Source organism: Limosilactobacillus reuteri, from assembly GCF_020785355.1.
GTDB lineage: Bacteria > Bacillota > Bacilli > Lactobacillales > Lactobacillaceae > Limosilactobacillus > Limosilactobacillus reuteri_I.
The window spans coordinates 1-46,741 of sequence record NZ_JAJGVH010000067.1 but is presented as its reverse complement, the minus strand read 5'-3'; the positions used below and the strand labels follow the sequence as shown (position 1 = coordinate 46,741).

The following is a 46,741-nucleotide window of genomic DNA, read 5'->3' as shown; positions in this document are numbered from 1 at the left end:
AGTCATGTGGTAATAAGTCAAGATAAAATTATCACTGACAAACTTGTTTTGACCAGATTTTTGACGCACTTAAATAAGCCTTGATCCCAAGGTGTTTTAAAAGCTAAGCGTCGAGAATCAGTTTATCTTCCTATACCAATTACCTCTTTTCCTGATAGATTTGATGATTTTTGAGTAGGAAGAAAATCACCCTAATAAGTTTACGTGCGGTAAGGACGAGAGCGCGTTTTGATGGGGTATGCTTTACTTCTTGATATTTACGCCGATAATATTCACCAAAAACTGGATCTTGGATTCTAACTCTGTTGGCAGCTTCAACCAAATAGTATCTAAGATAAGCATTACCAGTTCTCTTGAGCGGAGTATTATCACTAGCGTAAGCTCCGGACTGCTTTTCTCGCCAGGAAAGCCCAGCATATTTAGCCAATTTAGCTTCATTATCAAATCGTTCGATTTGACCAATTTCAGCTAAAATACCAGCAGCGTATACTGGTCCAATTCCGGGAATGGAGCGCAAAATCTGTTCTTCATCAGTTACTTGAACTACTTTCTCAATTGCTTTGTCGAGGTCTTTAATCATCTTCTGAAAAGCTTTAATTTCCTCGGCATAAACGGAGAGAACTGTATCAACTGAATTAGCAATTACTTTGTCTAAACGATAAGAAGCACGAACTGCCTTTTGAATTATTTTCGCCAAGGCTTCAGGGTTCGCGAAGCGACCCCGGCCGTGTTCATTCAGATAATCGGCTAAATCAGTAATCGAAAGATTAAGTAAGTCATCAGTAGTCATATCTTCAGTTAGCAGACTCATCATCGTTGAACCAAAGATAGAAGTATTCAGTTCATCAGAAATTACTAATTTATTGAGCTTGTAGTATAGGTTCTCAATAAAGTGTTGCTTAGCCCGAGCTAAGCTTTGAACAAGCTCATATCGGGAACGCGTTAAGCGTTGCAGGGCAATGTAGTTCTCTTGACGAACAATCCCTACTGAATAGCGTCCAACACGTAGGAAGTCAGCAATGTAAAAAGCGTCGATTTGATCATTTTTATCTTCAGCGAAGACATCATGATAGCGCTTAGTTTTCTTAGGATCGATAACCACGGATTGTGTATTGAACTTTTTAAGGTCCGAGTCTTCTTGGAAAAACATTGCTGGGTGAAAGCTGTAAATGGAAGTGGCTTCCATGCCAATCACAACTTGGTCGAGATGATTTGAATTCGCCGTATCGATAATCATGTTTTTTAATTCTGTTGCGCCTTTCAAATCATTAACAAAGTTACCATGGAAAACAACTTCAGTTGTTTCTTCAGAAATCATTGAAGTTACTAAATCTTTTGAGCTAACGTCAATACCGACAAAAAGTTTCATTGGAATGGCCTCCTTTCATTAAAATTTACTGGTCTTAATCTGATCACTGCATGATAGCCCCTAATTACAATCACTAAAAACATCCTCGCAAGTATCAGTATTCATTGGTTAGAGAGTTAAAGCTGCACCTAATCCTACTCTGAATTAGTAAACTATCTAATCGATACAGCATGTGAGTTCGAAAATCAGTAGATTGGCTGGGCGGCAGACTTCATAAGTAGTTAAAAACTACAGGAGGTATTAACCTATACCAGTTGACCAAAGCCAATGATAATTAGAGGTTATCATGCGGTGACCAGAAAACAAGTTGTAATGTAGCAAAATCCGTAAGGATATATTTATAGAATACGAGGAAGTTTAAAAATGACAGAACCATATTTAACAATTGCTAGTAACACCACTTATGAGCAAACAATTAAAAAATCACGATTTATTTGCTCCATTGCCCGTGTCTCCTCAGAAGAAGAAGCTCAACAGTTTATTGCCAGCATTCAAACAGCCAATAAAAAAGCTACTCATAATTGCTTTGCATACATGATTGGTGACAACGACCAGATCCAGCGAGAAAGTGATAATGGCGAGCCAAGTGGAACAGCGGGAATTCCAATCCTTGAATCACTTAAACTTGCAAAAATTCACAATGTCGTAGCGGTGGTCACTCGTTATTTTGGCGGGATTAAACTAGGCGCAGGTGGCCTCATCCGGGCATATAGCAATACAACTACTGAAGCAATTCACCAAGCTGGTCTCGTTCAACGAATCAAGCAAGAAATTCTAAAAATCACTGTTACCTATGCCCTTCACGATCCTCTTCTTTACTACCTCAAGGAGAACAATCTTGAGGTTGCCGATGAGGAGTACGGGGTTAATGTTGAAACAAGTATTTATGTAAACGAAACGGACTTAAAAGATGTCAAAGAGAAGCTCATTAATCGTTTTAACGATCAGCTTCAAATAACTGAAGCCGATCAGCGCTTTAACGAAATTCCATATTAATAAAAAGTTAGGAAATAAGCGTAATTAGTTTTTATTATATTTAGGCACAAAAGCAGTCGGGGAAACTTTACTTTTCCTGACTGCTTTTGTATTCATTCATCTATCGTTTTCAACCACTTATTTTTGGGAAGACTCAAATCGAATCGCTCATTCAAGTAAGCTAAATCACTATCATGAATAAAATTTTTACCCCATTCATTTAAAGACATGATTACCGGTTCAAGGCTCTCACCTAATTTTGTTAATTTATATTCAACATGGGGTGGTATTTCTGGATATACTTTTCGAGACACCAAACCATCTCTTTCCATTTCTTTCAAACTTTGTGTTAGCATTTTTTGACTAATTCCAACTATCTTCTTTTTCAGTGAATTATATCGTTGTGATTTACTCAATAATAATTCTCTTATGATCAAAATTTTCCATTTACTGCTTAAAAGAGCTAAGGTTACTGCGCAAGGACAAATCTCATCTTTATTAATTGTTATTTTCGTCATAAGCTTTCCCCTTTTTCATTCTTATCATATAATTCTTACTTTAAAGTACGTTACCCACCTTAAAGTATCTTCTTACTATTTGTTAGTATCAGCCATATAATAACATACAACAAGAATATACCAGAAAGGATAATGTAAAATGAATTTTAAAGAAACAGTTTATAACCGTCATTCAACAAGAGATTTTAGTAGCAAATCTGTAAGCACAAAAGACATTCATACAATCATTGATATGGCTAAAATGGCACCATCCTGGGCAAATGATCAAGTATGGAAAGTAGTTGTTGCAACCGGAAAAACACTTGAGAAAATTAAAGAACGTCATTACCAAGCTTTATTGAATGGTATTCCTGGTCAATCCGAGTTCCCGCCACTCCATCGAACTGGAATGGGGAAACAAGGACAACAAAATGTTACAATTTGGTCTAATAGTCTCAGAACTTTTCTTGGCAAAAATGCTGAACAAATGGCTATAGATTCTGCACATTTATTCAATGCTCCTAGTGTTGCTTATTTACTGTTACCGAATTCTCCTTCATTATGGTCGGCTTATGATTTAGGTGCTTTTGGACAAACCTTAATGCTGGCTGCTACCAGTATAGGAATAGATTCGATTCCAGCTGCTGAATTTGTTCAGTATCCGCAAGATCTTCATGATATTCTTGACGTTGATAATAATTATATCTTTGGTATAGGAATTGGTTTAGGCTACAAAAAAGATAATGCATTAATTAACGATTTTCGTTCTAAACGAATGAATAACTCTGATTTCCTTACAATTAAATATTAATATTTCAAAGACTATTATACTTACTACCAAACGGGGATCGTGAGACAATTTTTTCACGATTCCCGTTTATTCAGTTTTTTACACTTCGATAGTAACTTATCCAAATTATAATACAAAAAATCGTTAACATGCCAAAAGCTTCTTGAGTACCAATTGCCGTAGAGATACGCCTAGTCGTGTGGAGATGACTCTGACTTGCTGCAACAACCATCGCTACTAATGAGGTCCCAATTGCCCCTGCAAATTGCTGCAAAGTATTAAGGATTGCATTTCCTTGCGATTGCTTTGCTTTACCAACAACGGTTAGTGCACTTGTCATTACGCAACCCATGCACATCCCCATTCCACCCATATAGAGAATATAAACAAGCGCAATAAATGTATTCGTTAAATGCTGCCCATAGATTGTAAAAGCAATAAGTGCAATTAGACATAATGAAGTACCAATTAAAATAGGCTTGCGAGCACCAAACTTATCCAAAATGCGTCCTCCCAATGGTGCAAATATCGCGCCTATAAACCCAGCCGGGAGGACAATCAAGCCAGCCGTCATTGCACTATTATCATTTACTAATTGAATATAGTTTGGTAAAAGGAACGCAAACCCCAAAGAAATAAGTTGAGTTAAAAAGAAGCCAAGAACATGCCCAGAAAATTTTTTATTTCTAAATAATCGTAATTGTAAAATTGGTTCTTTTAGGGTTAATGAACGCCAAATAAAAAGTCCCATTCCTAAGATCCCGATTAACAATGCACCGCCAACTGAAAAGGTCATGAATGCTTGACTTCCCAGGTTACTAAATCCTGTTACAAAGCCACAGAACATGAATACGATCATTAACATGCTAAAAATATCAATTTGTTGCTTTTTAATTGGTGATTTTTGGGTAATTCCCCATTCACCAAGTAAAAATGAAATAATTAAAAGTGGAATCAATAAATAAAACACCCACCGCCAGTTAAGCTTGCTGGCAATGATTCCACCAAAAGTAGGACCAATCGCTGGGGCAACTCCAGTAATAAGATTACCAATTCCCATCATGAAGCCAATTTTACCTGTTGGAACTTGCTCCATAATGATATTAAACATCAATGGTAATGCAATTCCAGTCCCTATCCCCTGAATTGCACGACCAACTAAAAGCAACCAAAATGACGGTGCCAGTGCATCAATAATTATTCCACCAATAAAAAATAAGCTTGCAACTGTAAAAAGTGTCTTTGTTCGGTAAGAACTTTTTAAAATTGCCGATAAGGGAACAATGATTGCAACCAAGAGCAAATAAATGGAAGTCATCCATTGAACCTGATTAGTAGTAATTGAAAATTCACGCATTAGGATCGGAAAAGTTACATTCATTGAAGTTTCAACTATTACCCCACAAAATGACATTAATCCAGTTGCCACAATCGCTGCAATAACCTTTGCGGAAATTTTTTCAGTATTCGTATTCATCATTTCTCCTTTATCATCGTTGATAAGAATCGTTTTATTTTCGAAATGTCTTGTTCACTAAAGTCTGCTTTTAATTTCTCTTCGTATTGTGTAATATACGCACTTACATCTGAAGATAATTTTTGGCCTTCTGCAGTAAGAGTAACGATTTTTTGACGGCGATCTTCTGGTGACGGATAGCGTTCAATCAAATTTTTCTTTGCCATTCGTTGAAGCAATATAGTAGTGGTTGATCTCTTTATTCCAAATTCATTTTCAATTTGGTGTTGATCACAACTATTTCCCGGGAAATGCGTTAAAAAATCAATAATCGACATTTGCGTCCCTGTCAATCCATACTGTTGCGCGAATGCATTCATTTCTTGATTCATTGCATTGTTAGCTTGTTTTACTAAACGACCTATTAGCAATTTTTATCTCTCCTTTTTGTTAGTCGACTAACAAAAAGGATAATATGATTTAGATTATTAGTCAATATAAAAAGAGACTAGGCTTATGTCACCTAATCTCTTCAATAAGCTTTATTTAATTATCCTAAAATTATTTCAGCAATATCAAGGACAATGATAATCCCTAAAATACTGCTTAAAAGCAATAAAATTTTTCTCGTATGCCGATCTTTTGATTGCAGTTTTTCCCAATTCATTCCTGCATACGCAATTAAGATTAAAGCACAGCCAATGATACCATATATTCCAGAATGAAAGCCACGATTATCAATGGTATAACTTGCTGCCATAAATAGGCCAATTGCAAACAAAAGTCCCCATAATAGTTGCTTTTTATTCATTAAATCAATACTTTCTCTCTAATAAACTATTCTTGAAGATGGTAGTTATAACTAGCAACAATAATGTTCTCTCGGGAATTCAATAACGCCCGCAAACGAACACTGGTCTGATTATGCAAGGCCAATTGCCATGGATGCTTAGGGATAAATTGCGGAACAAGAACAGTTGTCGAATAATTTCTTGCTTCTGCCCGTTTTGCAATCACATCAACGAAACGTAACGTTGGCTTTGCGATTGAACGGTACGAAGAGTGAATATCAACAAAACGGACGTCTGGATATTCAGCTTTAAATTCATTTGCTGTTTTATGCTCTTTGCCTGGGTTTTCATCAAACGAAACATGCATGGCAATAACATAATCACCAATCGACCGAGCGTAATTAATTGCACCACGAGTTACTCGGGTTACATTACCAACTAAAACAATCACCGTTGCGCCATCGTAATCATGTAATTGGACTTTCGTCTTTTCAGCAACCCGCAATTGAGCGGCTACTTTTACATAGTGCCGGTGAATCGAATGGAACATCCATAAAAGCAGCGGCATGATAATTAAGTATGGCCAAACATTTGCAAAGTGTTGCCAGAACAAACAAATAACAAGAATAAATGAAATCAAGGCCCCAACTAGGTTAATAAAGGCTTTCCCTAACCAGAAACCTTCTCGTTCTCTAAACCAGTGAATAATCATCCCAGATTGAGATAAAGTAAATGGAACAAATACCCCTACTGCATAAAGCGGAATTAACATATTAGTCTGACCATGGAAGATCAAGATCAAAATAATTGCTCCAATCGCCAAGGAAATAATTCCGTTAGAGTAGCCTAACCGATCCCCACGATCCATGAACGCGTGCGGCATATATTTATCTTTGGCCATATTAAAGGCAAGAATTGGAAAAGCTGAGAAACCAGTATTAGCAGCAACTGCTAAAATCATTGCAGTTGAAAGTTGCAACAAGTAAAAACCTAGCCCATGTCCACCAAAGATTTGCGCGGCCATTTGGGAGAGAATTGTTGTCCGTGAATTAGGAACTACCCCCAGATAAAAGCTAAAGAAGATAACGGCAATAAAGAAGAACGCTAAAATAGCACTCATAATTGCCAGGGTAGTTGATGCATTCTTTTCTTTAGGCTTATTAAAGTTAGGAACAGCATTACTTACGGCTTCTACCCCAGTTAAGGATGATGAACCAGCCGAGAATGCCCGAATAAGCAAAACAAATGACATTCCCGATACCGGTGTTCCATAATCGACAATTGCCCGGTAATGAATATGACCAGTGGCAATATTATAGCCACCCCACACTACCATCACAATCATCATAATAACAAAGAAATATACCGGAATTGTGAGGAAGTTTGCACTTTCACTCATTCCCCGTAAATTCATAAACATGATTAAAAGGACGATAACGGTCCCGATTGGAATTGAAAATTTATATAAAGCAGGAACTGCCGAAGTAATCGCTTCAACTCCAGATGTCGTTGAAACGGCCACCGTTAACATATAGTCAACTAGTAATGATCCTCCAGCAAATAATCCTCCATTACTCCCCCAATTCCGTGTGGCAACGACATAAGCACCACCACCACTAGGATAGGCATGAATGATTTGTTGGTATGATAACGTGATAGCTAACAAAAGGACCAACACAACTGCCGCAATCGGAATTGAATACCAGATTGCTGCTGCAGATAAAGTTACCAGAACAGTTGTAATTTGCTCTGGTCCATATGCTACTGACGATATTGCGTCAGAAGAAAGCATGGCTAATGCTTTAAATTTAGTTAAGTGTGTTTGCCCTTCATCAAGGGTTTTTAACGGTTTCCCGATTAAAACACGTTTCAAATAGCGCCACATACTATTTCTCCTTTGATTTTTACACTTTTTAAGTAGGTGATAATACTACAATTTATTCTTTAATTTTGCAACCTACAAATATATCTATTGATCTTTTTCTGGCATCTTTACCTTGGCATTAACCTTTTCTGCCGCAGGATCGATTTTTTTCATCCGGCTAGCCACAGCCCACCGGTAAAATCCTAGCGAGCAGATGATAATAACAACAAAATCCCATGGGTACTTCAACCAGTCCTTGCCGCCAAATCCTTCACTCCCAATGTAAGAAACTATTGAGATAAAAACAAGATAAGCCAACATCCAATAACTATTGCGTAAGTCACGTAGCCCTGATGCGTGACGATACTTAACTTCATAATAAAGATAAATTGGTAAGCCTAATAAGATAACCCCAATTACCTGAACAGTTGTTGGCCACATTGTCCAATAAATTGAAAGACTCGTCAAGACAAATGCAAATGGCGCTAACCAGGACATAAAATGTGGATGAAACGGCCGCTTTAAATTAGCATCCATTTTACGAAGCGACATTACAGTAACCGGCCCAGTAAGATAAGCAATTAAAGTTGAACCAGTAATTACAGTGGCTAACAAACTCCAATTTCTAAAGAGACTAACCATTACCACTGCTAAAATCAGATCCACAACCATTGCAAACCGCGGAATCATGTAGCGCCGTTCTAACCGTCCCAACCATTGGGGCAAATGTCCGGTATGAGTCATTGCTGCTAATGCTCGTGAGGCAGTCGCCACGAACGCAACCCCTGTTCCAAATGGTGAAACAAAAGCATCCATATATAGTAAAATTGCAAGCCAATTCATCCCCAGCAGGATCGCAATATCAGCAAATGGAGACGTATAGTTAATCCCATGCCATCCTTTTTGCGCTAATAAGTTCGGATCAATCGCTCCAATAAAAGCAACTTGTAACATGACATAGATCACAGCGGTAATAATCATTGAAATCAATACGCCTCGCACGATATTTTTATGAGGATTAATCATTTCTCCCCCCATGTTGATTACCGTTTGAAAGGCATCATAAGACATAATAATTCCAGAAATAGCAGCTGCTTCAAAGATCGATCGACTGCCATATGGCATAAAAGTAGTTACACTATGACCAAAATTGCTAGGATGAAAACCCGCCGCAATAAGCATCACAATTGTTAATGTTGGTAATAAAATCTTAAAAATTGATATTAAATTAGTAAAGCGAGTCATCAATTTTACCGACCAGAAATTGATCAAAGTAAAAACCAGCATAAAGGCAAATACAACCAACAATCCAGGAGTTGTAATATTACCATTTTTCATAAAGTGGTGGGTCCAGTTTGCCCATGCCCACGGCCACGAACTCATATATTGAACTGAAGCCACGGCTTCCATTGGGACTAAAGTGATTAATGAAATCCAATTTGCCCATGCAGCAATAAAGCCTAAAAACGGACCATGGCTATACTGAGCATAACGACTCATTCCTCCACTTTCTGGAAACATCGCCCCTAATTCAACATAAGTAAGGGCAATGCTAATAATGATTATTGCTCCTAAGATCCATGACAAAATAGCAGCTGGTCCCGCAACCTTTGCAGCAGTTCCGGCACCAAACAACCATCCTGAACCAATTAAGGAATTTAAGGCAAGCATTACACCAGAAAATAGCGTTATCTTCTGGAACTTCATTTTTTCCATTTCTTAGTTCCTTTCAGTTATAGTTTGGTTAAAAATTAATACTAATTTACTTTACCACAATTTAAGATTTTTAGATTAACTTTATAGTTGAACCGCCTTAACTGGATTACCATTCTGCTTTATTATTTGAAGTAAATCTTTTATTCCTAAAATTACAGTGGCAGTATTATCGTTTGGATGACAACCTATTAATTTTTCATTTTTAAGAATATCAGCATCAATAATAAAGGTAATCCGATGTTGTTTATCATTAAACAAGTTAAAAGGTGAAACAGCCCCACTTGTTATTCCTAACTTCATAGCTAATTCTTCTGGACGGGCAAATGAAAACCGACTAGTCGATAGATTCTCTTTCAATTTTTTCATATTGAGACGCTTATTTTCTAAGATTGTAACTAAATAATAGCCAGCTTTATTTTTTAGAAAAAGGTTTTTCGTGCGAGCAAATTGATATTCTTGAACATACTTGTCTGCTTGTTCCGCTGTATAGACTGGGGGATGAGTAACAATTTGATAGTTTATTTTTTCGTTGTCTAAATATTTATAGACACTGGTCGCATTTTTCGTCATTGATTTTCCTCCAACAAAAAAAGATCCCAACATTTGAAAAAACAAACATTAGAATCTTTTCTGCCCACAAAATTAAATTTTAGTCAAATGGTATTACATCATACCGCCCATGCCGCCTTGTGGAGCAGCAGGAGCTTGGTTATTAGCATTTGGATCTGGCTTATCAGCAACAACCGCTTCAGTAGTAAGAAGCAATGCTGATACGGAAGCAGCGTTTTGAAGAGCAGAACGGGTAACCATTGTTGGGTCAACAATACCAGCCTTGATCATATCTTCAAACTTGCCATCTGCAGCGTTGTAACCAATGCCTTCTTTTTCATTCTTTAATTCATTAACAATAACAGAGCCTTCAACACCAGCGTTTTCAGCAATTTGACGAACTGGTGCTTCAAGGGCAGCCTTAACAATATTGATACCAGTTAATTCATCACCATCGGCTTCAATCTTGTCAAGAGCAGGAATTACGTTAATTAAAGCAGTTCCACCACCAGGAACAAATCCTTCTTGAACAGCAGCACGAGTAGCGTTCAAGGCATCTTCAATCCGGTACTTCTTTTCCTTCAATTCAGTTTCAGTTGCGGCACCAACCTTAACAACGGCAACCCCACCTGAAAGCTTTGCAAGACGTTCTTGAAGCTTTTCCTTGTCGAAGTCGGAAGTTGACTTAGCAATTTCTTGCTTAATTTGGTCAACACGTTCTTGGATAGCTTCCTTTGAACCAGCACCATCAACGATAGTAGTAGTATCCTTTGTAACTGTAACCTTGTTTGCTTGACCTAATTGATCAACAGTAGCGTCCTTTAGACTCATCCCAAGGTCGTCAGAAATAACTGTACCACCAGTCAAAACAGCAATATCTTGAAGTTGAGCCTTACGACGGTCACCAAAGCCAGGAGCCTTAACAGAAACAACATTAAAGGTACCACGAATCTTGTTCAATACAAGAGTTGGTAATGCTTCACCAGTAATGTCATCGGCAATGATCAAGAGCGCACGGCCTTCTTGAACAACTGATTGAAGCAATGGCAAAATGTCTTGGATATTACTAATCTTCTTGTCAGTAATCAAAATATATGGGTTGTCAAGGTCTGCTTCCATCTTGTCGTTATCAGTTACCATGTATTGTGACATGTAACCACGATCAAAGCTCATTCCTTCAACAACATCAACACTAGTGTCAACACCACGAGAATCTTCGATAGTAATTACACCATCATGGCCAACCTTTTCCATTGCATCAGCAATCAACTTACCAACTTCTGGATTAGCAGCTGAAATAGAAGCAATTTGTTCGATATCATCCTTTGTCTTCACATCGTGTGACATCTTCTTCAAAGCTTCAACAGCAACTTCGGTAGCCTTGTCAATACCACGACGAATACCAACGGGGTTTGCACCAGAGGTAACGTTCTTCATACCAGCATTAACAATTGCTTGAGTTAAAACAGTAGCAGTTGTAGTACCATCACCGGCAATATCGTTGGTCTTTGAAGCAACTTCGGCTACTAACTTTGCACCCATATTTTCAAATTGGTTTTCAAGTTCAATGCTCTTAGCAATAGTTACACCATCATTAGTAATAGTTGGTGTGCCATAGCTTTGTTCCAAAACAACATTCCGTCCTTTTGGACCCATCGTTGTCTTAACAGTATCAGCTAATTTATCAACACCACTGAGCATAGCGCTCCGTGCATCTTCAGAAAACTTAATTTCTTTTGCCATTTATGTCACCTCAAAATTAAATTTATTATTTAAAAGAGACGGTGAAGGAATTTTATTCTTTCTGTCTCCTGCTCTTAATTCGCTTATTTAACTATTCAACAATTGCTACTAAGTCCTTAGCATGAACAACTAAGAACTTTTCACCGTTGTATTCTACTTCGTTGCCTGCGTACTTATCAAATAATACGCGGTCGCCTTCCTTAACAGCTGGAGCAAGCTTTTGTCCGTTTTCTAAAGTACGACCTTCTCCAACGGCAATAACCTTTCCAGTAGTTGGCTTTTCCTTCACATTGGAAGCAAGGACAATTCCACCAACTGTCTTTTCTTCTTCAGTTTCAGCTTTTAGAACAACGCGATCTCCTAATGGTTTTAACACGTTAATCCCTCCATCTTGTTAATAAATTTTATTTTTAGCACTCAAACTCTTCAAGTGCTAACCACATGTTTAAATATAACATGTTCTCTTCAAAATGCAACAAAAACACTTTGACTTTTTTTGACCATTTTTTAAAACTTAAGAGATCATACCTACAATCACTGACTTTTATTAATAATTTAGTAAACAAAAAGCATTGGTTGAACGCTTTCATCAAACCAATGCTCTCCAAATTTATTCAATTGAATCTTCAGTATAATTTTTAATGAAGTAAATTAATGTTTGAAGTTCGTTTGTTAAGTCAATATTTTGAACTTGAACATTTTTGGGCACAGATAAACGAACAGGAGTAAAGTTAAGAATACCCTTTACACCAGCTTCAACTAATTGGTCCGCAACATGTTGGGCCTTAATTCCTGGAACGGTTAGAATAACAACATCAATCTGTTGCTCTTTTAATTGCTTTACCATATCCTCGGATGGGTAAATTGGAATACCACTTTTGACTGTATTAGCATATTCTGGCTTAGTATCAAATGCCGCACTGATCCGTAAATTAGTATCTTGGTGGAAGTTAAAGTTTAACAAGGCACTTCCCAAACTACCAACCCCGACTAAGGCAACACTAACTAATGAGTCTTGGTGTAAGATTCCCTTAAAAAACTTTAATAGACTTTCAACGTCATAACCGTATCCCCGCTTACCTAATTCACCAAAATATGAAAAGTCACGACGAATCGTTGCCGAATCAACTTGTACAGCTTCCGAAAGTTCTGTTGATGATACCCGTTGTTTATTTGCGTCTTTCAATACATTTAAATAACGGAAATATATTGGCAACCGTTTCGCAGTCGCGCGTGGAATCTTTTTATTAGCCATTCTACTTTTGTTCCTCCTAAAATAAGCCCTTCTCAACCTAGTTTGCCAACAAATTACTAAGTTTTTGACAAGGATAATATTAATAATTTTTACTTTGTGAAATTTAAGTCTGAGTATATTCTAGCAATTAAACCCTTTTTTGTGAACTAAAATACAAAAATATTTTCAACTTTTTATTTAAAATTAAAAATCTGCTAAAATAAAACCATATTAAATCAACGAATTAAATGAGGTTTCAATATGTTACTTTTACAGACAAATGACGTTGTGCGTCGATTTGGCGCGGACGTTTTATTTCACAATATGAACATGCAAATTCAAGAGCATGGCCGTACTGCGCTTGTTGGGCGTAATGGTGCTGGTAAAACGACCTTGTTAAAAATGATCGCTGGAATCACCGAACCAGATGAAGGAACAATTACAAAGGTTAAAGATTTGACAATTGGGTACTTGGCCCAGGATCAAGGACTCGATAGTCAAAATAGCATTTGGACTGAACTAGATACTGTTTTTGCTCCTCTCCACAAAATGGAAACGCAAATCCATGATCTTGAACAGCAACTAGCTGATCTTGATAGTTCCGATAGCAATTATCAACAAATTCTTTCAACATACGATAATTTACAAACTGCCTTTAAGAAACAGGGTGGTTTTGAATACGAATCACGTATGCGGGGAATTTTACATGGGTTTGGCTTTGACGAAGATAGTTATGATACGCCAATTAATTCCCTTTCAGGAGGACAAAAAACTAAACTCGCCTTAGCAAAGATTCTTCTGCAAGCACCTGGACTTTTGATTCTAGATGAACCGACTAACCACCTCGACATGAACGTTCTTTCGTGGTTAGAAGATTATCTCAAAAGTTATCAAGGCGCATTGCTCATCGTCTCTCACGACCGTTACTTCTTAGACCGTGTTGTCAACGATGTTTATGATCTCGATAATAAAACGCTCACCCACTATACTGGTAACTACACGCAATTCGTTAAACACAAGCAAGAACGATTACAAGCAGAGTGGAAACACTATGATCAACAACAAAAAAAGATTGCTAAGCTAGAAGACTTTGTTAATCGAAATATCGTTCGCGCCTCAACGACCAAACGTGCCCAGGCGCGGCGAAAGCAATTAGAAAAAATGGAGCGGCTTGAGCGTCCAGAAACTGATGATAAATCAATCCATTTTCAATTCCATTCTGAAAAAGATAGCGGAAATGAAGTTCTTGATGTGGAGCAGGCAAAAGTTGGCTACGATGAACAGATCCTTGCTGGGCCGCTTTCATTTAATGTCCGTAAGCCACAGCGTGTTGGGATTATCGGGCCAAATGGAATCGGAAAATCAACTTTACTTAAATCTATTCTCCATAAAATTCCGTTAATTAGTGGAACAATTAAACTCGGTGCTAACCTCGATATCGGTTACTATGACCAGGAACAACAACAATTGCACCCAAATAAAACCGTTTTAGAAGAAGTATGGGATGACCATCCAGAAGTACCTGAAAAAGATATTCGCTCATTATTAGGGAGTTTCTTATTCGTTGGTGATGATGTTTATAAAGTCGTTCATGACCTATCTGGTGGTGAAAAGGCACGATTGGAGTTAACTAAACTCTCATTTAAACCGATTAATTTTCTTATCCTTGATGAACCGACTAACCACTTAGATATCGATAGTCGAGAAGTGCTTGAAAACGCAATTAACGAATTTAGCGGAACTGTTCTCTTTATTTCTCACGACCGTTACTTTATTAATCAGGTTGCAACCGATATCCTAGCAATGGAACATGATGGAATTAAACATTATGAAGGCAATTATGATGACTACCTAATTGCCAAGGAAAAAGAAAGTTCACCCAAAGCTACTTCATCTAATGCAAGCACTATTGCTAAAGCACCGGCTGGTAAACAATCTTATCAGCAAAGCAAAGAACAGCAGCGTGCCCGCCGAAAAATTCAGCGACAAGTCGATGAACTAGAACAACAAATGGCGGAATTAGAAGAAAAGCAAACTGCAATTCAAGAACAAATGAACCAACCAGAGATCGCTACGGATATTGGAAAATTAACCGATCTCCAAAAAGAACTTGATGAATTATCAGCTAAATCTGAAGAAGTTGAACTTGCATGGACAGAAGCAGCAGAAAAACTGGAAGAATTTGATCAAGAAAACTAAAAAAGAAGCGGAAAGATCCGCTTCTTCTTTTAGTTTTGTCGGAATTTACGAGTATTTTCTGCAAGATGAACCAAATTACGTAAAAAGTCGTGAGTAGATGCTTCATAGTTATACTTCTTACCTAAATCATAAATATATCCATTAATGTAATCGACTTCTGTTGGACGATTTTTACTCATATCTTGGTACATCGATGGATAATGAAGCGGGTTGGTAACTTCACTAACATACTTAATCGTTTGCCACTCCTCCTCACGAGTACTTAAGAGCTGAATACCAGCCCGTTCGGCAACATCGAATGCTTCATTAATTAACTGTTTACCAAGCTTTTCTGCACCATTATAATCGATAAATTGTCCCATTTGAATCTCAAAAAGCGTGCAGATCGTATTAATAACAGAATTGAAGACTACTTTTGTTAGGAGGGTACCATAAAAATTCTCATTAAGGTGGGGATTAATATTCGCCGTGGTAAAGTCCTCAACAATTTGTTTTACCCGCTCGTCAGGTTCGCCGTCTTGGGGAGCTAAGTTGATCGAACCAGCACCAGGTTTACCAATAAAGTCCACATCCCCCGCCTTGCTAAGGACTGTGCCGATTAAACAGGTACCGGCAATAACATGTTCTTTAGGAAAATAGTGGTTAATTTTTTCAATATGTCCCATGCCATTCATTCCCGAAAAGACATATTGATGGTCAGGATGGAAGAAATGAGCACTGCGTTGTAACAAATCACTAAGCGTCATCTGCTTGGCAAAAACGATCAACACATCTGGATTACCATCATATTCTTCTGGTGAGTAAATATTAATCGGGACAAGATGACGATTTTCATGGTCCCGAGAAACGTAAACCCCACCCTGTTGTTTAATGGTTTCAACTTGGGGAGCCCAGTTATCAACAAAATCAACCTTAGCGCCAGCCAGTTCTTGAAGCAATACGCCAAATCGTAGACCCATTGCACCTGCACCTAAAACCGTATATTTCAAAGCCATAATCTTTTCCCCCTTAATTAAATAAATTCAGTTTAGCAATCCGCTCAACGGCTTCTGTTAATCGTGCCGGCTCAATCAAAAGGCCAATCCGCACATAACCTTCACCGTGCTTGCCAAAGCCATTGCCTGGTGCTACTGCCACGCCAGCTTTGTCCAATAACAAATCTGCAAAGCTTTCACTGGTGTAGCCCTTCGGAACCGGCATCCAAGCATAGAAAGTACCCTGGGGAGTAAATGCATGCCAGCCAATTTTTTCTGCCGCATTAATAAAGGCATTCCGTCTTTCTTCATAACGACCTACAATTTCAGCAATTGCATCATCACGTTGTGGCAGCGTCAAGGCATCAATAGCAGCTTCCTGTAAGGCAGGAAAAAGGCTAACGAATAAGTGGTCTTGAATTAAGTTTAAGGCTTCAATAATATCTGCATTACCAACCGCAAATGCGATTCGCCAGCCTGCCATGTTGAACGTCTTAGAAAAGGTATAAAATTCAATCCCCACATCTTTAGCGCCTGGTGTTTCCATAAAACTAACTGGAGCTTGGCCGTCAAAGCCAATTGCGCCATAGGCAAAGTCACTAATAATGCCCACATGGTACTTCTTAGCCCACGCCACTAATTTTCGATAAAACTCGGGAGTAGCTACAGCGCCGGTAGGATTATTAGGATAGTTAAGGTAAAAGAATTTAGCACGTTGCGCCACCTCTTCAGGAATTGCCTCTAAGTCTGGCAGGAAGTTATTTTCTGCTAATAATGGCACTGTTTCAAAATTAACTTCTCCTAGTGCTGCTCCTGATAAGTAATCTGGATAGCCTGGATCAGGAAGCAGGAAAGTGTCGCCGGGATTCATCAATGCCCATGGCAATTCTACAAGCCCAATCTTGGAACCACCCAAAATTGCTACTTCTTTTTCTGGATCAAAATCAGCTCCATATTTTTCTTGATAAAAATTTGCTGCCGCTTCCTTAAACGCTAGTAACCCCCGAAATAGTGAATACTTATGAGTTTGCGGATCTGCTACCCATTTTTGCGCACTCTTAACAATATAAGCCGGCGTTGGCTTATCAGGATTTCCTTGACCAAGATTAATAACATCGACCCCTTCACTTATTTTTTTATTAACCTTGGCAACTAAATTGGCAAAAAATTGTTTCGGTAAAGTGTCTAATAACTTAGATTGTTCAAAATTCATCTTTTCCATCCCCTTAATGATAAAGGCTTGGTCGGCGATCCTTAAACACCGGAATCGGTCCCCGAACCTGTGCTAACTGTGCTAAGTCAATTTCTACATAACTTACCTGTTCAACTTCTCCTGCATCCTGGATAATCTGCCCAAGCGGATCAATTACTAATGAATGACCATTAAAACTATTCGCTAAATCCGTCCCAACACGATTGACCGCGACTACAAAGGCTTGGTTTTCAATTGCCCGTGACTGAAGCATTATTTTCCATTGTTTAATCCGTTTGCTTGGCCATTCTGCTGGAAAATATAAGATGTCAGTTCCATAACGAGCGACTGTTCTAATCCATTCAGGGAATCGCAAATCATAACATATAAAGCTTGCACTCGGAATCTCAGCTAATTTAAAGTGATTTTCTTTTTGCCCGGCTTTTAGATATCGGTCTTCATTCATTAGTCCAAATAAATGCACCTTCTCGTAACTGCTAATTAGATTTCCCTTTTGATCATAAACATAGGTTGTATTAAAAAAAGATTGTCCACATCTCACCGCTACTGAACCGCCGACAATGTTAATTTGGTTTTTTAGCGCTAACTCACTAAGAAATTGTTGTGTCTTTTGACCGTTTTCATCTGCCAATTCTGCTAATTGATCTAAGGCATAGCCAGTATTCCACATCTCTGGCAATACAACGATATCTGCATGGTGACTAGCGGCTTCTTCAATTGCTCGTTTAGCTTTTTGATAATTTTCGGCAGGATTTCCTAATTGAATATCAAGTTGAGCTAGTGCAATTTTGCGTCTCATTACTTTCACCTCCATAAAAAATACCCGTCCTTAACTTAAATAAGGACGAGTATTTTCGTGGTGCCACCTTAATTTACTATCCACTCACATGAATAGCCTCAGGAAGTTCATAATAAACTTCGATACTTGATAACGGATATCAGCCGACAAGTGCTTAGTTTTTTCCTCACACTTGTTGTATTTTTTAAGACCATCTTCAAAGCAATTTGTAATTTTCTTCCACCACCCGAAAACTCTCTTAATACTACATTGCTTTTACTCTTCTTAAACGACTAATATTTAATTGTTGCTCGTATTCTAATTTATTTTTAATTATTTGTCAATTTATTTTTAATCGAATCTCAAAAATAATTAGTCTTGACAAAAGCTTAGTCTTCCAATTAAAATTTTAATTGTAGATAAAAGTAGGTCAGTCCAGGAACGATAGCCATCGACTGCAAGCTATCGCCAGTACCGAAGCCCTGCTACAACTTTAATATATTCTAATAATAAAATAATTTAAAAGTGTAAAGCGCGTCTTTAAACGAGAATGGTACCGCCATAATTGGTGTCTCGGTTAAGGGCGCTTTTTGTTTTCTGAAAGGATTTTCTATGACTCATAAAATACAAAAAGTGGTTGTTAAGATTGGCACGAGTAGCCTTGTTCTCCCTAATGGAAAAATCAATTTACGAACAATCGACCAACTCTCATTTGTCCTTGCGACATTAAACAATCAAGGATACCAACTTATTCTTGTTTCCTCAGGAGCAATTGGCGTTGGTCTTGCAAGTTTAGGATTAACAGAGCGTCCCGCCGAAATAGCACAACAGCAAGCCTTAGCATCTATCGGTCAGGCTGCTTTAATGCGAATCTATTCGCAACGATTTTTAGACTATCAAACGCACGTTGCCCAACTTCTCCTTACCCGTGATGTGCTCACTTATCCTGTCAGTCGCCAACATACGCTTAATACAATTAATACTTTACTGCAGCAAAATGTAATTCCAATCGTTAACGAAAATGACCCCGTGTCAGTTGATGAGCTTGATCATTACACTACTTTTAGTGACAATGATGAACTTTCTTCCCAGGTAGCTGTCGCTATTGACGCTGACGAACTAATCATTCTTTCGGATATCGATGCCCTTTATGACAAAGATCCGCATAAATTTCCTGACGCGCAAATAATTAAAGAAGTTCCATTCCTAACGCCGGAAATAGAGAACGTCGCAAGCGGTAGTAGCACTAGGTTTGGAACAGGTGGAATGGTAACTAAATTACGGGCAGCTGCCACAATGATGCAAGCAGGCAAACAAATGATTTTATGCAATGGTCGCGACCCTAAAATTCTTTTTGATATTTTTGATGGTCATACTATTGGTACTCATTTTGGAAAATAGGAGTGATGATAATGAACCAAGATTTAATTACAATTGGAAAAAGAGCTCAAATTGCTGCAAATAAACTAGCTTTAATGAATACTGCCACCAAAAATAAGGCATTGCTTCAATTGGCAGATGATTTGATTAAAAATAAAAACCAAATTATTGCTGCTAACCAACAAGATTTGGCCGCTGCTACCCAAATGCCAACTAAATTTACGGATCGTTTGATGGTCAACTCCCAACGTATCGCGGACATGGCTAATGGTCTTCGGACAATCGCCGACTTGAACGATCCCACTTCCCAAATCGATAAGGGATGGATTACCAAAGATGGGTTGCAAATCCTTCAACGGCGCGTACCATTAGGGGTAATTGGCATTATCTTTGAAGCACGACCAAACGTAACCGTGGACGCGACCGGCCTCACATTTAAGAGTGGCAATGCAGTTATTTTACGGGGTGGAAAAGAAGCTATCCAGACTAATACTGCCTTAGTAAAAATTCTTCGCGAATCATTGCAAAGTCAACATTTACCCGTCGATGCGGTTCAGCTTATTACCGACACTAGTCATGCGATTGCTGATGAAATGATGAATCTCACTGACTACATTGATGTCTTGATTCCACGAGGCGGCCGGGCCCTTATTCAGCGGGTTGTAACAACAGCTACGGTCCCAGTTATCGAAACCGGTGCGGGTAATTGCCACATTTATGTTGATAAGGATGCCGACCTAACAATGGCGACTAATATTACTGTAAATGCAAAAGTACAACGGCCTTCTGTATGCAATGCCGCTGAAAAATTACTTATCCACCGCGATATTGCCGCTAAATTTCTTCCTGTTATTGCCAAAGCTTTAATGGAACATGGAGTCCAATTACGCGGTGATGAAATGACTTGTCAATTAGTATCAACTATCCGTCCTGTTACTGAGGAAGACTGGGAGACAGAATACAATGATTTAATTATGGCAGTCAAAATTGTTGATTCCCTTGATGATGCAATTAGCCATATTAACCACTACAGTACTCATCATTCAGAATCAATCATTACAAACAATATTACCCGGGGACGCTACTTCCAACAGGCCATTAATTCTGCCTGTGTTTATGTTAATGCCTCCACGCGGTTTACTGATGGGGGAGAATTTGGCTTTGGCGCTGAAATTGGTATCAGTACCCAAAAGCTTCACGCTCGGGGACCAATGGGATTACAACAATTAACAACAATCAAATATGAAATTACCGGTAATGGGCAAGTTCGGAAATAATTTAGGAGGTTTTTTAGATGAAAATTACAATTATTGGTGTCGGAAATATGGGAAGCGCAATTATGAAGGGATTAAGCCGTACGCAAAATTTCACCCTCAGTGCGATGAACCCTGTTAATTCACGTGTTACAAGCCTTGCTGAGAAGCTCGGATTTAAACTCGTTAATACAAATAGTGAAGTGGTTAACCTTACACCCGATATCGTAATTTTGACCACCCCAGCCCCTATTACAACCGCAGTCGCTAAAGAATTAGCCGTCCTTAACGACCACACTATTTTTATCTCTGCCGCTGCTGGAATTACTCATGCAGACTTAGCAAAAGTTCTTCCGAATAAAGAAATTGTTAATATTATTCCCAACACACCAGTTGAAGTTAATGCTGGCACAATTGGGCTTGCCTTACCAACCGGAATTTCTGCTGAATCAATTTCAAAAGTAATGACTGTTTTAGATAGTCTTGGTGATGTCATCGAAGTTCCAGAACGACAACTAGATATAATTGGTGTTATCGGCGGCTGTGGCCCTGCATTTGTTGATGTGATGATGGACGCAATGAGCGATGCCGCCGTCAAGCATGGTCTCGATCGCCAAACTGCATATGAAGTTATCGCCAGTATGGTAAAGGGTACGGGAACACTAGCCTATGATAGCAAGCTAGCTCCGGCATTATTACGTGATCAAGTAACATCACCAGCAGGTACAACGATCAAAGGCGTGGAAGCATTGGAAAAAAATGGTTTCCGTTACGCCATGATGGATGCTGTTGACAAAGCAAATGGTGAAGCATAAAACGCAAAAAGGGCTGCGGTTACGTCCATACAGCACAGTATAATAATGGCCTCCAGCGTCCGTTTTTTTACCGAACACTGGAGGCCATTACTGCTTACAGAAGTTGTGTTTATAATTATTTACTCTGAATTCGATCAAACATCAATCCCGGCACTGCATTCAAATCTAAGCCTGCACGGTCACCATGCTTGTAGTTAACATAACCAGCCGCCCCAATCATTGCAGCATTGTCACCACATAATTTCAATGGTGCTTGCAGCATAGGTACATCAGGATGAAATTCCTTCATATCATGATCTAAACGAGCACGGAGGCCATGATTTGCAGCGACCCCACCAGCTAAAATCAGTTGCTTCACTGGGTAATCATCTAACGCCCGCATCGTTTTTTCCGCAAGCACGTCAATGACACTTTGTTGGAAACTGGCTGCAAGATCATATTTATCTAATTTTTTCCCACGCTGGTCTGCATTATGAACAGTATTGATGAAGGCACTCTTCAACCCGCTAAAGCTAAAGTCATAATTATCTTCTTTTTCCATTGCTCGTGGAAAATTAAAAGTATCTTTACCCTTAGCTGCCCATTCATCAATCGTTTTTCCTGCTGGGTAATTGACTCCCAACACGCGACCGATTTTATCATAAGCTTCACCGGCAGCATCATCACGTGTTTCACCAATAATTTGGTATTCATGTTCAGATGGCATGTAAACTAATTCCGTATGTCCACCGGAAACTAACAATGCCATTTGTGGATATTGGAATTCTCCAACATAGCGTGCGGCATAGATATGGCCTGCCATGTGGTTAACCGGCACTAACGGAAGATTATGCGCCCATGCGATGGCCTTCGCTGCCGTCACACCAATTAATAATGACCCGACTAATCCCGGACCGTATGTTACTGCCACAGCATCTAGGTCATTATAGTCTACATCTGCTTGCTCTAAAGCTTCATTTGTACACTTGGTAATTTGTTCAATATGATGGCGACTAGCTACTTCTGGTACTACTCCACCAAAGCGCTGGTGACTATCGATTTGCGTTGCAACGATATTAGAAAGGATTTTATTTCCATTTTCAATTACGGCAACACTTGTTTCATCACAGCTTGATTCAAACGCTAAGGTTAATGTGCGTTCTGTCATAATAAAATACTTTCACCTCTACCTAAGTAAGTTTGCTTGCATATCAACGGCATCTTCATGATTGTCTAAGTAATAACGTGGTTTAATATGCTGGTTGCGGAAGCCTAAACTTTCATATAAGCGCCGAGCCGATACATTATGCACTCGTACTTCTAAACTCATCGAATGTAATTTTAAGTGCCGGGCATAATTTTTGGCAGTTGAAATAAGATACGTTCCAATCCCCTTATTTTGGTAACTTGGTGTAATCCCAATATTTGTAATATGCAAATCATAATGGTACCAGTCAATAGCTATTCCCATAAAGCCAACAATCTGCTGGTCATCCTCAATAACTAAATATAGTCGATCACACGGCCGTTGGAGTTCAATGCGAAAAGCAGCATAACTCCATGGTGCTTTTCCATAGATTCTTTCTTCAATTTCGACTAAAGTTTGAATATCTTGCTCTTTTGCCATCCGGACCACATACTGATGGCCGGATATCATTACTACTCGTCGCGTAAAATCAAGGGTCGGTCGTTTAGTAGGATTGGTCGTATTGACAAACCATTCTTTAAACTTCTCGAACATAATTCTTTCTTTTTTCTCCAGGATGAAGTTTTTGCCAATTAGCCTCTGCTTCAGTAATTCGTAAATAATGCGGAACAAAGGGGTCAATCTCTTTAACCGGTTCCTTCATTTTACCTGCAAGAGCTAATTGATAAGTTGACGGAATGCTATAAGATCGTGGCAAAAGGGTCACATTAGCTGGCAATTGATCATAGTTGGCCTGAATCTTATCAGTCATCTGACCCACTAAAACAACTTGTTGACCTAATTTTGCAAGTTGCTCAAGCAAAACATCAATTCCTAAATGCTGATCTTCTATTTTATTTATTAACTTGCCATTTTCCCACTGGTAAGCACCAGCAAATACATTTCCTCGGCGGGCATCAAAGAAAGGAACAATAATTGCTGATGATGTTGGAACTACATTACGTGCTAACACTGCTAGACTTGATACGCCAACTAAGTCAATCTTTTCTGTATCAGCCAATACTTTAGCGGTTGTAACTGCAATTCGTACTCCCGTATAAGATCCTGGTCCCTGTGCAACCACTACTCGATCAATATCTGTTGGCTGCCACTGAACTAACTCAAATAACTTACTAATTGCCGGCATTAAATAAATGCTATGATTGCGAACCATATTAAGGGTCGTCGTTGCCAACAATTGCTCATCTTCAACCAACGCTACGCTCATTGGGTGGTTGGATGTATCGATGGCTAGAATCTTCATCTTTTATCAATCCTTTCAATCATCTTACATCTTATCACACTGGATCAGCTTTGACTTCTCTTTTAATTTTTTTGTTTATTTACGACAAAACAGGCCCCAACAATTTTTTTGCTGAGAGCCTGTTTGTTATTTTAAAACCGATTATTAGTCGCGATCATCATAACCCTTTGGATGAGTTGAATGCCACTTCCAAGCAGTTGCGATAATGTCGTGAACATCATCATACTTAGGACTCCATCCAAGAATATTACGCGCCTTATCACTAGCAGCAACTAATGAATCTGGATCTCCTGGACGGCGTGGTGCCATTTTAGCTGGAATAGGTTGACCCGTAACTTCACGGGCTGCTTCTAGCATTTGCTTGTTAGAGAAGCCAGTGGATGAACCAAGGTTAAAGGCATTACTCTTGTTACCTTCTTGAAGGTACTTAATAGCAAGAATATGAGCATCTGCTAAATCCATAACATGAACATAGTCACGAACATTGGTACCATCTGGTGTATTGTAGTCATCCCCAAAGATACTCAATTCATCACGCTTACCTTGCGCAACCTGAAGGATAATCGGAACTAAGTGTGTTTCTGGACCATGGTCTTCACCGATCGTGCCATCAGGAGCAGCCCCAGCAACATTAAAGTAACGGAGGGCAACAAACTTAATACCATAAGCTTTATCAGCCCAATCCATCATTTCTTCCATCATTAACTTACTCAAGCCATATGGGTTAATTGGCTTTTGGGGATCCGTTTCCTTAATTGGCATATGCTCTGGAACCCCATAAGTAGCAGCGGTTGAACTAAAGACAATATACTTAATATCATGATCATGCATTGCTTCAAGCAAAGTAATCATTCCACCAGTATTGTTATCAAAGTACTTCAATGGCTTACTCATTGATTCAGGGACAATTGAGAAAGCAGCAAAGTGAACAACTGCAGTAATATCTTCATTGTCAAAAATCTTGTCTAAGAATTGACGATCACGAATGTCGCCTTCGTAAAACTTAGCCTTGGGATTAATCGCATCCCGGTGACCCGTTGATAAGTTATCAGCAACTACTACGTCTTCACCATTTTCAATAAGATCTTTTACCATATGGGAACCGATATATCCGGCACCACCAGCAACTAAAATTGACATCTTGTTTCCTCCTTGATCCAACTAAAGCTTTCATAGTGATTGTAGCACAGTTTTACTGGTTCTAATTAGTAAAATTTAGTAAAAAGAAAGTAAAGCTTTTAGCAGATAATTTTATAGTGAAGATTTTAGCTGATTAAAATTAATCTGCTGCTCAAGGTACTTAAATAATAAGCCCTCCCTTAATCCACTATTACTAAAACTAATCTCGTTAATTGATAATTGCCGGACAAGAGAGATGAGTGGTAAAAGACCCCCGACAATTACATCTGCTCGCACTTTCGTAATTCCACGGATTCCTGCCCGCGTCTGCCGATCCGCTTCTAATAACTGCCGCATAATCAAAAAGGCTTCTTCTGAACGCATTGTTAGCCCATGAACCGGTCTGACTTCATCAGGATTAAGAGCTTGTTGCCACCGATATACCTTCGCCAATGCACGGTTGCATCCCCCAAGTGCCACAATCTTTGTTTCCCGCATCCGATTCAACCACAATTGTTGAGAGAGGACCTCATCAATTTTAACCATGGCATCAAATAAATCAGCTGGATTAATCTGATCTTCAAGGTGGTAAGTTTGCGAAATGCTGACTGAGCCGATCGGAATACTAACCGCTTCTTCTGCTTCACCATTATTTACCGAGATTAATTCCATACTTGCTCCTCCAGTATCAATGATTATCCCCTTATCAATTGGAAGAGTCTGGTTAACTCCAACATAGTCAAGATATGCTTCTCGTTCCCCACTAATTACGTGAATTTCAAAACCGGTTTCTCGCTGGACCTTTTCAAGAAATTGCAGTTGATTTTGTGCTTGACGAACGGCGGCAGTTGCAACCGCAATAATTGTCAGATTCTTATTTCGATATCGATCACAAATTGCCCGAAATTCTTTTAAGGCATCAATAGTCCGCTTTACGGGAGTTGATTTCAGCATTTTTTCTGGCCCCATATTTGAAGCAAGACGAACGTATCTTTTTTCGTATTGAACCGTTTCAAAGCTCCCGTTATCTTGAATTTTTGTTATTTTAAGCCGAACTGAATTCGAACCTAAATCAAGAATTGCCAAGTACTGCTCATTGCTCATAAATTACTCATCCTTTCGCTCATCTAAATGAAGATTGGGAACATGGCGAGTTAAAGTTTCAAAAACTGAAGAAAAATGTTTTTTTGCTTTCTTCTCCTTTTTCTCACGCGCATTCAATTTCATTGCTTGTTTAACAAAGTATTCTTGTGAGCTGAATGGTGCAGCATCACCACGATCAATCCGTTCATAATGATCTCCTACTAACCGGCGAGCCTTGACATTATCTTTCCACATAACGTCAAAAATATGAATTGCATGATCTTTTGTGTCTGGCTGGGTAACGGGATACAATTCTTCAACCCGCCGATTAAGATTTCTCGTCATCATATCGGCACTTGCAAGGTAGACTTCCTCATGACCATTACTCTTAAAGTAGTAGATCCGAGAGTGTTCAAGGAAACGTCCAATAATAGAATGAACCTCAATATTCCCATGCAGTTCTGGCAGATCATTCCGTAAACAGGTAATTCCGCGAATCAATAATTCAACCTTAACTCCACTAGCAGCGGCTGCGTATAGGCGGGCAATGATTTGCTTGTCAGACAAGGAATTCATCTTCATCCGAATTAACGCAGGATTACCATTTTTGGCATTTTCAATTTGCTCATCAATTTTGGCATTAATAAATGTCCGGATTCCATCAGGAGATACCCGTAATTCATTGAAATAAGCTGGTCGCGCAAATCCTGACAGCATATTAAACAGGTTTGTCATATCGATACCCAGCTCATGGTCACAAGTAAATAATCCCATATCGGTGTAAAAATGAGCTGTTACATCATTATAGTTACCAGTTCCTAGGTGCATATAACGCCGCAACCCATCTTCATCGCGACGGATAACCAAAGCAACCTTACAGTGTGTTTTAAGGCCAACTAAACCGTAAATAACGTGGCACCCCATCTGTTCAAGCCGTTGTGCCCATCGAACGTTATTTTGTTCATCAAACCGCGCTTTAACTTCAACTAAAACCGTTACTTGCTTGCCCTGTTGCGCGGCCATTCCGAGATACTTAATAATCGGTGAATTACCAGAGACCCGATAAAGAGTCATCTTGATTGCTAAAACATCTGGATCAATGGCTGCTTGGTGGATAAAGTTAACCACGGCTTGAAAATTATCATAAGGATGCTGCATTAAGTAGTCCTTTTGGCGAATCGAAGAAAAAATATTATGGTCCATATCTAACGCTGGATTGAGGTATGGCTTATATGGCGGATAGCGCAAGTCATCATGACCATCAACCATCCCCGATAATTTTTTCAAGAAAGTTAGATCGACGGGACCATCTACTTCATACAGTGATCGTTCACTTACATGCAGATTATCAATTAACTGATCCTTTAACCATTCATCGATTGAAGCTGGAACTTCTAGGCGCATTACCCGCCCGTGTTCTCGTTCTCGCAATTGCCGTTTGACTGCCCGGAGTAAATCTGACGTATCTTCTTCAGCAACGTCTAAGTCCATATCCCGCATAACTCGATATGATGCCGTAGCTAATATCTCATATCCAGGAAAAAGCGCGGTAAGGAATTCAGTAATAATTTCATCAATCAAAATGAAATTATTTTCTCCTGGCAGCCGGACTAACCGCTTATAAATTTCCGGAACACGGACTGTTGCAAATTTGATATCTGCTTCCTGTCGATCATCATGTGGTTCAATTTGTGGACGATGAACTTCTTGATCCCCTTCTAAAATTTCCTCTGCAACTGGTTTACTTGTTGGATGAATTTGCCGCCGCAGCTGAACAGCAATATTTAAGGAATTATTGGAGATAAAGGGAAACGGACGTGAGGCATCGTCTGCCATGGGAGTCAAAACTGGCATCAGCTCATCATTAAAGTACCGCCGAATAAATTCATATTGCTTCTCGTCAAGTTTGGGGACATGGAGAATATGAATATTATTTTTAGCAAGGTCTGGGATGATTTGCTGATTGTAAACTTCATACCGTTGCTTAACCATCCGATGTTCTTTTTCATTTACTGCATCCAACTGCTCTTCTGGAGTGAGACCAGACGCATCAGTAGTAGTAACGTTGGCAGCAGCAAGTTTATGAAGCGAGGCAACACGCACCATAAAAAATTCATCAACATTGCTTTGGGTAATTCCCAAGAAATTAGCACGTTCTAACAACGGATTGGCAGTATCAGTGGCCTCTCCAAGCACTCGGCCATTAAAGTCAATCCAACTCAATTCCCGATTGACATAATTCTGTGGCTTATAAAACTCCTTATACATCTTAAAGATCACTCCTCTCAGTTAAGACCGGTTCAATTCCGTATACATCCTTAAATAGTTGCGACTTTTTACTAAAAGACCACTTTTCAAGAACAAGGTCATCATTGGCTGTTGCTTTAATGATTAAACGGCTATCTCCTACCAGCTTCAATTTAATATTTGAAATTTTTTGTAGCCGCGAATCATCTAATGCATCCACTAATCGTAAAATAGCAGCTAATTTTGCTACTGGCATCTGGATCTCATCATCGAGATGGCGGTAATGAGCTTGACTAATATCTGGAGACTCTGCACTATGATATCTTGCCACTTCAGCAATAATCCGATTATCTTTATCCGAAAGCCCAATTAAGGGATTAGCCTCCATAATATAAGCAGAGTGGCGGTAGTGTCCTCGTTGATTAATAAAATTACCAATGTCATCAATTCTACTAGCTATTTCTAATAATAATCGCTCATGCTGACCAAGACGATGAATTGGGCGTAATTGGTCAAAGAGTTGGAGCGAAAAGCGTGTTACAAAATCCCGATGAGCTGAATCAACACCGTATCGTGAAGAAATATTATCGGCAGCTGTTCTGATCATTTCATTAATTTGCCGTCTCGTTTTAGGATTATCAACCCCAACTCCATGGGAAATCCCATCCATCGTTGAAATATCAGTTACGTAAAGGCCTGCTGGTTGAATTAAGCGCACTGTTCGCGCCGTTACCAAATAATTTGGTAATAATAATTCGAATTGTTGGTCATCAATCTGAATATTTTTCATTAAGCCATCTTTTACTGGCGATAAAATCTTTTGATAATCATCATGAAATTCATTTAGGGGAACTTCCGCGATCTGCTGATCATTTGGCAAAAACAATTTATTGAGTGAGAGGGCATTTTGCACCATCATTACTGTATGCTTTTTCTTTGTCAGTTCTGGTGTTAAGTACTCTAATTTACTACTGATATAATCTTGGATAATTTCAGTTGGATTGGTAGCAGTTTTTCGGAGACGGCCCACCAACTGACTGATTTTTGCATTACCAAGATCAATATCCCATGCCCGTTCAAAGCTTCCATGGTGAAAATAGGCCAAGGTAGTTGAGCTAAGACCGATGCTTAGAAGATACATATTGTGCTTACTAAGTTTCTCAAAATCTGGCAACAAGGTTAAAAGGTAGCTCATTGACTGAGCCATTAGTTGGTTATTGTTTAGCCATTCAATCTGTAACCCTGTCCGCACTTCTAACTGATCAGCCACATACCGGGTTGCGACGGGGTCGAGGTCTTCTAAATCGCCATAAAATTTAACTGGTGTTGCCTGGTAGTCATTAATAATCTGCTTAAATCCTTCAATATTATTAACAATTGCAGTCATGTTTTCTGAATAATTAGCAACTTTAGCGTTCCCGATATTTAGAAGGCCCGATCGAACATTATTTATCACTTTTAAAGTAGGTATCTCAATGATCCGTAAATTAACCTGATCGGGTTCGAGGTAAATAATCGCCGTTAAAGATCTTTTCACGTCAACTCACTCCTCATAATTACTACTATTCATAGAATACCATCTTCCTTTAAATGTCTCTACATTAAACCATTCAAGATCTTTTTGTCTATATTTAGGACTAAAATAAAATAGCAACTAATTTCCTGTCTAGAAACCAGTCGCTATTATTCATTGATTAATTTTTAATACCATTCTATCTCAGCAATTGCATCAATTTGCTCACCAACACCAATCTGATGATAAGTTACCTTTTCATCATTTGTTTGAAGCTTATTAACTTTACTTTCTACCATTTCTCCATTGCGTACCTCTTGAAGATACTGCAAATTAAATCTCTTTATCTGATTTCCGCGTAAAAAATCGCGCCCAAGAGGATCAAGAAGCCAATCAAAGTAACGAGCATTATTAACATGATGATTAGCATCAAGGTCAAAATAACGAACTTGATAATTCTTCTTTATTACTGAAGCATTTTCATCTAGTTTTTGAGGTCGTTTTAGGCGAGGAATCCTTTTCGCAACAGGAGCTTTAAATGGCTCAATCAAAGCAGGTGGAATGGATTGCATTCGCCGCGTCTTTAGATTCATAAACACAAAAATCGACCTAATTCGTGCATATTCAATCTGGTGTTCTTTATCCGTTATCCAAAAATCACGAACAGCAAAAAAGCGGTTATAGGAAACAGCTTTTGTTCCTAAAATGACAGTTTCCCCAAAAGAAGGCTGCTTTGCGGCAAGCTGTCCTTCATAGCCGCTTACTACCCACGTACCGCCAGTAGCCTGTATTTCTTCGGTTCCCATTCCTAAAAACATACTGTGCTCATCGGATACCATGGAAATCATACTTAATACCATACTCAAGCTTGGATGACTTGTTTCATCACACTCATAATATGTTAGTAAGTGCGGCATTTCGAATGTTTGTGCTTCTTGCTTTAACTCCATACTTTTCTCCTACAATTGATGATATTGTTTATACAATTCCTGGCGTTTTATATTATTTTTCTTTGCCACTAGCTTAATCGCAGCATTAGTGGAAAGACCATTTAAAATTTCCTTGTCAACCTGCTCTGTTAATGGCAATTCAATCTCATTATCCGTCTTCTCTGCGGGGTGCTCATTCCCTGCTACTAGAATAACGAATTCTCCTCGTGGTTGGTGATCTGCAAACCAGGCAGTTACTTCAGCAAGCGTTCCCCGGGTAAACTCTTCATAGCGTTTAGTGAGTTCTCGTGCTAATACAACCCGCCGTTCATTGCCAAAAACTTCCGCCATCGTAGCCAAAGTCTTTTTTAAGCGGTGCGGAGCTTCATAAAAGATCATCGTTTCTTTACGCTCTTTCAATTGCTCCAGTGCCGTTACTTGCTGCTGGTGTTTACGCTCTAAAAAGCCAAAGAAGTAGAACGGCTGGGGAACTAACCCCGAAGCAATAAGAGCCGTCAATCCTGCATTAGCGCCCGGAAGCGGAATTACTGGCAACCCTTCTCTAATGGCCGCCGCTACCAATTCCTTGCCGGGGTCAGAAATCGAAGGCATCCCTGCATCGCTGCACTGGGCAATCGAATAACCAGCTCTTAACTTCTCAATTAATTCCGGAACACGTTGTTCAGTATTATGCTCATGAAAACTAATTTGACGGGTCGATATATCAAAATGGTTTAATAGTTGCTGAGTATGACGCGTATCTTCAGCAGCAATCAGATCCACTTCTTTTAAGGTTTTAATTGCACGGAAAGTCATATCATCTAAATTTCCAATTGGGGTTGGAACCAAGTATAAACTTCCTGATTGGTGATCATTAAAACTACTAATTTGCTGCATACTATCTCCTATTTTGTCATTCCTTGTTCATGTCCAAATATTGCATCTAAACAAAAAGTACAAGATTCATTAGGCTCAAGACGCTTACCATAGTACTCACTGCAAACATGGAATCCCTGTTGGTAAAGCTCTTTTAAATTTTGCCGTGATCCAGATAATTGATTTTCACTATGGTGTGGCTGTTTTTCTTTAATCATCTGACGCAAATGCTTGTTTTCAATTGAAAGTTCCACATTTTCCTCAGAAATAGCAATAATTTTTGCCTGTAGTTGCTCCATTTTATTAACCAAATCCTGAGTCTGGTTCATCACCTGCGCAAATTGTTCATAAAGATTATCTGAACTATATTCTTCACTCATCTTTTCGCCCCTAACTAATGCTTAAAACCTGCACAAGCCGAATCGTCAATTGTTCAACAATATTTTGAAAACTAATATTTTGTTCTAACATATGACGAGTTTCCAACGTTAACTGACTAGCTGCTAACAATTGTTGAGGAGAGTATTTTCTAACTACTTCTCCCATTTCTCCTAAAATATTATTAAAGTGAAGACGGTTGGCTGCTGTAATTTCTGAATTTACCATTAGCGTATCACGCCAGATTAAGGTAATTAAGTCCAGAATTACTTGTTGTTTATCCCGATCGGTAGCTACTTTTTGCAGAATTGTCTGAACATCAACAAAGCCTAACATGCCATTTCGCGTCGTATCTTGATACCACTGAATGACTCCTTTGATCGCGCTCTCAAACCAATTATCTTCTTGCCATTGTTCAATCATTGCGACGGAATCTGTAATCCCAACAGCAATTTGTTGTTGAGATTGTGGAATATTATGTTCAGTTAAAACTGTTAACAATGCATCTCGTTTTAATGGTGGTAGTTCAATCACCTGTGTTCGTGATCGAATCGTTGGTAAGACAGCACTTTTATTAGTTGTTAGCATAAAAATATAAACGCCAGCCCCTGGTTCTTCAATAAACTTAAGAAGACTATTTGCTGCACCGTTTGTCATTTTATCAGCATCTTTAATAATAAAAATTTTCTTATTGCCTTCTACCGCACTCTTAGAAAACTCTGCTTTTAAGTGGCGAATCTCATCAACCTTTATTTGGCGACCTTCTGGAGCAGCATAGACAATGTCAGGATGGTTTCCAGATAAAATTCGCTGACACTCGGCACAGGTTAAGTCTGGTTCATTGTCCTGGGGATGAAGACAAAATAACCGTAATGATAACCATTGGGCAATTGACATTTTTCCTGAACCACCTGGCCCAACAAACAGATAAGCATGGGCAAGCTCATTATTTGATAATATTTTTTGAAAACGAGTAATTATTGCTGGTTGTAATTTTTCTGCACGTGTTTGTCCCTGTTCAGCCACCCATCTTCACCTACTTAAAATTTAATGAAGTCTTCTACTGGTAAGACAAAGACAGTTGCCCCACCAATCTTTACGTTGACAGGAAATGCCGAACCGCCTTCAACATCCATATGCATTTGCGATGTAACGTATTGTTCACGTGATTCAGCATTCTTTTTAATTACTGATAATACTTCTTGAACACGGTCGTCCTCAATTCCAATTAAAAATGTCGCATTCCCTTCACGAAGAAAGCCACCAGTTGTTGATAATTGAGTAACGTGAATATCAGCTTTATTAAATGCTTTTCGTAAACGATTGCTATCTTTTGATTGAACAATTGCAATAATCATTTTCATTATTAATCACCCTTTTTTATTAAAACAAATCTGAAAACCGGTCATGAATTGTTGCTTTTACGTCCTCAATCACTTTTTTCAATGGCTGGCTTGCATTAATCAACTTTATGCGTTCTGGATAATTCTGGTAGAGTTTTAAATAAGATTGACGAACAGTTCGATGAAATTCAAGCTTTTCTTCATCTAATCGATTAACTTGATTGGAACGATGCTCAGCAATCCGTTTTAAGCCAATTTCCGATTCAATATCAAGATAAATTGTCAACGCCGGCATTAGCCCATCAATCGCAAACTGATTAATTTGCCAAATTTCTTTTTCTCCAAGGCCACGACCAGCTCCCTGATAAGCAATGGAACTATCTACAAATCGATCACACAGAATAACTTTCCCTGCTTTCAGCCCCGGAATTATTTCTGAAACAATGTGTTGCCGACGAGCAGCAGCAAAAAGCAATGCTTCTGTCCGCCCATCCATATCGGTATTTTGACCATCAAACAGTACCTGGCGAATTTGCTCAGAGATCTTATTACCACCCGGTTCACGAGTATACATAACTTTTTCTGTGCCAAGCTGATCTTCCAATTCCCGTTGGATCTGTTGGATTACACTTGTCTTACCCGCGCCATCTGGTCCTTCAAATGATATAAATTTACCGTCCATTTCTCTCTCCTAGCGATCAATTACTCCATCATTTAATTTCCCGTGAACTTTAAATTTGCGAGCAATTTTATATAGGTATAAAAATTTCTGCTCTTGAATCCGGGAACGATAATGAAGTTCACTATTAACGTTTGCTTCATATACTGCCCGTTCAGTTTCACGTGCATGATCCCAACTAGCCTTCGTAGAGTATACCGCTTCTAGCAGACGTTGGTTTCGTTCACGTTCTACCTCTTTAGTCGGCCGCTTAAAAAACATTTTCTTACATCTCCGTTCGCCCTTGCACTGCTTTGAATAATGTCATCTCATCAGCATAGTCAATATCAGCGCCAACTGATAACCCATGCGCCAACCGAGTAACTTTAATTCCCGCAGGCTTAATTAGCTTGGCGAGGTAACCGGCCGTCAACTCACCATCAGATGAAGCATTCGTTGCAATAATAATTTCCTTTACTTCATCATCTTTCTTTAGTCGTTTAAGTAAACTTGTAATATTAATATCTTCTGGGCCTGTTCCTGCAACTGGAGAAATAACTCCATGAAGGACATGGTATAAACCATGGTATTCATGCATCCGTTCCATTGCCATAACGTCTTGTGACTGCTCAACAACTAGAATTTGCGAATGATCACGGGTCTTATCGCGACAAATTGGACAAGGGTCGTCTTCAGTAATATTGCCACAAATACTACAGTTATGAAGGTCCCTTTTAGCAGACAGAAGGGATTTAGCAAAGTTTGTTACATCGTCTTCTTGCATACTCAAAGTATAGAATGCCAGGCGAGTTGCAGTCTTTTGCCCGATTCCTGGCAACTTAGTATAGCTTTCAATTAATTTCGCTAATGGTTCTGGATATTGGATCACTTTTTACAACCCCATACCTTGCGTATACTTACCAAGCTTTTGTTGAGTAGCATCATTGACTTGTTTCATTCCGTCTTTCACAGCAGCAATTACCAAGTCCTGAAGCATATCAATATCATCTGGATCAACTGCTTCTGGCTTAATCTTTAAATCAATTAATTGATTATCCCCGCTAAACGTAGCAGTTACCATATCATCTGGTGCTTTTCCAACAAATTCCTGTTTAGCAAGTTCTTCATGTTCAGCCATCATTTTCTTTTGCATTGCCTTAGCTTGCTTCATCATTTGTTGCATATTCATTCCACGCATCATAATATCATCCATCCTTTTTCTTAATTATCTTCTATTTTAACAATATCACTACCAAATAGCTTTTGTGCTGTTGCTACTTGGTTATCTTCTTGAGGTGACGTTTCTTCAGTTAGTGCCTCATCTTCTGGGGGGAGCGGTGGTTCCTCCATCGGTGCTGGTGTGGCCGCAGGAGTTTGTCCGCTTCCTTCAGTAGTTTGTGGCTTTTTAGTAGGTTGCGACTTTTGCTGATTCTTACCAAAACCATGATCTTTAATAAAGTCTTGCCGAATTTTTGGCCACTTATCCTTAGGTACAAAAACAACTTGCCGTTCATTCCCAGTTAAACGTTGCAAAGCACTTTCCATATTCTTTAACAACGTTGTATCATCAGCGGCTTGCTGGAATAAGAACGGATAATCAAAAGCAACAATTATTCCCACGGCACTAGCGGCAACCGGTTGCGAAACGTGAAGTAAGGACCGTTGCGGCACCGACAATAGGTTCAACATATCTCCCCATAACTCACGAACATTTATTAAATCTTGACGAGTCGCATTTTCTAATACTGGGTAAATCTTATTGAGATTAACCTGCACTTTCTTTTGTTGTACTCGCGGCTGCTCATTTTGTTGCCGAGGTGATGGTCGACTAGCCTTTACCGGCGCATTCTGCAACTGTTTTACTGTTTGTTGCAATTGCTGTATCTCTTGTTGTAATTTTTCAATCGTCTTAATAGCTTCAGTATTTGTATCCGCAGAAACTGCTGGTGCCGATTGAATATTCTTTTGTGGTTCGATTTGTGCAAGTTTTATTGTAAGAACTTCCAAATACACATCCGGATGGGTCGTAAAACGCATCTCTTCTTGAATACTATTTAGTTCATCGATCATTTGGTATAAGGTCGCTGAAGAAGCAAGTTGGACTATTTCTTCAAAGTCTTCCTGCTTTAGACCTGTACTTTCAACACTAATCAAGCTTGGTAATTCTTGGTACAACAGAATATCACGAATAAAGGAAATCAAGTCCTCAATGAACCGCTGACCGTCTTTTCCTTCATCCAGAATATCTTTCATGGTATCAAGAGCGGTCGCCCCTTCATGCTTACTAATTTCCAAAAAGTACTTCTTTAATAATTGTTTAGTAACACTTCCTGTAACTAGTAAAGCATCATCCAACTTTACCTCATTATCACTGAAAGAAAGCACCTGGTCAAGAATACTCAACGCATCCCGCATTCCTCCTTCAGCGGCATTCGCAATTACCCATAATGCTTTTTCATCATAAGTAACTTCCTTTTGATCAAGGATATATTTCATTCGATTAAATGCATCTTCTGCTGAAATTCGTCGAAAATCAAATCGTTGAACTCGCGAAATAATTGTTAAAGGAATTTTATGGGGTTCCGTAGTTGCAAGAATAAAAATCACATTGGCTGGTGGTTCTTCAAGCGTTTTTAGCAATGCATTAAAAGCCCCTGTTGAAAGCATGTGAACTTCATCAATTATATAAACCTTGTATTCCGCTTGGGTAGGGGCATATTTTGCCTTATCCCGAATATCACGAATCTCTTCAACCCCATTATTAGAAGCCGCATCGATTTCAATTACATCATTTAATTGCCCGTTCGTAATTGCTTTACAAATCTCACACTCATTGCACGGTTCGCCATCCTTGGAGTGATGACAATTAACCGCTTTAGCAAAGATCTTCGCTGCTGAGGTTTTACCAGTACCACGTGGACCAGCGAACAAGTATGCATGGCTTATCTGGTGAGTGATAATGGCGTTTTTTAGGGTTCTTGTAACAATCTGTTGACCGACAAGATCATCGAATCGCTGTGGTCGCCAGACACGATATAATGCCTGATAACTCATCGCTAGACTCCCTTTCTGAATTTAAAATACTATAAAATATTATACAAGGAATTAAGCATATAAAGTAGTTAAAATACATTTTAATTAAAATTTTAAAATAAAAAAGACCCGCAACAAATTATTACGAGTCAGCTTAATTATCAATAAAACTTAGAGCACAAGGCATATCATACTTAGTGCTGCTTCCTTCCAGACCTGACACGGTTCGTAAGCATGCCCTTGCTCTAAGGCCTTACGGCAAATAGTATGATACACTATTTTTCTTTAAATTACTAGAGGTTAGTCTTATTTTTTCTTCGGGCCTCTTTCCGACGACGGCGAATTTCACGGAAAAAGTTTTTTAACATTTGGCTACACTCATCCCCTAAAATACCAGAATGAACATTAACCTGATGATTTAAACGTGAATCACTTAGTAAATGGTATAAGCTATCAACTGCCCCTGCTTTCGGATCAGCGGCACCATAATAAACATTTTTTATCCGTGCATTGATAATGGCACCGCTACACATAATACACGGTTCTAACGTAACATATAAGTCGCAATCTTCTAAGCGCCAGCTCCCTAAATTTGTGCATGCTTCCATAATTGCAAGCATTTCTGCATGATAGGTAACATCTTGAAACTTTTCACGCATATTATGACCACGTCCAATTACCTGTCCATCGTGGACAACAATCGCACCAATTGGTACTTCATCTAAAATTCTGGCTTGTTTTGCTTCTGCAATCGCCATCTTCATAAACTTTTGTTGTTCAGATAATGATGAATTGTTTTTTTTCATTCTTTTTCTCCAAGTACTTAAAATTACCCTGCTTTTAAGTGTATAATAATAGACTGGTTTTTCAAATTAATTTTATTAATCACCTGCTTAGGCATTTTATCAAAAAAAGTTTCACAGATGTCAATCGCCAGTTCAAGTACTATATATTGTGTTTCACTATTTCACAAGCACGAAATATAGTGCTTTTTTAATTGATTTTTTCTGATTCACCGTTATACTAGAAAACATCGACTAATCGTTTAGGAGGCCTCGTGAAGATGGTAACTGTATTTTCAAAAAATAATTGTATCCAATGCAAAATGACAAAACGTTTCCTTGAACAGCACAAAATTTCATTTATTGAACACAACATCGATGAACAACCAGAATACATATCACAACTTAAGTCGGAGGGTTTTATGGCGACTCCAGTTGTAAAGCTTCCTAATGGTCAAGCTTTTTCTGGCTTTCGTCCTGATCAATTAAACCAGCTTGCCTAAGTTTAAATAAACTAATATTTTGCCAGGCATCAATTCGCTATTGGTGTACTGGCTTCTTTATTGACATAATCAAATTAATTCAGAAAGTGAGTTATTAATATGGCGTTATCTGATATCGATATGACCAAAGTTAAATATTACGATTATAACAACGAAGTAAATATCCCAAAAAACGGACAAATTCAACTAGATAAAGATAAATTGGCCTTAGAAGACTTTATCAAAAATAATGTTGAGCCAAATACCAAAAGATTTTCTTCATTAAAAGAGCGTTTTCAATGGTTAGAAGAAAATGATTATATTGAAGAATCTTTTATGAATAAATATAGTGAAGCGTTCATTGAAAAGCTTTACGATTATTTAAAAGCACAAAACTTCCACTTCCATTCTTTTATGGCTGCTTACAAGTTCTATGCCCAATATGCCTTACGGACAAATGATAAAGAGTACTACCTTGAAAACTATATTGATCGGGTCGCAATGAATGCTCTTTACCTTGCTAACGGTGATGAAGAACTAGCAATGCAGCTCGCTGATGAAATCATCCATCAACGTTACCAACCCGCAACGCCAACCTTCCTTAACGTTGGGCGTAAACGCCGGGGAGAATTCGTCAGCTGCTTTGCGATTCAAACAACGGACGACATGAATACCATTGGTCGAACAATCAATTCTGCCCTCCAACTTTCTAAAATTGGTGGTGGTGTTGGAATCAATTTAAGCAACCTTCGTGAAGCTGGTGCCCCAATCAAGAAAATACAAGGTGCTGCTAGTGGAGTTGTTCCCGTAATGAAGCTGTTAGAAGATAGTTTTTCCTATTCCAATCAACTTGGACAGCGGCAGGGAGCTGGAGTCGTTTACCTTAGCGTCTTCCATCCTGATATTATTGAATTCTTAGGAGCAAAAAAGGAAAACGCTGATGAAAAGATTCGCTTAAAGACCCTTTCTCTCGGAATTACGGTGCCTGATAAGTTCTATGAATTGGTAGAACAGAATGCTGATATGTACTTGTTTAGTCCCTACGATGTTGAACGAGTATATGGGACGCCATTCTCCTATGTCGATATCACAAAAGAATATGATAACTTAGTGGCAAACGATGATATTCGCAAGAAGAAAGTTAATGCCCGTGACTTAGAAGATGAAATCAGCAAACTCCAACAAGAATCAGGCTATCCTTACATTATCAACATTGATACAGAAAACCGGGATAATCCGATTAATGGAAAAATCGTGATGAGTAATTTATGTTCAGAGATTGCTCAAGTACAGGTACCAGCGCGAGTAAATGACGATCAATCGTATTCAGAAATGGGAATTGATATCAGTTGCAACCTTGGTTCAACCAACATTGCTAACATGATGGAAAGCCCTGACTTCGGTAAATCAATTAAGGCAATGATGCGGGGACTAACCCGAATCAGTGACGTAGAAGACCTAGATGTCGTCCCAACTATTCAAAATGGAAATCGGCTTGCCCATTCAGTTGGCTTGGGTGCCATGGGATTACATAGCTACCTCGCTAAGCACCATATTCAATACGGAAGTCCAGTTGCAATTGAATTTACAGGCGTGTACTTTATGCTCTTAAACTATTGGTCATTGGTAGCATCAAATGAAATTGCCAAAGAGCGACAAGAAACTTTCCATGATTTTGAGAATAGTAAATATGCGGATGGTTCCTACTTTGACAAATATGTCACTAAGGATTGGGGTCCACAATCAGATGTTGTTAAAGGTCTTTTTGAAGGTATTTTCATCCCTGGAATTGAAGATTGGAAGAATTTGAAAGAAAAGGTGATGAAAGATGGTCTTTATAACCAATATCGTCTTGCTGTAGCGCCAAACGGTTCAACTTCCTACATTAATGACTCAACTGCTAGTTTGCATCCCATCATTAATCGTGTTGAAGAACGGCAGGAAAAGATGATCGGTAAAATCTATTATCCTGCCCCATACCTTTCAAATGACACAATGCCTTACTATCGTTCTGCTTATGATATGGATATGCGAAAGGTCATTGACACATACGCCGCTGCACAACAGCACATCGATCAATCTCTTTCGATGACCCTCTTTATGCGGTCAACGATTCCAGCAGGCCTTTACGAATGGAAGAATGGACGAACAGATAAAATGACGACCCGTGATCTAAATATCTTACGGCACTATGCCTACAAACGCGGTATTAAGTCAATCTACTATATCCGAACATTTACTGACGATAGCGCTGAAATTGGAGCAAACCAATGTGAAAGCTGCGTTATCTAAGCCTAATCAGAATTTGATTTAAACGTTGGGCACTGGTAAACTTGATATTATGTATACAAACGGCTTTTGGTATCTCGACTTACTTAAAAGCAACGTATTTGGAGGAGCTCAATCAATGAAACTGGAAGAATTTAAACCTGTAAATCAATATAAAGCAATCAATTGGAATGAAGTTTCCGACATGATCGATAAAGCTACCTGGGAAAAGCTAACAGAACAGTTCTGGCTTGATACGCGGATCCCAGTTGCCAATGATATGGATGATTGGCGTGAATTAGATGACGATCATCAATGGACTGTCGGACATGTTTTTGGTGGTTTAACCCTTCTTGATACTGTTCAATCAGAAGCAGGATTAACTGCCCTTAAAGAAGATGTTAAAACTCCTCATGAAACAGCAGTTCTTAATAACATCCAATTTATGGAATCAGTTCATGCTAAGAGTTACTCAACTATTTTCTCTACCCTTAATACTCCAGACCAAATTAAAGAAATTTTTGAATGGTCTGATACAGAAGAATACTTGCAAAACAAGGCTGTTAAAATTGCAAATATGTATCTTGATCCAAGTCAAGACCCGCTAAAAAAGAAAGTAGCCAATGTTTTTCTTGAAACTTTCTTATTCTACTCTGGTTTCTACACTCCCCTTTATTATCTTGGTCACAATAAATTAAACAACGTGGCTGAAATCATTAAACTAATTTTACGGGACGAATCAGTTCACGGGACATACATTGGATACAAGTTCCAAGTCGGCTTACGTGATCGGACAGAAAAGCAGCAACAAGATATGAAAGATTGGATGTATAATTTCCTTTACGAACTATATGATAATGAAGAAAAATATACTCATCTTCTTTATGATCAAGTTGGTTGGACAGATGATGTCTTAACCTTCATCCGTTACAACGCTAATAAGGCATTAATGAATCTTGGTCAAGATCCGCTCTTCCCTGATACCGCATCTGATGTTAACCCAGTTGTTATGAACGGAATTTCTACTTCTACTTCTAACCACGATTTTTTTAGCCAAGTCGGCAACGGATATCGCATGGGTGCTGTTGAGGCAATGAATGATAGCGATTATGACGTTAAAGACCCAAACGCGGGAAAAGATATTAATGCTCGCGACTAGTTAAAAAATATAGTCACTATTTAGTTTATTCTAAGTAGTGGCTTTTTTATTATTTAAAAAAATAGGTTAAATTGATTAGTTAACTTAATAACTAGCTAAGTTCCATTAATATAGTTATCTTCATAGTTAAATTTGTGAAATGTACCGCAATTATGAGCAGTTATCGAATTCAGTCGTCCCTTAATCGTAAAAATAATACCAATGTTTTTTATTGCTATATAAGTATTATAAAGACAATATTGTAAGCGAATTCACAAAAAATAACCATTGTTTAAATGTTCACAAAGGTATTTACAAAGCAAAAAAATGTAGTAATATTATACATGTTCAAATGTTAACAAAGAAAAGGATTGAAAAAGGAGATTTCAATTATGCCTGCTAACAACAAAAAACAAGTTGAAAAAAACGTATTAACTGAAGAAGAAAAAAAGCAAAATGCGCAAAAATTAGTTGATGACATAATTGCCAAAAGTGAAGCAGCTTTTGAACAATTACGTTACTACTCACAAGAACAAGTTGATAAAATTTGTCAAGCCATGGCCTTAGCTGCTGAAGAACACCACATGGACTTAGCTATTGATGCAGCCGAAGAAACTGGTCGTGGGGTTGCCGAAGATAAGGCTATCAAGAACATCTACGCAAGTGAATACATTTGGAACAAAATCCGTCATGATAAGACTGTAGGAATTATCGAAGACAGCGATGAAAACCAAACTATCACTATTGCTGATCCACTTGGTATTATTGCAGGTATCGTTCCGGTTACTAACCCTACTTCAACAACGATCTTCAAATCAATCATTAGTGCTAAGACGCGGAATACAATTATCTTCTCATTCCACCGTCAAGCCATGAAATCTTCCATTAAAACAGCTAAGATTTTACAAGAAGCTGCTGAAAAGGCCGGTGCACCAAAGAACATGATTCAATGGCTTCCTGAAAGTAGCCGTGAAAACACAAGTGCATTGTTACAGCACCCTAAGACTGCTACTATTTTAGCAACTGGTGGTCCTTCATTAGTTAAAGCTGCCTACAGTTCAGGTAATCCTGCTCTTGGTGTTGGTCCTGGTAACGGTCCAGCTTACATTGAAAAGACTGCTAATATTGAACGTTCTGTTTACGATATTGTTCTTTCTAAGACTTTTGATAACGGAATGATCTGTGCTACTGAAAACTCAGTTGTTGTTGATGAAGAAATCTACGACAAGGTAAAAGAAGAATTCCAAAAGTGGAACTGTTACTTCTTAAAGCCAAATGAAATTGATAAGTTCACTGAGGGCTTCATTGATCCTAAGCGTCACCAAGTTCGTGGACCAATTGCTGGTCGTTCAGCTAACGCCATCGCTGATATGTGTGGAATTAAAGTTCCTGAAAACACTAAGGTTATTATTGCTGAATATGAAGGGGTTGGTGACAAGTACCCACTTTCAGCTGAAAAGCTTTCACCAGTATTAACAATGTACAAGGCCACTTCACATGAAAATGCCTTTGATATTTGTGCTCAATTATTACACTACGGTGGTGAAGGTCACACTGCAGCTATTCACACCCTTGATGATGATTTAGCAACTAAGTACGGTCTTGAAATGCGTGCTTCACGGATCATTGTTAACTCTCCATCTGGTATCGGTGGTATTGGTAACATTTACAACAACATGACCCCATCACTTACTTTAGGTACCGGTTCATACGGTGGTAACTCAATTTCTCACAACGTTACTGATTGGGATCTCTTAAACATCAAAACAATTGCAAAGCGGCGTGAAAACCGTCAATGGGTTAAGATTCCCCCAAAAGTATACTTTCAACGCAACTCACTAAAAGAATTGCAAGATATTCCAAACATTAACCGAGCATTCATCGTTACTGGTCCTGGAATGAGCAAGCGTGGTTACGTTCAACGTGTTATCGATCAATTGCGTCAACGTCAAAACAACACTGCCTTCTTAGTATTTGATGACGTTGAAGAAGATCCATCAACAAACACTGTTGAAAAAGGTGTTGCCATGATGAATGACTTCAAGCCGGATACAATTATTGCCCTTGGTGGTGGTTCACCAATGGATGCTGCTAAGGCAATGTGGATGTTCTATGAGCACCCAGAAACTTCATGGTATGGAGTTATGCAAAAGTACCTTGATATTCGGAAGCGTGCTTACCAAATCAAGAAGCCTACTAAGTCTCAACTTATTGGTATCCCTACTACATCAGGTACTGGTTCAGAAGTTACTCCATTTGCGGTTATTACCGATTCAGAAACTCATGTTAAGTACCCACTTGCTGACTACGCCTTAACTCCAAACATTGCGATTGTTGACTCACAATTCGTTGAAACTGTCCCAGCAAAAACTACTGCATGGACTGGACTAGATGTTTTATGTCACGCTACTGAATCATATGTTTCTGTTATGGCAACTGACTACACTCGTGGTTGGTCACTTCAAACCATCAAGGGTGTTATGGAAAACCTTCCTAAGTCAGTTCAAGGTGATAAACTAGCTCGTCGTAAGATGCACGACTTCTCAACAATGGCCGGGATGGCATTTGGTCAAGCCTTCTTAGGAATTAACCACTCCCTTGCTCACAAGATGGGTGGAGCATTCGGTCTTCCTCACGGTTTACTTATCGCTATTGCAATGCCACAAGTAATTCGCTTTAACGCAAAACGTCCACAAAAGCTTGCTCTCTGGCCTCACTATGAGACTTACCATGCAACTAAGGACTACGCTGACATTGCACGATTCATTGGTTTGAAAGGTAACACTGATGAAGAATTAGCTGAAGCATATGCTAAGAAAGTTATCGAACTTGCTCACGAATGTGGTGTTAAGCTTAGTCTTAAGGACAATGGTGTTACACGTGAAGAATTTGATAAGGCTGTTGACGATCTTGCTCGCTTAGCTTACGAAGATCAATGTACTACTACTAACCCAGTTGAACCACTTGTTAGCCAACTCAAGGAATTACTTGAACGTTGCTACGATGGTACTGGCGTTGAAGAAAAATAATCCAGCGCATAATTAAAAATTAAGACTTTTCTCCTATTAAAAAGGGACTGTGACATAAGTCTCTAAATTAAGAAGAGCCATTCGGAAATTGAAAAAATTTTCGAATGGCTCTTTCCTTTTTGATTTTTTACCTAGGAAATTGGACGGCCTTCCGGCCAATTTCTTCATATTTAATGCCATTAAGGCGACTCCAATTTGCTTTTTGACTTTCTTGAGGCCACGTACCGTGAATCTCGTGAATCCCAAATAAGCCTTCAAATTACCAAAAACTGTTTCAACATCGTACTTACGACGTGAATAAGTATTGGAACTTGAAAGCGACTTTCGTGCTTTGGCTTTAAAATACTCCCATTGTGGATTTACCATGATGTACTTGGTATTGCCATGTGGCGTTAATGCTTTAGGATTAATTTGATGATTTTCATCGTATTTTTCTGCTTGATATACTTTGAAGTCACGGTGAAATCCATACTTATCATTGCGGTAAGCGTAACGTTTAAAGTTAAAGCGAACACCAACCGGATTGATATAATAATCATCCTTAGCATGATATTCCCAATTCATCACTTTGTGATCATCAGACTTCCACTTACGACTGTTCTCTCTAAGCATTGTGCTGTAGGGAATGAGAGCCGTACAATCAGGTAACTCATCTTCAATATATTTATAATTACGTTCAGAACCATAGCCAGCATCAGCTACTATTTCTTTACCCAAAACGCCGTTTTGATCAAGATGTTTAAGAAATGGGATTAGTGTTCGAGTGTCAGTTGGATTTTGTAGGAGATCATAGCCAAGTACGAACTGTGAGTTAGTCATGATCTGAAGATTATATGCAGGTTTTGTTTGACCGTTACGCATTGGATCTTCCTTTAAGCGCATGAAGGTTGCATCATGATCAGTTTTAGAATAGCTATTACGTTTACCAGCGGTGGCTACTTGAGCTTTGTACTCGATATTTTTCTGACGACAATGATCTAATGCACGAAGGTATTTTTTAGCATGGCGGCGCTCTTGCTTTGCGGGATTAGGCGAAACCCTAGCGGTTTCTTCTACCCGCTTATTTAGTTCTTCAATTCGTTGTTCTAACAGTGCAATCGTAGTATCTAATTCATCGATTTGAAAATCGTCCAAGTTAGCATCTACTTTGACTTCCTCATGCATCTCACTAATTAACTTTCGTGCTTTGACAACATTCAAATCACTATATTTGATAGTACGCTTCTTCCATACGAAGGAATACTTATTAGCATTAGCAAGAATTTTAGTACCGTCAATAAAAGAAGCCTCATCAATCAATCCAGCCTTTTGAAGATAATCATGGAAATCTTTAAAACTAGCTTGAATCATTTCTGTCAGTTCTTTGGAAACGATAAATCTAGCAATTGTTCGATAAGTGGGGCGTTGTTCTTGGTTTAACCACATTGCGACAATGTTTTCTCGAGCAAATCTTTCGATTTTTCGACAAGAAACAATGCCGTAACTATAGGCCAGTAGGACTAATTTCAAAAGCATTCTCGGATCATATTCACGTGGTCGTCCCATAATATTAGGCTTAGAAATTGCCAAGCTTTCGACCAGTTGATGGATATAATAAGCTGGATGATTTTCTTCAGGTTGATAGTCAGTTGCCATAGCCAAAGTAAGTTGATTAATGTTATAATTATTCTGCATTATTATGTATATCCTTTCGAGGGTATTGAAGGCATCGAGGGTCAGTCGATGTCTTTTTCTTTTGTCAATATATCTATATTTTAAAGGAAAACGGAGCTGAATGAAATCCGAAGATTTCATCCAACTCCGTTTATTATTAGGGACTTATGTCACAGCCCCTTTTA

43 protein-coding genes, 1 other RNA gene and 1 other annotated feature are annotated in these 46,741 nt (G+C 38.7%); of the genes, 10 read left to right on the top strand and 34 right to left on the bottom strand.

Features of this window, described 5'->3' with window-relative positions; all coding sequences use genetic code 11:
- Positions 1 to 139: 139 nt before the first annotated feature.
- Positions 140 to 1,369: an IS110 family RNA-guided transposase gene (locus tag LMB56_RS04005; protein ID WP_229282092.1), complete on the bottom strand. Its 1,230-nt coding sequence runs from the start codon at positions 1,367 to 1,369 to the stop codon at positions 140 to 142.
- 363 nt (positions 1,370 to 1,732) lie between these two features.
- Here LMB56_RS04005 and LMB56_RS04000 point away from each other — a divergent pair, with 363 nt between their 5' ends.
- On the top strand, positions 1,733 to 2,365 hold the full coding sequence (locus LMB56_RS04000) for a YigZ family protein (protein WP_122480757.1): 633 nt from the start codon (positions 1,733 to 1,735) through the stop codon (positions 2,363 to 2,365).
- Between the two features lie 92 nt (positions 2,366 to 2,457).
- On the opposite strand, the gene LMB56_RS03995 is transcribed toward LMB56_RS04000, so the two are convergent.
- A complete protein-coding gene (locus LMB56_RS03995; RefSeq protein ID WP_122480756.1) occupies positions 2,458 to 2,862 on the bottom strand; it encodes a winged helix-turn-helix transcriptional regulator in 405 nt (134 codons plus the stop codon).
- Positions 2,863 to 3,001: 139 nt separating this feature from the next.
- On the opposite strand from LMB56_RS03995, the gene LMB56_RS03990 reads away from it, so the two are divergent.
- Complete coding sequence (locus LMB56_RS03990) at positions 3,002 to 3,652, top strand: nitroreductase (protein WP_122480755.1); 651 nt, start codon at positions 3,002 to 3,004, stop codon at positions 3,650 to 3,652.
- Between the two features lie 70 nt (positions 3,653 to 3,722).
- Here LMB56_RS03990 and LMB56_RS03985 read toward each other — a convergent pair whose 3' ends face one another.
- The 9 genes from LMB56_RS03985 to LMB56_RS03945 all read right to left on the bottom strand — a co-directional run bounded on the left by LMB56_RS03985 (position 3,723) and on the right by LMB56_RS03945 (position 13,005).
- On the bottom strand, positions 3,723 to 5,108 hold the full coding sequence (locus tag LMB56_RS03985) for an MFS transporter (protein WP_229283622.1): 1,386 nt from the start codon (positions 5,106 to 5,108) through the stop codon (positions 3,723 to 3,725).
- On the bottom strand, positions 5,108 to 5,518 hold the full coding sequence (locus LMB56_RS03980) for a MarR family winged helix-turn-helix transcriptional regulator (protein ID WP_122480753.1): 411 nt from the start codon (positions 5,516 to 5,518) through the stop codon (positions 5,108 to 5,110). Before LMB56_RS03980 ends, LMB56_RS03985 begins: the two co-directional genes overlap by 1 nt.
- Before the next feature lie 119 nt (positions 5,519 to 5,637).
- Entirely contained in the window at positions 5,638 to 5,898 is a 261-nt protein-coding gene (locus LMB56_RS03975) for a hypothetical protein (RefSeq protein WP_003667430.1), read from the bottom strand.
- Positions 5,899 to 5,924: 26 nt separating this feature from the next.
- On the bottom strand, positions 5,925 to 7,763 hold the full coding sequence (locus LMB56_RS03970; protein WP_229283617.1) for an APC family permease: 1,839 nt from the start codon (positions 7,761 to 7,763) through the stop codon (positions 5,925 to 5,927).
- Positions 7,764 to 7,847: 84 nt separating this feature from the next.
- The gene (locus LMB56_RS03965; protein WP_122480752.1) at positions 7,848 to 9,458 is read right to left on the bottom strand and encodes an APC family permease; all 1,611 of its coding nucleotides are present in this window, start codon (positions 9,456 to 9,458) and stop codon (positions 7,848 to 7,850) included.
- 81 nt (positions 9,459 to 9,539) lie between these two features.
- On the bottom strand, positions 9,540 to 10,028 hold the full coding sequence (locus tag LMB56_RS03960; protein ID WP_122480751.1) for a prolyl-tRNA synthetase associated domain-containing protein: 489 nt from the start codon (positions 10,026 to 10,028) through the stop codon (positions 9,540 to 9,542).
- A gap of 93 nt (positions 10,029 to 10,121) precedes the next feature.
- The gene (gene groL / locus LMB56_RS03955; RefSeq protein ID WP_003667426.1) at positions 10,122 to 11,750 is read right to left on the bottom strand and encodes a chaperonin GroEL; all 1,629 of its coding nucleotides are present in this window, start codon (positions 11,748 to 11,750) and stop codon (positions 10,122 to 10,124) included.
- Positions 11,751 to 11,841: 91 nt separating this feature from the next.
- Positions 11,842 to 12,126, bottom strand: coding sequence for a co-chaperone GroES (gene groES / locus LMB56_RS03950; RefSeq protein WP_003666368.1), 285 nt, complete (start codon positions 12,124 to 12,126; stop codon positions 11,842 to 11,844).
- 234 nt (positions 12,127 to 12,360) lie between these two features.
- On the bottom strand, positions 12,361 to 13,005 hold the full coding sequence (locus LMB56_RS03945) for a redox-sensing transcriptional repressor Rex (protein WP_003666366.1): 645 nt from the start codon (positions 13,003 to 13,005) through the stop codon (positions 12,361 to 12,363).
- A gap of 240 nt (positions 13,006 to 13,245) precedes the next feature.
- Here LMB56_RS03945 and LMB56_RS03940 point away from each other — a divergent pair, with 240 nt between their 5' ends.
- Entirely contained in the window at positions 13,246 to 15,183 is a 1,938-nt protein-coding gene (locus LMB56_RS03940) for an ABC-F family ATP-binding cassette domain-containing protein (RefSeq protein ID WP_122480750.1), read from the top strand.
- Between the two features lie 29 nt (positions 15,184 to 15,212).
- On the opposite strand, the gene LMB56_RS03935 is transcribed toward LMB56_RS03940, so the two are convergent.
- The 3 genes from LMB56_RS03935 to LMB56_RS03925 are packed head-to-tail and all read right to left on the bottom strand — an operon-like array spanning position 15,213 to position 18,169.
- A complete protein-coding gene (locus tag LMB56_RS03935; RefSeq protein WP_229283618.1) occupies positions 15,213 to 16,178 on the bottom strand; it encodes a ketopantoate reductase family protein in 966 nt (321 codons plus the stop codon).
- A 13-nt stretch (positions 16,179 to 16,191) separates the two neighbouring features.
- Positions 16,192 to 17,370, bottom strand: a complete 1,179-nt coding sequence (locus LMB56_RS03930) for a pyridoxal phosphate-dependent aminotransferase (RefSeq protein WP_122480748.1) — start codon at positions 17,368 to 17,370, stop codon at positions 16,192 to 16,194.
- Positions 17,371 to 17,383: 13 nt separating this feature from the next.
- Positions 17,384 to 18,169 carry a carbon-nitrogen family hydrolase gene (locus LMB56_RS03925; RefSeq protein WP_042229226.1) on the bottom strand — a complete coding sequence of 262 codons (786 nt, stop codon included), beginning with the start codon at positions 18,167 to 18,169 and terminating at the stop codon, positions 17,384 to 17,386.
- Positions 18,170 to 18,207: 38 nt separating this feature from the next.
- Positions 18,208 to 18,451, bottom strand: a binding site (T-box leader).
- A 309-nt stretch (positions 18,452 to 18,760) separates the two neighbouring features.
- Between LMB56_RS03925 and proB the strand changes: the two genes are divergently transcribed.
- The 3 genes from proB to proC are packed head-to-tail and all read left to right on the top strand — an operon-like array spanning position 18,761 to position 21,596.
- The gene (gene proB, locus LMB56_RS03920; protein WP_020842908.1) at positions 18,761 to 19,549 is read left to right on the top strand and encodes a glutamate 5-kinase; all 789 of its coding nucleotides are present in this window, start codon (positions 18,761 to 18,763) and stop codon (positions 19,547 to 19,549) included.
- 11 nt (positions 19,550 to 19,560) lie between these two features.
- Entirely contained in the window at positions 19,561 to 20,805 is a 1,245-nt protein-coding gene (locus tag LMB56_RS03915) for a glutamate-5-semialdehyde dehydrogenase (RefSeq protein WP_229283619.1), read from the top strand.
- A gap of 17 nt (positions 20,806 to 20,822) precedes the next feature.
- Entirely contained in the window at positions 20,823 to 21,596 is a 774-nt protein-coding gene (gene proC, locus LMB56_RS03910; RefSeq protein WP_122480746.1) for a pyrroline-5-carboxylate reductase, read from the top strand.
- Positions 21,597 to 21,711: 115 nt separating this feature from the next.
- Here the strand turns inward: proC and tsaD are convergent, their stop codons facing one another.
- The 19 genes from tsaD to tadA all read right to left on the bottom strand — a co-directional run bounded on the left by tsaD (position 21,712) and on the right by tadA (position 38,010).
- On the bottom strand, positions 21,712 to 22,743 hold the full coding sequence (tsaD, locus tag LMB56_RS03905) for a tRNA (adenosine(37)-N6)-threonylcarbamoyltransferase complex transferase subunit TsaD (protein ID WP_122480745.1): 1,032 nt from the start codon (positions 22,741 to 22,743) through the stop codon (positions 21,712 to 21,714).
- 18 nt (positions 22,744 to 22,761) lie between these two features.
- On the bottom strand, positions 22,762 to 23,316 hold the full coding sequence (gene rimI / locus LMB56_RS03900; RefSeq protein ID WP_229283620.1) for a ribosomal protein S18-alanine N-acetyltransferase: 555 nt from the start codon (positions 23,314 to 23,316) through the stop codon (positions 22,762 to 22,764).
- Entirely contained in the window at positions 23,300 to 24,025 is a 726-nt protein-coding gene (gene tsaB, locus LMB56_RS03895; protein ID WP_122480744.1) for a tRNA (adenosine(37)-N6)-threonylcarbamoyltransferase complex dimerization subunit type 1 TsaB, read from the bottom strand. Before tsaB ends, rimI begins: the two co-directional genes overlap by 17 nt.
- A gap of 144 nt (positions 24,026 to 24,169) precedes the next feature.
- Positions 24,170 to 25,165, bottom strand: a complete 996-nt coding sequence (galE, locus tag LMB56_RS03890) for a UDP-glucose 4-epimerase GalE (RefSeq protein ID WP_003666351.1) — start codon at positions 25,163 to 25,165, stop codon at positions 24,170 to 24,172.
- A gap of 111 nt (positions 25,166 to 25,276) precedes the next feature.
- The gene (locus LMB56_RS03885; protein WP_109883738.1) at positions 25,277 to 26,248 is read right to left on the bottom strand and encodes a Ppx/GppA family phosphatase; all 972 of its coding nucleotides are present in this window, start codon (positions 26,246 to 26,248) and stop codon (positions 25,277 to 25,279) included.
- 3 nt (positions 26,249 to 26,251) lie between these two features.
- Positions 26,252 to 28,495: an RNA degradosome polyphosphate kinase gene (locus LMB56_RS03880; RefSeq protein WP_122480743.1), complete on the bottom strand. Its 2,244-nt coding sequence runs from the start codon at positions 28,493 to 28,495 to the stop codon at positions 26,252 to 26,254.
- A 1-nt stretch (position 28,496) separates the two neighbouring features.
- Positions 28,497 to 30,011 (bottom strand): exopolyphosphatase, encoded by a 1,515-nt coding sequence (locus LMB56_RS03875; protein WP_229280521.1) that lies wholly within the window; start codon positions 30,009 to 30,011, stop codon positions 28,497 to 28,499.
- Between the two features lie 164 nt (positions 30,012 to 30,175).
- Positions 30,176 to 30,937, bottom strand: a complete 762-nt coding sequence (locus tag LMB56_RS03870; RefSeq protein WP_122480741.1) for an acyl-[acyl-carrier-protein] thioesterase — start codon at positions 30,935 to 30,937, stop codon at positions 30,176 to 30,178.
- A 9-nt stretch (positions 30,938 to 30,946) separates the two neighbouring features.
- Positions 30,947 to 31,813, bottom strand: a complete 867-nt coding sequence (gene rsmI, locus LMB56_RS03865) for a 16S rRNA (cytidine(1402)-2'-O)-methyltransferase (RefSeq protein WP_122480740.1) — start codon at positions 31,811 to 31,813, stop codon at positions 30,947 to 30,949.
- A gap of 8 nt (positions 31,814 to 31,821) precedes the next feature.
- The gene (locus LMB56_RS03860; protein ID WP_003676322.1) at positions 31,822 to 32,172 is read right to left on the bottom strand and encodes a DNA replication initiation control protein YabA; all 351 of its coding nucleotides are present in this window, start codon (positions 32,170 to 32,172) and stop codon (positions 31,822 to 31,824) included.
- Between the two features lie 10 nt (positions 32,173 to 32,182).
- Positions 32,183 to 33,196, bottom strand: a complete 1,014-nt coding sequence (holB, locus tag LMB56_RS03855; protein ID WP_109883730.1) for a DNA polymerase III subunit delta' — start codon at positions 33,194 to 33,196, stop codon at positions 32,183 to 32,185.
- A 14-nt stretch (positions 33,197 to 33,210) separates the two neighbouring features.
- Positions 33,211 to 33,534 carry a cyclic-di-AMP receptor gene (locus tag LMB56_RS03850; RefSeq protein WP_003666336.1) on the bottom strand — a complete coding sequence of 108 codons (324 nt, stop codon included), beginning with the start codon at positions 33,532 to 33,534 and terminating at the stop codon, positions 33,211 to 33,213.
- Between the two features lie 19 nt (positions 33,535 to 33,553).
- Positions 33,554 to 34,195: a dTMP kinase gene (gene tmk, locus LMB56_RS03845; protein WP_122480739.1), complete on the bottom strand. Its 642-nt coding sequence runs from the start codon at positions 34,193 to 34,195 to the stop codon at positions 33,554 to 33,556.
- Positions 34,196 to 34,204: 9 nt separating this feature from the next.
- Positions 34,205 to 34,453 (bottom strand): YaaL family protein, encoded by a 249-nt coding sequence (locus tag LMB56_RS03840; protein WP_003667379.1) that lies wholly within the window; start codon positions 34,451 to 34,453, stop codon positions 34,205 to 34,207.
- Between the two features lie 4 nt (positions 34,454 to 34,457).
- Positions 34,458 to 35,060, bottom strand: coding sequence for a recombination mediator RecR (recR, locus tag LMB56_RS03835; protein ID WP_003666331.1), 603 nt, complete (start codon positions 35,058 to 35,060; stop codon positions 34,458 to 34,460).
- A 3-nt stretch (positions 35,061 to 35,063) separates the two neighbouring features.
- On the bottom strand, positions 35,064 to 35,372 hold the full coding sequence (locus LMB56_RS03830; RefSeq protein WP_003666329.1) for a YbaB/EbfC family nucleoid-associated protein: 309 nt from the start codon (positions 35,370 to 35,372) through the stop codon (positions 35,064 to 35,066).
- A 20-nt stretch (positions 35,373 to 35,392) separates the two neighbouring features.
- On the bottom strand, positions 35,393 to 37,225 hold the full coding sequence (gene dnaX, locus LMB56_RS03825) for a DNA polymerase III subunit gamma/tau (RefSeq protein WP_229283621.1): 1,833 nt from the start codon (positions 37,223 to 37,225) through the stop codon (positions 35,393 to 35,395).
- Positions 37,226 to 37,364: 139 nt separating this feature from the next.
- Positions 37,365 to 37,462: signal recognition particle sRNA small type (gene ffs / locus LMB56_RS03820), an RNA gene on the bottom strand.
- 35 nt (positions 37,463 to 37,497) lie between these two features.
- On the bottom strand, positions 37,498 to 38,010 hold the full coding sequence (gene tadA, locus LMB56_RS03815; RefSeq protein WP_003667373.1) for a tRNA adenosine(34) deaminase TadA: 513 nt from the start codon (positions 38,008 to 38,010) through the stop codon (positions 37,498 to 37,500).
- A 257-nt stretch (positions 38,011 to 38,267) separates the two neighbouring features.
- Here tadA and nrdH point away from each other — a divergent pair, with 257 nt between their 5' ends.
- From nrdH to adhE, 4 genes are all read left to right on the top strand, one after another.
- Entirely contained in the window at positions 38,268 to 38,489 is a 222-nt protein-coding gene (gene nrdH / locus LMB56_RS03810) for a glutaredoxin-like protein NrdH (protein WP_003666324.1), read from the top strand.
- A gap of 99 nt (positions 38,490 to 38,588) precedes the next feature.
- Positions 38,589 to 40,760, top strand: a complete 2,172-nt coding sequence (nrdE, locus tag LMB56_RS03805; protein WP_122480736.1) for a class 1b ribonucleoside-diphosphate reductase subunit alpha — start codon at positions 38,589 to 38,591, stop codon at positions 40,758 to 40,760.
- Positions 40,761 to 40,875: 115 nt separating this feature from the next.
- Positions 40,876 to 41,895, top strand: coding sequence for a class 1b ribonucleoside-diphosphate reductase subunit beta (gene nrdF / locus LMB56_RS03800; protein WP_003670529.1), 1,020 nt, complete (start codon positions 40,876 to 40,878; stop codon positions 41,893 to 41,895).
- A gap of 371 nt (positions 41,896 to 42,266) precedes the next feature.
- The gene (gene adhE / locus LMB56_RS03795) at positions 42,267 to 44,903 is read left to right on the top strand and encodes a bifunctional acetaldehyde-CoA/alcohol dehydrogenase (protein WP_122480735.1); all 2,637 of its coding nucleotides are present in this window, start codon (positions 42,267 to 42,269) and stop codon (positions 44,901 to 44,903) included.
- A 36-nt stretch (positions 44,904 to 44,939) separates the two neighbouring features.
- Here adhE and LMB56_RS03790 read toward each other — a convergent pair whose 3' ends face one another.
- A complete protein-coding gene (locus LMB56_RS03790) occupies positions 44,940 to 46,577 on the bottom strand; it encodes an IS1182 family transposase (protein ID WP_229283424.1) in 1,638 nt (545 codons plus the stop codon).
- Positions 46,578 to 46,741: the final 164 nt, after the last annotated feature.

What these genes read in the sequence shown, in the direction of transcription:
- LMB56_RS03925 (WP_042229226.1), bottom strand. Translation starts at nt 18,169, where the DNA reads ATGAGACGCAAAATTGCACTAGCTCAACTTGATATTCAATTAGGAAAT.
- LMB56_RS03995 (WP_122480756.1), bottom strand. Translation starts at nt 2,862, where the DNA reads ATGACGAAAATAACAATTAATAAAGATGAGATTTGTCCTTGCGCAGTA.
- adhE (WP_122480735.1), top strand. Translation starts at nt 42,267, where the DNA reads ATGCCTGCTAACAACAAAAAACAAGTTGAAAAAAACGTATTAACTGAA.
- LMB56_RS03930 (WP_122480748.1), bottom strand. Translation starts at nt 17,370, where the DNA reads ATGAATTTTGAACAATCTAAGTTATTAGACACTTTACCGAAACAATTT.
- LMB56_RS04000 (WP_122480757.1), top strand. Translation starts at nt 1,733, where the DNA reads ATGACAGAACCATATTTAACAATTGCTAGTAACACCACTTATGAGCAA.
- nrdH (WP_003666324.1), top strand. Translation starts at nt 38,268, where the DNA reads ATGGTAACTGTATTTTCAAAAAATAATTGTATCCAATGCAAAATGACA.
- tsaD (WP_122480745.1), bottom strand. Translation starts at nt 22,743, where the DNA reads ATGACAGAACGCACATTAACCTTAGCGTTTGAATCAAGCTGTGATGAA.
- proB (WP_020842908.1), top strand. Translation starts at nt 18,761, where the DNA reads ATGACTCATAAAATACAAAAAGTGGTTGTTAAGATTGGCACGAGTAGC.
- LMB56_RS03940 (WP_122480750.1), top strand. Translation starts at nt 13,246, where the DNA reads ATGTTACTTTTACAGACAAATGACGTTGTGCGTCGATTTGGCGCGGAC.
- LMB56_RS03870 (WP_122480741.1), bottom strand. Translation starts at nt 30,937, where the DNA reads ATGGAGTTAAAGCAAGAAGCACAAACATTCGAAATGCCGCACTTACTA.
- LMB56_RS03945 (WP_003666366.1), bottom strand. Translation starts at nt 13,005, where the DNA reads ATGGCTAATAAAAAGATTCCACGCGCGACTGCGAAACGGTTGCCAATA.
- LMB56_RS03840 (WP_003667379.1), bottom strand. Translation starts at nt 34,453, where the DNA reads ATGTTTTTTAAGCGGCCGACTAAAGAGGTAGAACGTGAACGAAACCAA.
- LMB56_RS03830 (WP_003666329.1), bottom strand. Translation starts at nt 35,372, where the DNA reads ATGATGCGTGGAATGAATATGCAACAAATGATGAAGCAAGCTAAGGCA.
- LMB56_RS03965 (WP_122480752.1), bottom strand. Translation starts at nt 9,458, where the DNA reads ATGGAAAAAATGAAGTTCCAGAAGATAACGCTATTTTCTGGTGTAATG.
- galE (WP_003666351.1), bottom strand. Translation starts at nt 25,165, where the DNA reads ATGTCAATTTTAGTTGCTGGTGGTGCCGGATATATCGGTTCCCATATG.
- dnaX (WP_229283621.1), bottom strand. Translation starts at nt 37,225, where the DNA reads ATGAGTTATCAGGCATTATATCGTGTCTGGCGACCACAGCGATTCGAT.
- rsmI (WP_122480740.1), bottom strand. Translation starts at nt 31,813, where the DNA reads ATGCAGCAAATTAGTAGTTTTAATGATCACCAATCAGGAAGTTTATAC.
- tsaB (WP_122480744.1), bottom strand. Translation starts at nt 24,025, where the DNA reads ATGAAGATTCTAGCCATCGATACATCCAACCACCCAATGAGCGTAGCG.
- LMB56_RS03860 (WP_003676322.1), bottom strand. Translation starts at nt 32,172, where the DNA reads ATGAGTGAAGAATATAGTTCAGATAATCTTTATGAACAATTTGCGCAG.
- LMB56_RS03985 (WP_229283622.1), bottom strand. Translation starts at nt 5,108, where the DNA reads ATGAATACGAATACTGAAAAAATTTCCGCAAAGGTTATTGCAGCGATT.
- LMB56_RS03850 (WP_003666336.1), bottom strand. Translation starts at nt 33,534, where the DNA reads ATGAAAATGATTATTGCAATTGTTCAATCAAAAGATAGCAATCGTTTA.
- tadA (WP_003667373.1), bottom strand. Translation starts at nt 38,010, where the DNA reads ATGAAAAAAAACAATTCATCATTATCTGAACAACAAAAGTTTATGAAG.
- proC (WP_122480746.1), top strand. Translation starts at nt 20,823, where the DNA reads ATGAAAATTACAATTATTGGTGTCGGAAATATGGGAAGCGCAATTATG.
- tmk (WP_122480739.1), bottom strand. Translation starts at nt 34,195, where the DNA reads ATGGACGGTAAATTTATATCATTTGAAGGACCAGATGGCGCGGGTAAG.
- LMB56_RS03915 (WP_229283619.1), top strand. Translation starts at nt 19,561, where the DNA reads ATGAACCAAGATTTAATTACAATTGGAAAAAGAGCTCAAATTGCTGCA.
- LMB56_RS03990 (WP_122480755.1), top strand. Translation starts at nt 3,002, where the DNA reads ATGAATTTTAAAGAAACAGTTTATAACCGTCATTCAACAAGAGATTTT.
- groL (WP_003667426.1), bottom strand. Translation starts at nt 11,750, where the DNA reads ATGGCAAAAGAAATTAAGTTTTCTGAAGATGCACGGAGCGCTATGCTC.
- LMB56_RS04005 (WP_229282092.1), bottom strand. Translation starts at nt 1,369, where the DNA reads ATGAAACTTTTTGTCGGTATTGACGTTAGCTCAAAAGATTTAGTAACT.
- LMB56_RS03885 (WP_109883738.1), bottom strand. Translation starts at nt 26,248, where the DNA reads ATGAGCAATGAGCAGTACTTGGCAATTCTTGATTTAGGTTCGAATTCA.
- nrdE (WP_122480736.1), top strand. Translation starts at nt 38,589, where the DNA reads ATGGCGTTATCTGATATCGATATGACCAAAGTTAAATATTACGATTAT.
- LMB56_RS03880 (WP_122480743.1), bottom strand. Translation starts at nt 28,495, where the DNA reads ATGTATAAGGAGTTTTATAAGCCACAGAATTATGTCAATCGGGAATTG.
- LMB56_RS03790 (WP_229283424.1), bottom strand. Translation starts at nt 46,577, where the DNA reads ATGCAGAATAATTATAACATTAATCAACTTACTTTGGCTATGGCAACT.
- LMB56_RS03960 (WP_122480751.1), bottom strand. Translation starts at nt 10,028, where the DNA reads ATGACGAAAAATGCGACCAGTGTCTATAAATATTTAGACAACGAAAAA.
- rimI (WP_229283620.1), bottom strand. Translation starts at nt 23,316, where the DNA reads ATGTTCGAGAAGTTTAAAGAATGGTTTGTCAATACGACCAATCCTACT.
- LMB56_RS03935 (WP_229283618.1), bottom strand. Translation starts at nt 16,178, where the DNA reads ATGGCTTTGAAATATACGGTTTTAGGTGCAGGTGCAATGGGTCTACGA.
- LMB56_RS03975 (WP_003667430.1), bottom strand. Translation starts at nt 5,898, where the DNA reads ATGAATAAAAAGCAACTATTATGGGGACTTTTGTTTGCAATTGGCCTA.
- nrdF (WP_003670529.1), top strand. Translation starts at nt 40,876, where the DNA reads ATGAAACTGGAAGAATTTAAACCTGTAAATCAATATAAAGCAATCAAT.
- LMB56_RS03970 (WP_229283617.1), bottom strand. Translation starts at nt 7,763, where the DNA reads ATGTGGCGCTATTTGAAACGTGTTTTAATCGGGAAACCGTTAAAAACC.